At 73.0% G+C, this 56651-nt stretch carries 58 protein-coding genes (2 of these 58 running past the window's edge); 21 read left to right on the top strand and 37 right to left on the bottom strand.

The features are described 5' to 3' along the window. Nucleotides 1-125 carry the 5' portion of a type 2 periplasmic-binding domain-containing protein gene (locus BXY45_RS24040; protein WP_245961611.1) on the bottom strand. It extends 139 nt beyond the left edge of the window, so only the first 125 of its 264 coding nucleotides appear in the window; its start codon is at nucleotides 123-125; the stop codon falls past the left edge of the window. 21 nt (nucleotides 126-146) lie between these two features. Between BXY45_RS24040 and BXY45_RS24810 the strand changes: the two genes are divergently transcribed. Continuing rightward, nucleotides 147-527, top strand: a complete 381-nt coding sequence (locus BXY45_RS24810) for a hypothetical protein (RefSeq protein ID WP_245961610.1) — start codon at nucleotides 147-149, stop codon at nucleotides 525-527. Beyond that, nucleotides 508-1677, top strand: a complete 1170-nt coding sequence (locus tag BXY45_RS02395; RefSeq protein ID WP_109772635.1) for a methyl-accepting chemotaxis protein — start codon at nucleotides 508-510, stop codon at nucleotides 1675-1677. The genes BXY45_RS24810 and BXY45_RS02395 overlap by 20 nt, the downstream gene beginning before the upstream one ends. A 27-nt stretch (nucleotides 1678-1704) precedes the next feature. On the opposite strand, the gene BXY45_RS02390 is transcribed toward BXY45_RS02395, so the two are convergent. From BXY45_RS02390 to BXY45_RS02380, 3 genes are read right to left on the bottom strand one after another with little or no spacing between them, the layout of a single operon-like run. Beyond that, a complete protein-coding gene (locus BXY45_RS02390) occupies nucleotides 1705-2772 on the bottom strand; it encodes a FecCD family ABC transporter permease (protein ID WP_109772634.1) in 1068 nt (355 codons plus the stop codon). Next, complete coding sequence (locus BXY45_RS02385) at nucleotides 2769-3788, bottom strand: iron chelate uptake ABC transporter family permease subunit (protein ID WP_109772731.1); 1020 nt, start codon at nucleotides 3786-3788, stop codon at nucleotides 2769-2771. Before BXY45_RS02385 ends, BXY45_RS02390 begins: the two co-directional genes overlap by 4 nt. A gap of 5 nt (nucleotides 3789-3793) precedes the next feature. Further along, nucleotides 3794-4858 carry an iron-siderophore ABC transporter substrate-binding protein gene (locus BXY45_RS02380; RefSeq protein WP_109772633.1) on the bottom strand — a complete coding sequence of 355 codons (1065 nt, stop codon included), beginning with the start codon at nucleotides 4856-4858 and terminating at the stop codon, nucleotides 3794-3796. A 233-nt stretch (nucleotides 4859-5091) separates the two neighbouring features. Here BXY45_RS02380 and BXY45_RS02375 point away from each other — a divergent pair, with 233 nt between their 5' ends. The 5 genes from BXY45_RS02375 to BXY45_RS02355 all read left to right on the top strand — a co-directional run bounded on the left by BXY45_RS02375 (nucleotide 5092) and on the right by BXY45_RS02355 (nucleotide 10040). Next, on the top strand, nucleotides 5092-5802 hold the full coding sequence (locus BXY45_RS02375; protein WP_170131271.1) for a helix-turn-helix transcriptional regulator: 711 nt from the start codon (nucleotides 5092-5094) through the stop codon (nucleotides 5800-5802). A 79-nt stretch (nucleotides 5803-5881) separates the two neighbouring features. Then, complete coding sequence (locus BXY45_RS02370) at nucleotides 5882-6955, top strand: iron-siderophore ABC transporter substrate-binding protein (RefSeq protein ID WP_211319153.1); 1074 nt, start codon at nucleotides 5882-5884, stop codon at nucleotides 6953-6955. A 51-nt stretch (nucleotides 6956-7006) separates the two neighbouring features. After that, the gene (locus tag BXY45_RS02365) at nucleotides 7007-8065 is read left to right on the top strand and encodes a FecCD family ABC transporter permease (protein WP_211319152.1); all 1059 of its coding nucleotides are present in this window, start codon (nucleotides 7007-7009) and stop codon (nucleotides 8063-8065) included. A 77-nt stretch (nucleotides 8066-8142) separates the two neighbouring features. Beyond that, nucleotides 8143-9153 (top strand): FecCD family ABC transporter permease, encoded by a 1011-nt coding sequence (locus tag BXY45_RS02360; RefSeq protein ID WP_211319151.1) that lies wholly within the window; start codon nucleotides 8143-8145, stop codon nucleotides 9151-9153. Between the two features lie 146 nt (nucleotides 9154-9299). Continuing rightward, nucleotides 9300-10040 carry an ATP-binding cassette domain-containing protein gene (locus BXY45_RS02355; protein ID WP_109772727.1) on the top strand — a complete coding sequence of 247 codons (741 nt, stop codon included), beginning with the start codon at nucleotides 9300-9302 and terminating at the stop codon, nucleotides 10038-10040. Between the two features lie 41 nt (nucleotides 10041-10081). On the opposite strand, the gene BXY45_RS02350 is transcribed toward BXY45_RS02355, so the two are convergent. Beyond that, nucleotides 10082-10924, bottom strand: a complete 843-nt coding sequence (locus BXY45_RS02350; protein ID WP_109772631.1) for a hypothetical protein — start codon at nucleotides 10922-10924, stop codon at nucleotides 10082-10084. Next, on the bottom strand, nucleotides 10921-11499 hold the full coding sequence (locus BXY45_RS02345; RefSeq protein ID WP_211319150.1) for an RNA polymerase sigma factor: 579 nt from the start codon (nucleotides 11497-11499) through the stop codon (nucleotides 10921-10923). The genes BXY45_RS02350 and BXY45_RS02345 overlap by 4 nt, the downstream gene beginning before the upstream one ends. A 232-nt stretch (nucleotides 11500-11731) precedes the next feature. On the opposite strand from BXY45_RS02345, the gene BXY45_RS02340 reads away from it, so the two are divergent. After that, complete coding sequence (locus tag BXY45_RS02340) at nucleotides 11732-12274, top strand: helix-turn-helix domain-containing protein (protein ID WP_109772630.1); 543 nt, start codon at nucleotides 11732-11734, stop codon at nucleotides 12272-12274. Next, nucleotides 12274-12831, top strand: coding sequence for a DUF6036 family nucleotidyltransferase (locus BXY45_RS02335; RefSeq protein WP_174976633.1), 558 nt, complete (start codon nucleotides 12274-12276; stop codon nucleotides 12829-12831). Before BXY45_RS02340 ends, BXY45_RS02335 begins: the two co-directional genes overlap by 1 nt. A gap of 61 nt (nucleotides 12832-12892) precedes the next feature. Here BXY45_RS02335 and BXY45_RS02330 read toward each other — a convergent pair whose 3' ends face one another. Further along, a complete protein-coding gene (locus BXY45_RS02330; protein ID WP_109772629.1) occupies nucleotides 12893-13594 on the bottom strand; it encodes a FadR/GntR family transcriptional regulator in 702 nt (233 codons plus the stop codon). Nucleotides 13595-13719: 125 nt separating this feature from the next. Between BXY45_RS02330 and BXY45_RS02325 the strand changes: the two genes are divergently transcribed. From BXY45_RS02325 to BXY45_RS02300, 6 genes are all read left to right on the top strand, one after another. After that, nucleotides 13720-15156, top strand: a complete 1437-nt coding sequence (locus BXY45_RS02325; protein ID WP_109772628.1) for a GntP family permease — start codon at nucleotides 13720-13722, stop codon at nucleotides 15154-15156. 36 nt (nucleotides 15157-15192) lie between these two features. Beyond that, nucleotides 15193-16794 (top strand): gluconokinase, encoded by a 1602-nt coding sequence (locus tag BXY45_RS02320; protein ID WP_109772627.1) that lies wholly within the window; start codon nucleotides 15193-15195, stop codon nucleotides 16792-16794. Nucleotides 16795-16959: 165 nt separating this feature from the next. After that, nucleotides 16960-17502, top strand: coding sequence for a dimethylamine monooxygenase subunit DmmA family protein (locus tag BXY45_RS02315; protein ID WP_109772626.1), 543 nt, complete (start codon nucleotides 16960-16962; stop codon nucleotides 17500-17502). Continuing rightward, a complete protein-coding gene (locus tag BXY45_RS02310; RefSeq protein ID WP_218566872.1) occupies nucleotides 17481-18500 on the top strand; it encodes a PDR/VanB family oxidoreductase in 1020 nt (339 codons plus the stop codon). The genes BXY45_RS02315 and BXY45_RS02310 overlap by 22 nt, the downstream gene beginning before the upstream one ends. A gap of 5 nt (nucleotides 18501-18505) precedes the next feature. Next, entirely contained in the window at nucleotides 18506-19561 is a 1056-nt protein-coding gene (locus BXY45_RS02305) for a heme-dependent oxidative N-demethylase family protein (protein ID WP_425468298.1), read from the top strand. 110 nt (nucleotides 19562-19671) lie between these two features. Further along, nucleotides 19672-20337: a hypothetical protein gene (locus tag BXY45_RS02300; protein WP_109772625.1), complete on the top strand. Its 666-nt coding sequence runs from the start codon at nucleotides 19672-19674 to the stop codon at nucleotides 20335-20337. A gap of 67 nt (nucleotides 20338-20404) precedes the next feature. Here BXY45_RS02300 and BXY45_RS02295 read toward each other — a convergent pair whose 3' ends face one another. From BXY45_RS02295 to BXY45_RS02270, 7 genes are all read right to left on the bottom strand, one after another. Next, a complete protein-coding gene (locus tag BXY45_RS02295; protein WP_109772624.1) occupies nucleotides 20405-21097 on the bottom strand; it encodes a YoaK family protein in 693 nt (230 codons plus the stop codon). 7 nt (nucleotides 21098-21104) lie between these two features. Beyond that, nucleotides 21105-21701 carry a dihydrofolate reductase gene (locus BXY45_RS02290; protein WP_109772623.1) on the bottom strand — a complete coding sequence of 199 codons (597 nt, stop codon included), beginning with the start codon at nucleotides 21699-21701 and terminating at the stop codon, nucleotides 21105-21107. Next, nucleotides 21698-22432, bottom strand: coding sequence for an FAD-dependent thymidylate synthase (gene thyX, locus BXY45_RS02285; RefSeq protein ID WP_170131270.1), 735 nt, complete (start codon nucleotides 22430-22432; stop codon nucleotides 21698-21700). Before thyX ends, BXY45_RS02290 begins: the two co-directional genes overlap by 4 nt. 11 nt (nucleotides 22433-22443) lie before the next feature. After that, nucleotides 22444-22593 carry a hypothetical protein gene (locus BXY45_RS23080; protein WP_170131269.1) on the bottom strand — a complete coding sequence of 50 codons (150 nt, stop codon included), beginning with the start codon at nucleotides 22591-22593 and terminating at the stop codon, nucleotides 22444-22446. Between the two features lie 197 nt (nucleotides 22594-22790). Continuing rightward, nucleotides 22791-23912 (bottom strand): hemolysin family protein, encoded by a 1122-nt coding sequence (locus tag BXY45_RS02280; protein WP_109772621.1) that lies wholly within the window; start codon nucleotides 23910-23912, stop codon nucleotides 22791-22793. Then, a complete protein-coding gene (locus BXY45_RS02275) occupies nucleotides 23909-25354 on the bottom strand; it encodes a hemolysin family protein (protein ID WP_109772620.1) in 1446 nt (481 codons plus the stop codon). The genes BXY45_RS02280 and BXY45_RS02275 overlap by 4 nt, the downstream gene beginning before the upstream one ends. A gap of 224 nt (nucleotides 25355-25578) precedes the next feature. Next, nucleotides 25579-26280 (bottom strand): HAD-IA family hydrolase, encoded by a 702-nt coding sequence (locus tag BXY45_RS02270; protein ID WP_245961607.1) that lies wholly within the window; start codon nucleotides 26278-26280, stop codon nucleotides 25579-25581. Between the two features lie 19 nt (nucleotides 26281-26299). Here BXY45_RS02270 and BXY45_RS02265 point away from each other — a divergent pair, with 19 nt between their 5' ends. Beyond that, on the top strand, nucleotides 26300-27511 hold the full coding sequence (locus tag BXY45_RS02265; RefSeq protein WP_170131268.1) for a heparan-alpha-glucosaminide N-acetyltransferase domain-containing protein: 1212 nt from the start codon (nucleotides 26300-26302) through the stop codon (nucleotides 27509-27511). A gap of 129 nt (nucleotides 27512-27640) precedes the next feature. Here BXY45_RS02265 and BXY45_RS02260 read toward each other — a convergent pair whose 3' ends face one another. Both BXY45_RS02260 and BXY45_RS02255 read right to left on the bottom strand, forming a co-directional pair. Further along, nucleotides 27641-28354: an anti-sigma factor gene (locus tag BXY45_RS02260; protein WP_109772618.1), complete on the bottom strand. Its 714-nt coding sequence runs from the start codon at nucleotides 28352-28354 to the stop codon at nucleotides 27641-27643. After that, entirely contained in the window at nucleotides 28341-28868 is a 528-nt protein-coding gene (locus BXY45_RS02255; RefSeq protein ID WP_211319149.1) for an RNA polymerase sigma factor, read from the bottom strand. Before BXY45_RS02255 ends, BXY45_RS02260 begins: the two co-directional genes overlap by 14 nt. A gap of 112 nt (nucleotides 28869-28980) precedes the next feature. Between BXY45_RS02255 and BXY45_RS02250 the strand changes: the two genes are divergently transcribed. Beyond that, entirely contained in the window at nucleotides 28981-29889 is a 909-nt protein-coding gene (locus BXY45_RS02250; protein WP_211319148.1) for a DUF4394 domain-containing protein, read from the top strand. 121 nt (nucleotides 29890-30010) lie between these two features. Here BXY45_RS02250 and BXY45_RS02245 read toward each other — a convergent pair whose 3' ends face one another. The 7 genes from BXY45_RS02245 to BXY45_RS02215 form a co-directional block, all read right to left on the bottom strand. Beyond that, nucleotides 30011-30517, bottom strand: a complete 507-nt coding sequence (locus tag BXY45_RS02245) for a hypothetical protein (RefSeq protein WP_170131267.1) — start codon at nucleotides 30515-30517, stop codon at nucleotides 30011-30013. A gap of 58 nt (nucleotides 30518-30575) precedes the next feature. Further along, nucleotides 30576-31028, bottom strand: a complete 453-nt coding sequence (locus BXY45_RS02240) for a hypothetical protein (protein ID WP_109772615.1) — start codon at nucleotides 31026-31028, stop codon at nucleotides 30576-30578. A gap of 1 nt (nucleotide 31029) precedes the next feature. Next, nucleotides 31030-31782, bottom strand: coding sequence for a 4-hydroxy-tetrahydrodipicolinate reductase (dapB, locus tag BXY45_RS02235; RefSeq protein WP_211319147.1), 753 nt, complete (start codon nucleotides 31780-31782; stop codon nucleotides 31030-31032). Beyond that, the gene (locus tag BXY45_RS02230) at nucleotides 31779-33146 is read right to left on the bottom strand and encodes a M16 family metallopeptidase (protein WP_109772614.1); all 1368 of its coding nucleotides are present in this window, start codon (nucleotides 33144-33146) and stop codon (nucleotides 31779-31781) included. The genes dapB and BXY45_RS02230 overlap by 4 nt, the downstream gene beginning before the upstream one ends. 17 nt (nucleotides 33147-33163) lie before the next feature. Then, on the bottom strand, nucleotides 33164-35407 hold the full coding sequence (locus BXY45_RS02225; RefSeq protein WP_109772613.1) for a polyribonucleotide nucleotidyltransferase: 2244 nt from the start codon (nucleotides 35405-35407) through the stop codon (nucleotides 33164-33166). A gap of 228 nt (nucleotides 35408-35635) precedes the next feature. Further along, nucleotides 35636-35905, bottom strand: coding sequence for a 30S ribosomal protein S15 (rpsO, locus tag BXY45_RS02220; RefSeq protein ID WP_109772612.1), 270 nt, complete (start codon nucleotides 35903-35905; stop codon nucleotides 35636-35638). 147 nt (nucleotides 35906-36052) lie between these two features. Then, nucleotides 36053-37072, bottom strand: coding sequence for a bifunctional riboflavin kinase/FAD synthetase (locus BXY45_RS02215; protein ID WP_109772719.1), 1020 nt, complete (start codon nucleotides 37070-37072; stop codon nucleotides 36053-36055). Between the two features lie 77 nt (nucleotides 37073-37149). Between BXY45_RS02215 and BXY45_RS02210 the strand changes: the two genes are divergently transcribed. Continuing rightward, nucleotides 37150-37329 carry a hypothetical protein gene (locus BXY45_RS02210; protein ID WP_109772611.1) on the top strand — a complete coding sequence of 60 codons (180 nt, stop codon included), beginning with the start codon at nucleotides 37150-37152 and terminating at the stop codon, nucleotides 37327-37329. Between the two features lie 58 nt (nucleotides 37330-37387). On the opposite strand, the gene BXY45_RS02205 is transcribed toward BXY45_RS02210, so the two are convergent. The 5 genes from BXY45_RS02205 to truB form a co-directional block, all read right to left on the bottom strand. After that, nucleotides 37388-38602, bottom strand: a complete 1215-nt coding sequence (locus BXY45_RS02205) for a S49 family peptidase (RefSeq protein ID WP_170131266.1) — start codon at nucleotides 38600-38602, stop codon at nucleotides 37388-37390. A gap of 141 nt (nucleotides 38603-38743) precedes the next feature. Further along, nucleotides 38744-39148, bottom strand: a complete 405-nt coding sequence (locus tag BXY45_RS02200) for a DUF779 domain-containing protein (RefSeq protein WP_109772609.1) — start codon at nucleotides 39146-39148, stop codon at nucleotides 38744-38746. Beyond that, a complete protein-coding gene (gene adh, locus BXY45_RS02195) occupies nucleotides 39148-40665 on the bottom strand; it encodes an aldehyde dehydrogenase (protein WP_109772608.1) in 1518 nt (505 codons plus the stop codon). Before adh ends, BXY45_RS02200 begins: the two co-directional genes overlap by 1 nt. Before the next feature lie 148 nt (nucleotides 40666-40813). Then, nucleotides 40814-42070 (bottom strand): helix-turn-helix domain-containing protein, encoded by a 1257-nt coding sequence (locus tag BXY45_RS02190; RefSeq protein WP_109772607.1) that lies wholly within the window; start codon nucleotides 42068-42070, stop codon nucleotides 40814-40816. A 181-nt stretch (nucleotides 42071-42251) separates the two neighbouring features. After that, nucleotides 42252-43217 carry a tRNA pseudouridine(55) synthase TruB gene (gene truB, locus BXY45_RS02185; RefSeq protein WP_109772606.1) on the bottom strand — a complete coding sequence of 322 codons (966 nt, stop codon included), beginning with the start codon at nucleotides 43215-43217 and terminating at the stop codon, nucleotides 42252-42254. A gap of 172 nt (nucleotides 43218-43389) precedes the next feature. On the opposite strand from truB, the gene BXY45_RS02180 reads away from it, so the two are divergent. Continuing rightward, complete coding sequence (locus BXY45_RS02180) at nucleotides 43390-45186, top strand: putative bifunctional diguanylate cyclase/phosphodiesterase (RefSeq protein ID WP_170131265.1); 1797 nt, start codon at nucleotides 43390-43392, stop codon at nucleotides 45184-45186. Here the strand turns inward: BXY45_RS02180 and rbfA are convergent. From rbfA to BXY45_RS02150, 6 genes are all read right to left on the bottom strand, one after another. After that, nucleotides 45183-45692: a 30S ribosome-binding factor RbfA gene (rbfA, locus tag BXY45_RS02175; RefSeq protein ID WP_109772604.1), complete on the bottom strand. Its 510-nt coding sequence runs from the start codon at nucleotides 45690-45692 to the stop codon at nucleotides 45183-45185. The two genes, BXY45_RS02180 and rbfA, sit on opposite strands and share 4 nt — an antisense overlap. 27 nt (nucleotides 45693-45719) lie before the next feature. Then, the gene (locus BXY45_RS02170; RefSeq protein ID WP_109772603.1) at nucleotides 45720-46010 is read right to left on the bottom strand and encodes a DUF503 domain-containing protein; all 291 of its coding nucleotides are present in this window, start codon (nucleotides 46008-46010) and stop codon (nucleotides 45720-45722) included. Between the two features lie 90 nt (nucleotides 46011-46100). Further along, nucleotides 46101-49163: a translation initiation factor IF-2 gene (gene infB / locus BXY45_RS02165; protein WP_109772602.1), complete on the bottom strand. Its 3063-nt coding sequence runs from the start codon at nucleotides 49161-49163 to the stop codon at nucleotides 46101-46103. 141 nt (nucleotides 49164-49304) lie between these two features. Next, a complete protein-coding gene (locus BXY45_RS02160) occupies nucleotides 49305-49658 on the bottom strand; it encodes a YlxR family protein (protein WP_109772601.1) in 354 nt (117 codons plus the stop codon). Nucleotides 49659-49662: 4 nt separating this feature from the next. Then, nucleotides 49663-50670: a transcription termination factor NusA gene (gene nusA, locus BXY45_RS02155; protein ID WP_109772600.1), complete on the bottom strand. Its 1008-nt coding sequence runs from the start codon at nucleotides 50668-50670 to the stop codon at nucleotides 49663-49665. Between the two features lies 1 nt (nucleotide 50671). After that, a complete protein-coding gene (locus BXY45_RS02150) occupies nucleotides 50672-51217 on the bottom strand; it encodes a ribosome maturation factor RimP (protein ID WP_109772599.1) in 546 nt (181 codons plus the stop codon). 181 nt (nucleotides 51218-51398) lie between these two features. Here BXY45_RS02150 and BXY45_RS02145 point away from each other — a divergent pair, with 181 nt between their 5' ends. After that, nucleotides 51399-52442: a DUF4439 domain-containing protein gene (locus BXY45_RS02145; protein WP_170131264.1), complete on the top strand. Its 1044-nt coding sequence runs from the start codon at nucleotides 51399-51401 to the stop codon at nucleotides 52440-52442. A gap of 11 nt (nucleotides 52443-52453) precedes the next feature. Here BXY45_RS02145 and BXY45_RS02140 read toward each other — a convergent pair whose 3' ends face one another. Beyond that, nucleotides 52454-53206, bottom strand: coding sequence for a TSUP family transporter (locus BXY45_RS02140; protein ID WP_245961606.1), 753 nt, complete (start codon nucleotides 53204-53206; stop codon nucleotides 52454-52456). A 60-nt stretch (nucleotides 53207-53266) separates the two neighbouring features. Then, nucleotides 53267-55060 (bottom strand): proline--tRNA ligase, encoded by a 1794-nt coding sequence (locus BXY45_RS02135; RefSeq protein ID WP_109772596.1) that lies wholly within the window; start codon nucleotides 55058-55060, stop codon nucleotides 53267-53269. Nucleotides 55061-55226: 166 nt separating this feature from the next. On the opposite strand from BXY45_RS02135, the gene BXY45_RS02130 reads away from it, so the two are divergent. Continuing rightward, nucleotides 55227-56126: a type IV toxin-antitoxin system AbiEi family antitoxin domain-containing protein gene (locus BXY45_RS02130; RefSeq protein WP_170131263.1), complete on the top strand. Its 900-nt coding sequence runs from the start codon at nucleotides 55227-55229 to the stop codon at nucleotides 56124-56126. Nucleotides 56127-56176: 50 nt separating this feature from the next. Here BXY45_RS02130 and BXY45_RS02125 read toward each other — a convergent pair whose 3' ends face one another. Continuing rightward, nucleotides 56177-56651, bottom strand: the 3' portion of a protein-coding gene (locus tag BXY45_RS02125) for a GNAT family N-acetyltransferase (protein WP_109772594.1). Its footprint extends 398 nt past the window's final position; only the last 475 of its 873 coding nucleotides appear in the window; the start codon falls outside the window, past its right edge; it ends in the stop codon at nucleotides 56177-56179.

Here is a 56651-nt window from a genome sequence, read left to right as displayed (position 1 = left end):
GCCTCCACCACGGCGCGCGCGACACCAGGGCGCAGGTCGGGGTGGCAGACGAGCAGGTTGCCGACGCCGAGGGTCGGGGTGGCGGTCGGCGTGCCGTGGGCCGCGGCGACCGCGCTGTCCCGCATCGTGCGGCTGACCAGTCCGGAATGGTCCACTCCATCGACCCCCGCCAGCAGGTCGAAGCCCGTGAGGCGGCCCCGGAGCCCTGCGGCCCCAGCGAGACCCGCCGGCCGCGCAGGTCGGCGAGGGTGGTGAAGGTGCTGTCGGCGCGCACCAGCAGGTGCAGCAGCGACACGTGGGTGCGGGCGAGCGGCGCCGCGCTCCTGCAGCACGCGCGCCAGCTGCCGGGCCTGCCGCAGGTAGGAGCCGCCAGCCGGCCCGCCTGCCAGCACCAGCTCCTCCACCGGACCCCCACGGCGCACAGCGGGCTCAAGCGGACCACGGACGTGTCGATGGGTATGGAGATCGACTGGATCCACCGTCGCCCCCACCGCACGAGGAGTCTCCGTGGCCCCGCCCGCCGCTGACCGCCACCCCCTCCGAGACCTGCCGCTCGCCCTGAGGGTGGCGGCCGCCCTCGTCGTCGTCGCCACCGGAGCGCTCGTCACCGGAGCGGGCGCCGCGCACATCGCCAGCGGTGGAGCCGGCAGCGCCGGCGCCTGGTCGTTCACGGGGGCCGGGACCGGTGTCGCGGCGGTCGGTGCGGTGCTGGCCGTGCTCGCGGTGCGGTCCAGCACCCTCCGCCTGCAGCGCATCGACGCGGCGCTGCAGGCCGCCGCGCGCGGTGACCACAGCATCGCCCTGCCCGTCGAGAGGGACGATGAGGTCGGCCGGACGGCCAGGGAGCTGGCTGCACTCCTGACCGCTGTGACGACGAACCAGGGCTCGGTGGGTCAGGCCGCCACCGAGGTGCACCAGACGTCGACGGCGCTGGCCACCAGCGCCCGGACACTGGCCGCCGGCGTCGGCGACCGCGCGACGCGGACGCAGGCCGTGGCGAACGTGGCCGGCGACATCACCGCCGGCGCCGCGGCCGCCGCGTCCGGCGCCGAGCAGATGACGCAGGCGATCCAGCAGATCAGCAGCAGTAGCGCCCAGGCCGGCGAGGTCACACGCGGAGCGGTCGGGCTGGCCGAGCAGGCGCACCGCAGCATCACCGAGCTCGACGCGTCGTCGTCCGCCATCGCCGCCGTCGTGAAGATCATCACGTCGATCGCGGAGCAGACCAACCTGCTGGCGCTCAACGCCACCATCGAGGCCGCACGGGCCGGGGAGGCCGGCAAGGGCTTCGCCGTGGTGGCCGGCGAGGTGAAGGAGCTCGCGACGGAGACCGCCCGGGCCACTGAGGACATCACCCAGCGCGTGCAGCGCATCCAGGCGGACACCGGCACCGCCGTCGACCTCATCACACAGATCCAGGAGGTCGTGAAGACCGTCAACGACCACCAGCTGTCCATCGCCGCGGCCGTCGAGGAGCAGTCGGCGCTCACCGCGGAGATGAGCCGCAGCATCTCCCAGACCGCCGACGGCGCGGCGAGCATCACCGCGGACATCGGCGCGCTCTTCGAGGACGCGATGTCAGCCACGGCTGGCGTCAAGCGCGCCGTCGGGGCTTCGGAGCGCCTCGCCGAACTCGGCTCCCTCCTAACCCAGCTCTCGCAGCGCACCGCGCGCTGAGGAGATCTCCCCTCGGGAGCTGACCCCTCAGGAGGCGAGAAGCCGCCGACGGGCGAGCAGGAGGGCGAGGAAGCAGGGGGCACCGAGGGCCACGGTGACGATGCCGACGGGCAGCACAACGGGCAGCAGGGTCCGCGTCGCGGTGTCGGTCGCGAGGAGCAGGAAGGCACCGGCAAGCCCTCCACCGAGCACCGGCGGCGTCGCCGAGCCGATCACCCGCATCATGACCTGCGGGGCGACGAACGCGACGAACGCGATCGGACCGGCCGCCGCGACGGCCACCGCGGCGAGCACGGTGGCGCCGCCGACGGCGGAGAACCGCACCGCTCCCGGCCTGACCCCGACGCCCTGCGCGACGGCGTCCCCGAGGGCCATCGCCGCGAGCGGATGCTGCAGCGGCGCGAGCAGCGGCAGCACCACGGCCACGGTGACGAGCAGCGGCCAGGCATGAGTCCAGGTCCGCCCGTCGAGCGTTCCGGTGAGCCAGACGACCGCCTGCGCGGCCTCGTGGACGCGGGCTCCCACGAGCAGCAGCGAGGTGAGGGCGGTGCTGATCGCGGCGACGCCGATGCCCACGAGCACCAGCCGCATCCCTCCCACCTCGCCCTGCCAGGACAGCAGGACGACGGCGGCGGCCGCGACCAGCCCTCCGACGACGGCGAACGGCGTGGCACCCCAGACACCGAGCACCCCGCCGGCCGTGGTCGCTCCGAGCACGATGGCCGCGACCGCCCCGGTGCTCGCGCCGGAGAGGATGCCGATGACGTCGGGGCTGGCCAGCGGGTTGCGCGTGACGCTCTGGACCAGCGCCCCGGAGGCGCCCAGCGCCAGACCCGCGCCGAGCGCCACGAGAGCCCGGGGCAGCCGCAGCTCACCGACGATGAACCGGTCGCCGGGCGACCCGCCACCGAGCAGCACCGCTGCCACGTCCCTCAGCGGGACAGCCTTCTCCCCGATGCTCACCGTCAGGCAGAACAGCACGAGGACGACGACGGCCACCGCGAGGTAGCAGGACGTGACCCGCGCCCGGACCGGGAAGGAGACCGGGCCGACACGCAGCGCGCGACGACGCCGAGTGCCGGCGGTCGCGGTCACAGGGAGGCCAGTCTGCGGCGACGGACGAAGGCGATGAACAGCGGCCCGCCGACCAGTGCGGTGATGATGCCGACCTGTACCTCCTCCGGGTGGACCACCAGGCGCCCGACCACGTCGGCGGCCAGCACGGTCACCACGCCGACCACCGCGGCCAGCGGCAGGACCCTGCGGTGGCCGGGGCCGGTGATACCCCGGGCCACGTGCGGCGCGACGAGGCCGACGAACACCAGCGGACCCGCGACGGCCACCGCCGAGGCGGTCAGCAGGGCCACCGCGGCGACGCCGAGGCCGCGGGCGAGCGCCAGCCGGTTCCCCAGCGACGCAGCCAACTCCTCCCCCAGGGCCATCGCGTCGAGCGGCCGCGCGGCTCCGGCCGCCAGGACCGTCCCTGCGAGGAGGAACGGCAGCACCACGGCGGCCTCGTCCAGCCCCCGCCCCGCCAGAGAACCCACCGTCCAGAAGCGGAACGAGGTGATGGTCGCCGAGTCCAGCAGGAGCACCGCACTCGTGAGGGCGGTCAGCAGCGCCGTGACCACCGTGCCGACGAGCGCCAGGACCACCGGTGCGGGCTGGCGACCCCGGGGGGCGCCGACCGCGAACACGACGGCGCTGACGAGGAGCGCGCCGAGCAGGGCGAGCCAGACCTGGCGCTCCAGCGACGTGATGCCGAACGCGGAGATGCCGAGGCAGACGGCGAACGCCGCCCCCGCGCCCACACCGAGGATCCCCGGGTCTGCGAGCGGGTTCCGGGTGTGGCCCTGCACGAGCGCACCCGCGAGCCCGAGCGCGCCTCCCGCGATCACGCCGACGAGGGTCCGCGGGACACGCGCCTCCCGGACGAGGACGTCCGCGTCGGTGCCAGCCGGCGCGAACAGCGCGCCCAGCACCTCGCGGGGAGGAATCACCCGTGCCCCCACCCCGAGGCTGGCAGCGACGACGACGGCGAGGACCGCCGCGAGCGCGACGCCCCAGAGGGTGCTCCGGAGGCGTCGCGCTCGCGGCGGTCGGACCTCGATGGTCGTCAGCTGAGGGTCTCCGAGACCTGCGGCAGCAGCTCGTCGAGCGCGTACTGCAGGCTGAGCACGGTCCCCCAGCTGAAGGCACCGGAGACGACCGGGTCTTCGACCCACAGCACGCGCTGGTCCTGGACGACGGGCAGCTGGCCGTACAGGGGCAGCGCCTCGACCGTCGCGCGCGCGTCGGGGGCGAACCCCACGTTCCACACGAGCAGGTCCTTCGACAGTTCCGTCACCAGCTCGTCGGGCACGTACAGCTCGCCGTACGCGTTCGGCGCGATGCCCGCGACCTCGGTGGGGATCGTGAAGCCGAGCTGCTCGAAGAACTTGGCGCGCACGTCGTTCCCGGTGCGCACGATGGTCTCGCCGGCCTCGAACCGCTCCGCGACGACCGCCGTCTTCCCGGCGAACTCGGGGTGGGCCTCGGCAGCGTCCGCGAACGACCGCTCCAGCTGCTCGACGAGCGCGACCGCCTCGGCCTCCCGGCCCAGCGCCTCTCCGGTGGCCCGGGTGGCCTCCTGCCAGGTGATCGCGAAGTTCGCGTACTGCTCGTCGGGCACCACGACCGGCGCGATCTGCGAGAGCTGCTCGTACTGCTCCTTCGTGGTGCCGTTGTAGAGGGAGATGATGAGGTCCGGCTCGAGCGAGGCGATCTCCTCCACCGGCGGGTTCGCCTCGTCACGGACACCCTTGTTGAGGACCACCGGCTGGGCGTCACCGAGCTCGTCCTGGGCCCAGGGCCAGGTGGCGTAGGGGTAGTCACCCCACCAGGGGTAGACCGCGACCGGCTTCACCCCCAGGGCAAGCAGCGGGTCCTGGTCGGACAGGCCGAGGGTGATGACGCGCTGCGGCTCCGCGGGGATGACCGTCTGGCCGTAGACGTGCTCGACCGTCACCGGGAACTGCCCAGAGGTCGGCGCCGCTTGGCTCGCAGCGGCGGCGCTCGCCGTCGTCGTCGCGCTCGCAGGGTCGGCCCCCGGGGCGCAGGCGGAGAGGACGACCGCGGCGATGACGGCGAGCATCGCGCCGACCGGCCTCCGGAGCCGGAGGGTGGGTGCTGGACTGGACATGGACCTTCGACCTTCTGCTGTGGGCACGGGGCATGCCCAGCGGAGGACGCGTCCACCCGGCGCTGAGCGGAGGTGAGGCTAGCCTTACTAAATCTCGTCGCCAATCCACCCCAGGTGACACTGATGCTTCTCGAATGCAATTACGGTGGCACCTGTGGTGGATTCTGAGAACGCCCCTGGCGCAGAGCCGCCCCCCCAGTGGGCCCCAGGTGACATCGCAGACCTTTTTCGGCGTGGCGCACGACGCGTCCCGACATCCTCCCCACAGCCACGACGAGGACCAGCTCTACTGGTTCCCCGACGGCCCGATGACCATCCTGGTCGGGGCGCGGCGCTGGCTCGTCCACAGCAGTGCCGCCTTCTGGTTCCCTGCGGGCGTCGTGCACGCCGTCGAGCCGGTGGGTGCAGGGACGACGCACAGCATCTACAGCAGCGCACGCCTGAGACCCGCGGGCGAGCGGTGGACCCGCCCGGGAGCGATCTTCTGCACGCCCCTCATGGCCGAGCTCGTCCGCTACACGACGTCCGGGTCACTGACGCCCTCGACGAGGACCGCGTGCCACGCACTCCTCTCGGAGCTCGTGCAACACACTCAGGAGGAGCGCGCCAGCCTGATGGTCCCGACGCACCCCGTCGCCCGGACGCTCGCGGAGAGAGTCCTCGCTGACCCGCGCGACGACACCTCGCTCGCCGACGCCGCCCGCGGGGCCGGCATCAGCGAGCGGACCCTCGTGCGCGCCTTCGTCACCGAGACCGGCCAGGGCTTCACCCAGTGGCGCGCCGAGGCGCGACTGGTCTCGTCGCTGTCCCTACTCGCGAGCGGCCTGCCCGTCGGTGCCGTCGCCGAGCGCGTCGGGTACCGCACGACCAGCGGCTACATCGACGCCTTCCGCAAGACCTACGGGACCACCCCGGCAGCCCACGCCCGCGCGAGCACTCGCTGACCAGTCCCGAGAGGCGAACCACTCGCCGCAGCAGTTAAGGTAAGCCTGACCTTACTGATCCACTGCCCGAGGACCGTGCATGCTGCATACCGCCATCCCCCGCCGTCGCATGACCTGGTGGGCCGCCGCCGCTGTCGCCGGCCTGGCACTGACAGGGTGCGCCTCCACTGAATCGAGCGCGGGCGACGAGGCCTCTTCGGCAGGCTCCACCTCCGCAGCGGCCGGCGCCTTCCCCGTGACCATCCCGAGCGCCCTGGGCGACGTCACCATCGAGTCGAAGCCCGAGCGGGTCGCTACGGTGAACTGGGGCAACCAGGACGTCCCCCTGGCGCTGGGCGTGGTGCCGGTCGGCTTCCAGAAGGCCACCTACGGCGACGACGACAACGACGGCGTGCTCCCGTGGACCGAGGAAGCCCTCCAGGGGCTCGGGGCGACGGGCGACAAAATGCCGGTGCTCTTCGACGAGACCGACGGCATCCCCTTCGAGGCCGTCAGCAACACGACTCCTGACGCCATCCTGGCCGCCTACTCCGGCCTCACCGCGGAGGACTACGCCACCCTGACCAAGATCGCGCCCACCGTCGCCTACCCCCAGTACGCCTGGGGCACGAACTGGGAGGACATGGCCCTCGTCAACGGTGAGGCGCTCGGCCTGAAGGCCGAGGCCCAGGCGAAGGTCGACGAGATCAAGGCCCAGATCCAGCAGGGACTGGCCTCCCGCCCCGCCGTCGCCGGCAAGACCTTCGCCTACACCTACATCGACCCCGCCGACCGCAGCAAGATCGGCGTCTACACCCCGTTGGACTCTCGCGTGCAGCTCCTGCACGACCTGGGCATGAAGGACGCTCCGTCGGTGGTGACCCTCGCCGGCAGCTCCACCGAGTTCTACGTCGACCTCTCCGCCGAGAACGCCGACCAGCTCGCCGACGTCGACGTCCTCGTCACCTACGGCGACGCCTCGACCCTGGCCTCCCTCCAGGCCGACCCGCTGCTCGGCAAGATCCCCGCTGTGGCCCGCGGATCGGTGGCGGTCGTCCCCGATGCCACCCCCCTGGCGTCCTCCATCACCAGCCCCACCCTGCTGTCCCTGCCCTTCGGGCTCAACGACTACCTCGACCTGCTCCAGGGCGCGGCGAGCAAGGTCGGCGCCTGAGCCACACCTGCTGACCACTGACCGCGTCCCGCTAGCCGGAAGGAGAGCACCGTGGGGGCCACTGACCTGGACGAGGCCGTCACAGCACCGGTGACGACCACCGCCAGCCGGGTGCGCCGGCGCCGGCGGGGCTGGGGCCTGGCGGCGTGCGCGCTGGCGGTGCTCGTCGCCTGCGTCGCGTCGCTGGCGTTCGGGTCGCGCGTGGTGGGCGTCACCGACGTCGTCGGCGGTGTCCTGCACACCGATCCCGACAACATCGCCCAGGTGGCGGTGGCCTCCCGGATGCCTCGCACCGTGCTGGGGCTGCTGGTCGGTGCCGCGCTGGGGCTGGCCGGGGCTGTGATGCAGGGGGTGACGCGCAACCCCCTGGCCGACCCCGGCCTGCTCGGGGTCAGCTCGGGGGCTTCCCTCTTCGTCGTCGTCGGCATGGCCTGGATGGGACTGTCGACCCTGAGCGGCTACGTGTGGATGGCGTTCGCCGGCGCTGCCTGCGCGGCCGTGCTGGTGTACGGCATCGCCGCTGCCGGGCGGGGTGGTGCCACACCGCTGAAGCTGGCCCTGGCCGGCGCCGCCACGACGGCGGCGCTGTTCTCGATGGTCTCGATGGTCCTGCTCGCCCGCCAGGACGTCTACGACTCCTTCCGCTTCTGGTCGGTGGGCTCCCTGGGCCGGGCCACCTTCGCCAGCACCGCCGAGATCGCGCCGTTCCTGGCCGTCGGCGCACTGCTCGCCGTCGGCTGCGCCCGCGGGCTGGACGCCCTGGCCATGGGCGACGACGTGGCCGCCGGGCTGGGCCAGCACGCGGGCCGCACACGCGCACTGGCGGCGCTGTCCACCGTGCTGCTCACGGGCGCGGCAGTCGCCGTGGCCGGGCCGATCGCCTTCGTGGGTCTGGTGGTGCCCCACGTAGCGCGCCTGCTCACGGGGCCCGACCACCGTTGGTTGCTGCCGCTGTCCGCGGGTCTGGGAGCGGCGCTCCTCCTGGTCTCCGACACCGTGGGGCGCGTCGTGGCCCGTCCGGCGGAGGTGGAGGTGGGCATCATCACCGCGCTCATCGGCGCCCCCTTCTTCATCGCCGTGATCCGCCGCCACCGGGTGCGTGACCTGTGACACTCACCACCCCGACGCCCGCACCCCAGCCCGCGCCTGGGTCTGCGCACACTCCGGCCCGGCGCCCTGGTGCCCTCGTGGCGACCGGGCGGCGCGCGCGCCACCGTCACCGCACCCGCATGGTGGCGCTGCTGGCCGCCCTCCTCGTCGCCGTGGTGGTCGTCTCCATGTGCGTGGGAGAACGGACCTACTCCCCCCTGGAGGTGGCGCGGGTCCTCGCCGGTGAGCCCGTCCCCGGCGCCTCCTTCACCGTCACGGAGCTGCGTCTGCCCCGCACCGTCATGGGGCTGGTGGTGGGCGTGGCGTTCGGGCTCGGCGGGGTCGTCTTCCAGACGATGCTCCGCAACGCGCTGGCCAGCCCCGACATCATCGGGGTCAGCGTCGGAGCCAGCGCGGTCGCGGTCATCGCGATCACCGCCTTCGGGTTCTCCGGCCTGGCGCTGTCCGGCGCCAGCGTGCTCGGCGGGGTCTTCGTGGCCCTGGTGATCTACGCGCTGGCCTGGCGGAGGGGGGTCCACGGTGCCCGCCTGGTGCTCGTGGGCATCGCCATCGGGGCCATGTTCCAGTCGGTGATCAGCTACGCCCTGACGCGTACCTCCGTGAACGAGGCCTCCGAGGCGCTGCGCTGGCTGACCGGCAGCCTGAACTCCGCCAGCAACGACGAGCTGCCCCCGCTGCTGGTCGCTGCAGCGGTGCTGGTGCCGCTGGTGGTCGCCGCCTCCTCGCGCCTGTCGGCGCTGCAGCTGGGCGACGACACCGCCGCCGCCCTCGGGGTCAAGCCCAATACGGCCCGGCTCCTGCTCCTCGTGCTGGCGGTCGCCCTGGTCTCCGTGGCCACCGCCGCCAGCGGCCCGATCGCTTTCGTCGCGTTCCTCGCCGGCCCCATCGCCCACCGGCTCGTGCGCGGCACCGGGTCGCTGCTGCTGCCCGCCGCTCTCGTGGGGGCGCTGCTGGTGCTGGTCGGCGACCTCATCGGGCAGTACGCGCTGCCGACGCGCTTCCCCGTCGGCGTCATCACCGGCGTGCTGGGTGCGCCGTACCTGCTGTGGCTCCTGGCCAGGACCAACCGTTCCGGAGGTGGACTGTGAAGACCGCACCCGAGGCTGCGCCTCCCGCGCGCCCCGCGCCCCCCGCACCAACGGGAACTGCGCCCGCAGCAGCCGCCCCGACGAACCACACGCTGGCGGTGCGGGACGTCAGCGTGGGCTACGAGGGACGCGTCGTCGTCCACGACATGACCCTGGACGTCCCCACGGGCGCCATCACCACCATCGTGGGTGCCAACGCCTGCGGGAAGTCGACGCTCCTGCGCGCCATGGCCCGCCTGCTGACGCCCCTGTCGGGGCGGGTCCTGCTCGACGGCCGACCCATCCACGAGCAGTCCTCGCGCGAGGTGGCCACCGTGCTGGGGCTGCTGCCGCAAAGTCCCGTCAGCCCCGAGGGCATCGCCGTCGCCGACCTCGTCGGCCGGGGGCGACACCCCCACCAGGGGTGGTTCCGGCGCTGGAGCTCCGACGACGACGCCGCCGTCGAGGAGGCGCTGGAGGCGACCGGCACGCTGGAGCTGGCAGACCGCTCCGTCGACGAGCTGTCCGGCGGCCAGCGCCAGCGAGTGTGGATCGCGATGGCGCTGGCCCAGCGCACCGACGTGCTGCTGCTCGACGAGCCGACCACCTTCCTGGACGTGTGCCACCAGGTGGAGGTGCTGGATCTGCTGACGGACCTCAACCGAGCCCGCGGCACGACCATCGTCATGGTGCTGCACGACCTCAACCTCGCCGCCCGGTACAGCGACCACCTCGTCGCCCTGCGTCAGGGCCGGCTGGTCGCGCAGGGCAGCCCGCGGGAGGTCGTCACCGCCGACCTGGTCGAGGAGGTCTTCGGCATGCGCGCCCAGGTCATCACCGACCCCGTGGCGGGAACTCCCCTGGTGGTGCCGATCGGCCGCCACCACTCCGCGCCGTCGGGCCTCTGACCTGGGCGTCTAACCTAGGCCTCTGACCTGGGCCTCTGACGTCAGGATGTTGACGCCGAGCCTTGGCGCGGGGGCTCGGTCTCCCCGTTCGTGGCGGCCGGGGCGACGCCGTCCGGGCTATGGACTGTCAGTTCGAACTCCCCCAGCACCGTCGTGCCGTCCGAGGCGTACACCGGGATGGTGACCGTGCGCGACGGCAGCCGGCCCCAGCGAGCCGCCTCCTCCGGGTTTCGAGGCTGCGGGGTCAGCGCGGCGTACTCGCTGGCCCGGTAGTACCCCTGTGCGCCGTTGGTCGCGATCGCCGCCACGAGGTCCGGAGAGGAGCCGCCGGGCTTGGTGACGCCGGACGTCTCCCCGCGGGCGTTGGTCTGCCAGTCGGTGGGGCTGCGCCTCAGCCAGGTCAGCTCGAGCGTCCACCGCATGCCGGGCGTCACGTCGAACGCGAGCGGCCCCTTCTCGGACGACAGGTCGGCCGTGTACAAGCTACGACTCCCCGCCGACGCGTCCGCTGCGTCGCAGGTCAGCCCGGCCCCGTCGGGGTAGGTGATGGTGCCCGGGCTGAGGCACGCCACCTCGAAGCGCACCCCGTTGGTGCCCTTCGGCATGTCGTCCACGGGGACGGTCAACGAACCCACGTGCGTCGTCGGGACTCCGGATCCCAGGGCCACATCGTAGGACCCGCCAGTGCGAAAGGGCAGCGGCACCAGCCCCTCGGCAACGGCGATCGACCCACCCGTCAGGGCGACGACGACGGCGCCCGCGCCCGCCACCGCCGCGGGGCGCCAGCGGCGCGGCGTGCGAGCCGCCGTCGTCGTCCTCACCTCGTTGACCAGCGCCGCGCGCAGGCTGGCCGTGAATCGGGGGTCGGGGGTCGGTCCGGTCATCGCAGGTCTCCTGGCGTCCGTGCGGGGGTGGAGGGATGCCGATCGGGCAGGAGGGCTCTCAACCGCTGGCGGGCGCGATGCAGCCGTGACTTGGCAGCCTGGGGCGTCAGACCGAGGAGGGAAGCGGCGCTGGCCAGAGGATGGTCCTCCAGGAGGACGAGCGTGACGAGCCGCAGGTCAGCGGCACTGAGCTGCGCGAGGGCTCCCGCCCACGGCTCGTCGAGATCGGTCCATTCGTCAGCTGCGACGTCATGTGTGGTGGCCGGTTCGCGGTCGAGGCGAGAGAGAAAGTCGCGGTAGCGACGCAGCCCACGGGCGTGGTTGCGGGCCAGGTTGGAGGTCGTGACGAGCAGCCACGGGAGCACCGAGCCATCCACCAGCCGAACGCGGTCGCGGCAACGCCACAGCTCCAGGAAAGCCCCCGCGGTGAGGTCCTCGGCGTCGTGGCGGTCAGCGGTCAGGCGGTGGGCGTGACGGTGGACGCGGGCGTGGTGACGGTCGAAGAGCAGCGCGAAGGCCTCGCCGTCACCGGCGGTGCTCCGCTGCCACAGCGCGGTGTCGTCCACGTCGTCCACACCCAGGAGTGTCCGCACCGGCCCGGATGGTTCCGGCGGGATCACCGCCCTCTGCCCCGTGCGCCGTGGCGACGATCACTCGGGCACTGTCGCGCGGGCCAGGGATGGCGACCTGGCGACGGTCAGATACCCATGGCCCTCACCGCTCGAGACCATGCCTCTCTAACGCTAGAAACACCAATGTGCTGCCTACTTGTTGTGTTTATTGTGTTTGTGTCGATACCCTTGCTTCATGCGAAGCTTCACCTTCGACCAGGCGAGCGCCTCGGCGAGCGATGACCTGCTCACCACGGGCGAGGCCGCAACCATGCTCGGTGTCTCCCGCCAGCACATCGTGAACCTGTGCGACCGCGGCGACCTCGCCTACGTCACCTCCGGCGCTCACCGTCGCATCACCCGCGCTGAGCTGGAGGCGTTCGCGGCACGCTCAGCGAGGATGACTCGCGACCAGCGGCGCAGCCTGTGGCTTTCCTACGCAGTCGCAGGACGCCTGGTCGAAGAGCCCGAAGCAACCCTGGCGACTGCCCGCCACAACCTCGCCCGCCTCCAGGAGCGCCACACGCGCGGCCAGGCCGCCCGATGGCTCGCCGAGTGGGAACATCTCCTGGACGGCCCCCTCGAGGCAGTGCTGCACACCCTCACGTCCACCTCCCCGCGCGCCCGTGAACTGCGCCAGAACAGCCCCTTCGCCGGAGTGCTGGACGAGCGGACCCGCGAACGGGTGCGCGCCAACTTCTCCGATCACGACCGCGCCGCGCGCGCCCCTGCTCGCTGATGCGTCGCGAGCACCTCGCACACCTGCTCCGCGCCGCCAGCAAGATTGCCAATGACCGCGAGATCGTCGTCATCGGATCCCAGGCGATCCTGGGCTCGTACGACGAAGACGACCTCCCCGACGCCGCCGTCGCCTCCATCGAGGCGGACTTCACCTTCTGGGACGACCCCGACAACGCCAAGTCGGATCTCATCGACGGCATCCTCGGCGAGGACGGGCAGTTCCACGCCACCTATGGCTACTACGCCCAAGGCGTGGACCTGACCACGGCAACCCTCCCGCACGACTGGCGTGCTCGCGTGGTGATCTGGCAGAGCCGGTCCAGCGAGCCCGGACGCGCTCACTGCCTGGATCCTCACGACCTCGCCGTATCCAAGCTCGTGGCCTCCCGAGAGAAGGATCATGAGTTCGTCGCCGCGCTGCTGGACGCTGAACTACTCGACCCCGAAGTGCTGCTGCGCCGCTGCGCCGACTTGCTGGCTCCAGTCGGAGTCCAGCGCCGCGTCACGCGCTGGGTGCGGAGCTATGTGACCGCTCGCGAGCGCCGCGACACCTGATGGCACAGCCAGCCCATGTGGGCGCGACAGGCAGAGTCCGGTGAAGACGACAGGCGCGCACTCACTCGGTGAGGGCGCCGCCCACCTCGGAGACGATGCTCCGCATGGCGTCGCCGGCGGCTCGGGCGTCGCGCCGGGCGATGGCCTCCGCCACCTGCCGGTGGAGGTCGACGGCGACGTCGCGCGGCGGATTGGGCATCAGCTGGTGCTGCGTCCGACCGACGAGCACCTCGGCGATGGCGGGGTGCAGGGCCGCCAGCAGCTCGTTGCCGCTGGCCTCCAGCACGGTCTGGTGGAAGGCGATGTCTGCCTCGAGGAACGAGGCGAGGTCTCCGAGGCGGCTGGTCTCGAGGAGGTCGCGGGCCAGCGCGAGCAGACGGTCGATCTGATCGGCAGACGCCCGGTGCGCCGCTTCACTGGCGGCGACCGGCTCCACCCCCGCGCGCAGCACCGTGAGCGAGGTCAGCTGCGCTCGACGGCCGGTGCCGGCCAACCGCCAGCGGATGACGCGGGGGTCGAGCACGTTCCACTCGGCGAGCGGCCGAATGGTGACCCCCACCCGGCGTCGGCTGGAGACCATCGACATCGACTCCAGGATGCGCACCACCTCTCGCGCGACCGTACGCGAGACGTCGAAGCGGGCGGCGAGGTCTTCGAGCCGGAGCACCGACCCGGGCGGAGGCGTCCCCCCGGCGATCTCCGCGCCCAGCACGTCGAGCACGCCCTCGTGAAGGGTCTCGGCGGACATCGTCGTCACCGCCATCCCGAGACTCCTCTCTATTGGTCATCCCATTGCCTGGACATTAGTCACACCAATGGGCACACTTCTGGCACCACGGCGCGCGCCCACCCCACCCGGACGCCGCCCGGACAGACGAAGGAGTCTCCATGGTGCCTGTACTGAGCGCCGCGACATCGACCACCGCCGGCGAAGGGCAGCTGATCGTCGCAGCCGTCGTCGGCATCATCGCGATCGTCCTCCTGATCACGTGGCTCAAGCTCCACCCGTTCCTGGCCCTGGTGCTGGGTTCGGCCCTGCTCGCGGTGGTGGCCGGCGTGCCGCTGTCCGACACCTTCACCAGCTTCAGCACCGGCCTGGGCAGCACGATCGGCGGCGTCGGCGTCCTCATCGCCCTCGGCGCGATCATCGGCAAGCTGCTCATCGACAGCGGCGGCGCCGACGCGATCGTCGACACCGTCATCGCGAAGACCCCCTCGGAGCGACTCCCGTGGGCGATGGCACTGATCGCCTTCGTCATCGGCATCCCGCTGTTCTTCGAGGTGGGCGTCGTCCTGCTCATTCCCGTCGTGATGCTCGTGGCCCGGCGCACCCGTCGCCCGGTGATCCTGCTCGGCATCCCGGCTCTCGCGGGCCTGTCGGCGCTGCACGGCCTCGTGCCCCCGCACCCCGGCCCGCTCATCGCCGTCGACGCCCTCAAGGCCGACCTGGGCCTGACCCTCGGCCTGGGCCTGCTGGTCGCCATCCCCACCGTGATCATCGCCGGCCCGATCCTCGCCCGTCCCATGGCCCGCTGGGTCCCCCTGGAGGCCCCGGCCCTGCTGGTCAGCACCGGAGCCGGCGGCTCCGGCGGCAGCGGTCACACCGCCACCGGAGCAGCGGGGGACGCAGCGCAGGGCACCCAGGACGGCGCACGGCGCCCGTCCTTCCTCGCCGCGGTCACCGTGGTGCTGCTGCCCGTCGTCCTCATGCTCCTGCGCGCCGTCGTCGAGCTCGTCCCGGGCAGCGAGGACACCCTCCTGCGGACGGTCACCGACCTGCTCGGCGCCCCGCTCGTGGCTCTGCTGGTCAGCGCGCTCGCGGCGCTCGTCATCCTCGGTACCGGCACCGGACGTGACCGGGCCACCCTGTCCCGCCTCGTCGACTCCTCGTTCGTCTCGATCGCCAGCATCCTGCTCATCGTCGGTGCGGGCGGCGGCTTCAAGCAGACACTCGTCGACTCCGGCGTCGGCCAGGTCATCGGCAACGCCATGGCCGGGGCGCCGGTCTCCCCGCTCATCGCCGCATGGGTGATGGCGGTCTTCATCCGCCTGGCCACCGGCTCGGCGACCGTCGCCACGGTCACCGCCGCCGGCCTCGCCGCTCCGCTCGCCGCCGGGCTCGACGCCCCCGAGGTGGCCCTCATGGTGCTCGCCATCGGTGCGGGGTCGGTGTTCCTCAGCCACGTCAACGACGCGGGCTTCTGGCTCATCAAGGAGTACTTCGGCATGACCATCGGGCAGACCTTCAAGACGTGGTCACTCATGGAGTGCGTGGTGTCCGTCGTCGGTCTGGTCTGCGTCCTGCTCCTCGACCTGGTGGTCTGATCCGTGCCAGTGAAGGAGCCACTGAAGGAGCCCGCGATGGAGCCGGCACAGCGCACGCCCGCCGTCGTCGGCATCGACATCGGGACGACGGCGACGAAGGCCGTCGCGTTCACCCCCGACGGCGCGGCCGTAGCCTCGGCCTCGGTGCCCTATCCCCTGCTCGTCCCCTCCCCCGGCTACGCCGAGCAGGACCCTGCCGTGGTGCTGGCTGCCATCCGCACCGCGACGGCCGCCGCGGTGCGGCGCGCCCGACGCCTGGGCACCGTCGACGTCGTCGGCATCTCCTTCAGCAGCGCGATGCACTCGCTGATCGGGGTCGACGCACTGGGCGCTCCCCTGACACCGCTGATCACGTGGGCGGACACCCGGTCCGCTCCCCAGGCGGAGGCTCTGTCGGAGACCCCGACGGGTCGACGCCTCCACGAGCTCACCGGCACCCCGGTGCACGCGATGTCGCCCCTGTGCAAGGTGCTCTGGTTCCGGGAGAACCAGCCCTCTCTGGCCGAGGCGGTGGACCGGTGGGTCGGGGTGAAGGACCTGCTGCTCCACCGCTGGTGCGGGGACTGGGTCATCGACCACTCGACAGCGTCGGGAACGGGCCTGATGGACCTGGCCAGCCTGCAGTGGTCGCCGCTGGCCCTGGAGACGGCGGGTCTCGCGGAGCGTGCACTGCCGCGGCTGGTCCCGTCCACGGACGCGTCGTTGCGCCTTCTCGATGACGTCGCCGGCGACCTCGGCCTCGATCCCGGCGTCTCCGTCGTGGCGGGCGGTGGGGACGGGCCGCTCTCCAACCTCGCGGTGGGGGCCCTCGAACCCGGCGTGGCCGCCTGCTCGATCGGCACCAGCGGCGCCCTGCGGCTGACCACCGCAGCACCGTCGTACGACCCGGCCGGCCGGTCCTTCTGCTACGCGCTGCTGCCGGGGCGGTGGGTCATCGGAGGCGCCATCAACAACGGCGGAGCCGCCCTGCGGTGGGCCGCGGACACCTTCGCCGCAGACCTGGTGGAGATCGCCCCGGAACTGGGCGATGCCCCCGAGTCAGCGGTCACGGACCTCGCGGCCCGCGCCCCCGCGGGCTGCGAGGGGCTGGTGGTGCTGCCGTACCTCTTCAGCGAGCGGGCACCCCACTGGAGCTCGCTGCCGTCCGGGGCGTGCATCGGCCTGCGCAGCCACCACCGGCGCGAGCACCTCGTGCGGGCGGTGCTCGAGGGCGTCTGCCAGCAGCTGGCCCTGGTGCTGGACGCCCTGAGGTCCAGCGGCCACACCGTCACGCGCGTGCACGCCACGGGCGGCTTCGCCGCCAGCCCGCTGTGGCGGCAGATGCTGGCCGACTGCCTCGGGCTGACCGTCACCTGCGTGTCCGCCGCCGAAGGGTCCGCGTGGGGGGCCGCTGCGCTGGGGCTGCAGGCCATCGGCCTGGTGGGCTCCGTCGACGAGCTGCCTGCCCCGGCGGTCGTCCAGGTCGTCGAGCCTGACCCGGCCACCGTCGCCGTCTACAGCGCCCTGCGCCCCGTGCACGAGGGGCTGTACCGAGCCCTCGTGCCGTTGTACCGGCAGCTGAGGGACCTCGAGACGCTGCTCCCGTCCGCCAGTTCCGAGGCGTTCGAGGTGGAGGTCGAGGAGCTCCAGGAGAGCTGAGGCGGGCGACCGAGCCCCGGACGACACCGGCGAGCAGACGCTGATCACAGCAATGTCGAAGTAAAGATCCGGTCACGCGACGGTAATCCCTCCTGGGTTTCATGAGGGCAGACCGCGTTTCCCGCAGATCGGAGTCTCCCGGTGATCCGGCTGGAGAGTTCCAGCGTGCCCACCTGGGCCATCGCGCCCGAGGTCGGCACTCTCGACCAGCGAGGTCGGACCTTCTCGCTCGTCGTCATCGGTGACCCGGGGTCGCGGCACCTGCCCGCGGCCCGGGCCATCGCGGAGGCCTGGACGGCGCAGCTCGCCGCCCGGCCCGCGGGTGCCGTGGTCCACCGCGAGCTCCCGGCCGAGGCCGCCGTCGCCGTCCTCACTGCCGACCTTCACCGGGCCCTCGTCGGGCACCGGATCCTCCTCACCGGAACCGCACGCGACTGCCTCGCCGTGCGTGCCGCGGTGCTGGCAGCGGGCGCCGAAGACGACGAGGTGGTGATCGGCGTCGTCGATGCCACCGAGCGCACCGTCTGGTGCGTCCACTGCGCCGCCACCACCGTGACGACGGCCGCCCTGGAGGGCGAGACCTCGTGCAGCGGCTGCTCGCGCCGCCTCGTGGTGCACCCCCACGTCTCACGCCGCACCGGCCACCACCTCGGGTACATGGCCGATGCGGAGGAGCAGCCCTGGTCGTGGCCGGAACCACGGGCATGAGCGGCAGCGTCCGCGAGCGCCTGCGGCTCGTCGTCGTCGCCCTCGATGACTCCGTGCCCGGCATCCGCTCGCTGGTGCTGGCCGATGCCGGCGGCGCTCCCCTGCCGCCGTTCACGCCGGGCAGCCATGTCGTGCTCGAGGTGCCGGCGGGTCCGCCGGGGTCTGCTCGCCCCCGGCCGACGGCCAACGCCTACTCGCTCACCGGCGAGAACGCCCATCCGCTCGACTACCGGATCTCGGTGCTGCGGGCTCGTGAGGGCGGCGGGTCGGCCTGGGTGCACGACCTGGCCGTCGGAGACCGCGTGACGGCACTCGGGCCGCGCAGCGGCTTCGCTCCGGTCCAGCGGGCGGCCAAGCACCTGCTGCTGGGCGCCGGGATCGGTGTCACGCCGCTGGTCTCCCACTTGCGCTCGGCGGTGCGCTGGGGTCGTGACGCGGAGCTGGTGCACCTGCACCGCAGCGGCGCGGGGGCGCACGCCGCCGACCTGGCCGAGCTGGCCGCACGCGGAGCACGGGTCACCACGGTCACCGACCGCGAATCCTTCACCGCTCTCCTGGACGACCTGCTGCGCACCCAGCCGTTCGGCACCCACCTGTACTGCTGCGGTCCGGCGGGTTTCATGGAGCTGGTCACCGCGGCTGCAGCGCGCAGCGGATGGCCGGCGAGCCGCGTGCACACCGAGTCGTTCGGCGTCGAGGCCCTCGACCCGGGCGCACCGTTCCAGGTGGCGGTGGCCGGCCGCACCGTGGAGGTGCCGGCGGGCACCAGCCTGCTGGAAGCCCTGGAGGACGCCGGGCTCGCGGTCCCGAACCTGTGTCGCCAGGGCGTGTGCGGTGAGTGCCGGGTGTCGGTCACGGTTCCCGAGGGCGGGCGCCTCGTGCACCGCGACCTCTATCTCGACGACGACGAGAAGCGCGCCGGCCGCTGCGCCATGGCCTGCGTCTCCCGTGCCCTGCCCACCTCGGGCGCTGCGGCCGACCTGGAGGTCCACCTGTGACCGCACTGAGCCTGCCCACGAGCACCGCCGCCGACCTGCTCGAAGGCTTCCCCTTCCCGTTCTCCCACGATTCCTACCGGTACTCCACCAACGTCGAGCCCGCCCGCTCCCCCGTGGCCACGCCGGTCGGGCAGTGGGGCGCGTCCGTCGTCACCGTCGACTCCGAGTACCACCGCGAGCTCGCCGAGCGGGCCGTGCTGCTCGAGCGTGACCCCTCCCGTTACGGCGTGCTGCCGCACATGGAGGTCGCCTGCTGGGACGCGATGCTGGTCCTGCTGCGGGAGCTGGCCTCCGCCCGCCCCGACGCCTTCCACCTCGACGTGGTGGACGCCGAGGGTCCGACCTACCGCTGGCGCAACGACCTTCTCGGCATCGAGCAGACCTTCGTCGTCGGCCGCCGCGAGACCCTGCCTGCGGAGCCGCTGGCGTGGGCCTGCCAGCAGGTCCAGGAGGACGTCGTCCTGCTCGACCAGCGCAGCGGAGAGCTGTACGGAGACGCGGGAGTCGTCACGTTCGCCGCCGACTGGTCGTTCGGGTTCGACCTCGGCATGACGTTCCTGGAGATCCACGGCCCGGTCCCCCGGGTCCACGCCGAGGGCGTCATCCCGCGAGCACGCGAGTTCATCCTGCGGCTGCAGCCGGGCCAGGTCTACCGGCGCACCAACTGGACGCTGACGGTGGGACGCCGGCTCGACGTGGCCACGGAGACCTACCCCGAGTGGGGCCCCGACCGGGCGATGGTGCTGCACGTCGACGACGACGCGTTCGGCCACCTCGTGCACCTGCGGGTCGAGGTGCAGCACCTGCTCCGGCTGCCCGAGTCGGGCGCGGTGATGTTCCTCATCCGCACCCACCTGCTGCCGCTGGCCGACATCGCCCGCGTCCCTGCGTGGCGCGAGCGCACCGCCGCGGTGCTCACCGAGCTTCCCCAGGACATGGCCGACTACAAGGGCATCGCCGCGTACCGGTCACGCGCGGCCGCCTGGCTGCGCGACTGCACCTCCACCACCACACCTGCCCCCGCTTCACCCTCCGCTCTAGCCCCCGAGGAGAGCCGATGACGCCCTGAGCGGCCATGACCACAGGCCGCGGGCGTCGGTGAAGGCCGGCGCCCGCGGCTTGTCCTGGTCGTGCCGCGATCGGCGAGCGGGAGGCGAGCGAGACTGTCGGGGTGCCGAAGGCTCAGGACGACGACGCCGGCCAACCTCGGCTCTCGCGCCGAGGCGTACTCGTCGTCACGTTCATGGCGGCAGCGACGCTGCTGGCCGCGCTCGCCGTTCCCTTCGTCGGTTCCGGAATCGACTCGGGGACCGGCGTCGATGAGGCGCGGGGACCGTACGGGGTGCCGGGCTGTCTACCGCGCGCCGACGAGGGACGGGTCGACGTGACCGTCACCGCGCGGGCGCTGACCGCCCAGGGATCCACCGCCGCCAGCCTCGGTGGTGACGGGCCGACGGTGGGCGCGAGCGTGCGCGACCTCGCGGGCTACGCCGCGCAGGACCTCTCCGCCTGCAAGGTGGTCCAGGTGACCGTGCACCTGCACGACACCGCCGCCGATGCCTGGGTGCCCGGCTCCCTGGAGCAGGCACCCTCTCCCGTCGAGATCGACGACGTCGACGGCGGCCGGCTGGTCGCCGTCGACTTCGAGACCTGGCGAGCGTCGCTGCCGGCGCAGACCCGCGAGGGCTACCTGCAGCACCAGGCGAGCTGGCTGGTCACCCTCGTCCACCCGGTGCCCGGGACCTACCGGCTGACGGGACGCGTCACCGCCGACGACGCCGCCGCGTCAACCGGCGACGTCGAGGTGCTCGTCACGCTGACCGCCTCCCGGTCCTGACAGTCCTCGGTGGCCCCACCCCCGCCACGATCATGCGAGTCCGCGTCAGCGCCTGGCGCGGACGGCGTCAGCTCCGCTCGAGGCGCCGTGTCTCCACCACGACGAGTGCCAGCACCATGAGCAGCAGCGCGACGCTGCCCCACACCGCCCGCACACCCCACGCGTCGGTGGTGACTGCCCCCGCGAGGGCACCCGCTACGAACGCCGCCAGCACCGCGCTGATGTCACGGGCCTGCCGTGCGGCGAGCGCCCGGTCTCCGCGACGCCGCAGCACGGCGTAGGTCTGCTCCACAAAGCTGCGCAGGTTGCCGGAGGCGAAGGTGGTCGCGTACGTCATGCCGCGCACCGACCTGAAGACGTTGAGCTGCATCGCGGCGGCGAAAGCCACACCGGCGGACGCGGCCGAGGTCACCGCCGTCCCCGGCGGGGCCGCGGGGACGAACCCGACCGCGAGCAGCACCGCCACCTGGAGCAGCAGGACGACGCGCACCGGCCGCCGCAGCACCCGTCGCCAGCCCGGTCCGCCGATCACCTCGGTGAGGAGCACCCCGGCCACGAACGCGACGAGGCTCGGCACGTGGCCCAGGGCACGGCCGAGGTCACCGTCCCCCGCGGCGACGGCCAGCAGGATGACGTTGCCGGTCTGCGCCGCCGCCAGCACCCCACCGCGCGCGACGTACGTGTACGCGTCGAGGTACCCGCCCGTCGCGGCCAGCAGCGACGCGACGGCGAGGGACTCCGGACGACTACGCAGCCCCACGCCAGCGTCAGCTCCTCTCGTACCAGGTGATGCGGTACCGCAGCCCGGTGCGCGACGTGGCCCAGCCGACCTCCGGTTCGCGGCGCACGGCGGTCCACGCGGTCGGGTCGAGGTGCGGCGCGAGCGCCCGCGGGGCGCGGCGGTCGCCGTCGTCGTCCTGCTCCTCCCCGGGGGGAGGAGCGTCGACGTCGAGGTCCACCTCGGTGACGACGACGACGTCGAGGGCGTTCTCGGCCAGCGCGCGGGCGTAGACCTGCGCCCCCCCGATCACCCATACCTCGCCGTCGGCACCCTCCCCCGGCTCCGCGGCCGCGGCGACGGCGACCCCCAGCGCGCTGGCGGTGACCGCGCCGGGCGCGGACCAGGACGGGTCGCGCGTGAGCACCACGCAGCGCCGGCCCGGCAGCGGACGCCACCGCGGGGGCAGGGAGTCCCACGTGGAGCGGCCCATCACCACGCCGTGACCTCGCGTGGTGCTGGCGAAGTGGGCCCTGTCCTCCGGGACGTCCCAGGGGATGGTGCCGTCGACGCCGATGACGCCGCGGCGGTCCTGCGCCCACACCGCGCCGACCCGGGTCGCGGCATCGGGCTCCGCGCGAGTCACGGCGCGACGCGGCCCGCTGCGTCGAAGGCCGCGGCCGTCAGCGGCATCAGCGGCCGCCAGAACGCCTCCATCTGCTCCGCGCACATCTCGATCTCACGCTGCGGGTGGGACGGGAAGGCCGCGTCGGCCCGGTGCGTGCGCAGGGAGAGGAAGTTCATGAGGGAGCGGGCGTTCAGCGTGACGTACATCGACGAGTACGTGGCCACCGGCAGCACGGCCCGGGCGACCTCACGGGCCACGCCCGCGTCGAGCATGCGCTGGTAGGAGGCGTACGCCTCGGTGTAGACGCGGCGCATCTCGGAGGTGACGAGCTCGTGCTGCTCGTCGGTTCCGGGCTCGAACGTGTAGTGACCGGCCTTGCCGATCTGCTGCAGGGCGCGCTCACGAGCCGGCACGTAGAACACCGGGCGGAGCTGGCGGTAGCGGCCGCTCTCCTCGTTGTAGCTGGCGATGCGGTGCCGCTGGAACTCGCGGAACACGAAGATCGGCGCCTGCACGAAGAACGTCAGCGAGTTGTGCTCGAACGGGCTGCCGTGCCGGTCCCGCATGAGGTATCGGATGAGCCCGGCGGAACGCTCCGCCTCGGACGCCACGTCGGACAGGCTCTGCTCGCCCTTGGTGGAGACCCGGGCGGCGAAGACGACGTCCTCGTCGCGGGCGCTGGCCTTCACCAGCTCCACGGTGACGTCACTGCGGAACTCGATCTCTGGCACGTCAGGCAGCTCAGGCACGTCGGACGACCCTACCGATGCTCCCGCAAGGCGATGACCCCGGCGAGGAGCAACGCGAGCGCGACGGCCCCGACCACCCACACGGCCAGCACGAGGGCTACCGCGCAGGCATCGGTGCTGCCAGCGACAGTGCCAGCACTGGTGACGACGGTGCTGCTCATGGCGTTCTCCTCGGTGTCCGGTGCTCCGGTGGTGCACCGGAGGCGATGAGGAGAGGCAACGCGAATCCGGGCTCGCGCCGCAGTGCACGGGTGCCCGGGTGGATCTGCTCCACTCCCGGAATGGCACAGGGCCACCCCGTGCCATTCCTCCTGGCGCGGGGTGGCCCTGTGCCATTCAGCAGCGACGGGCGTGCGAGTCAGCGCGCGGCTGCTGCGCTCGTGCCGAGCGCCCGCCGCGACGGGGACGGCGCCGACGCACCCGGGGCGCGCACGGGCTCGGGAGCCTGCACGGTCTCCGGGAAGAGCCGACCGATGATGTCCCTCACGGTCACCACGCCGCGCGCAGCGCCCCGTGAGCCATCGGGGGCGCCGTCGTCGTGCTGGTCGTGCACCAGCACGAGCTGGTTGCTCGTGCGGCGCATCGCCGCGAGCGCCGTCCCGAGGGGGGTGCCGGAGCTGAGCTGCAGCACGTCGCTGGCCTGCGCGTCGACGGGGGCGCCGTCGGGAAGCAGCAGGGTGTCGCGGACGTGGACGACGCGGCGGGGCACGCCGTCGTCGTCGTGCAGAAGTACCCGCAGGTGGCCGGAGGCGCGACTGGCCTCGCGGACCTCCCCCGCGGTGGCGTGCGCGGAGACCGCGGTGATGACGGGGCGCTCGGGCAGCATGTCGGCGAGGGTGAGCTGCTCGAGGTCGAGCGCCCCGGTGATGCGTGCGCGGTAGCTGGCGTCGAGGGCCCCGACGTTGGCGGAGTGCTCGACGAGCTGGCGCAGGTCGTCGGAGGTGGAGCCGTCCTGCTTCTCGTTGACGGGCTCCACGCCGATGCGGCGCAGCATGGCGTTGGCCATCTCGTTCATGAGCAGCAGCGCAGGGCGCGTGAGGATCATGAAGCCGCGCATCGGCAGCGCCAGCAACGTCGCAGACGTCTCGGGGTGGGCGATGGCCCACGACTTGGGCGCCATCTCCCCCACGACCAGGTGCAGGAACGTCACCACCACGAGGGCGAGCACGAAGGCGGCGACGTCGGCCACCCAGTACGGCATCCCGCTGCTCTCCAGCAGCGGCGTCAGCGCGTAGTGCACGGCGGGCTTGGTGATGGCGCCGAGCGCCAGGGTGCAGGCCGTGATGCCGAGCTGGCAGCCGGCGAGGACGACGGTGAGCTCGTGGGAGAGCCGCAACGCGGCCCGCGCGGAGCGGGAGCGGCCGGCGGAGTCCTCCAGCCGGTAGGGCTTGGCGGCGAGCATCGCGAACTCCACGGCCACGAAGAACGCGGAGACGGCGATGATGACGGCGGTCCAGGTGATGACCTCGAACCAGCTCATGCGCGCACCTCCTGCTCCTGAGCGCCGGACCGTTCGGTCGTCTCGTTGGTCGTGTCGTCGGTCGTCTCGTCGGTCGTCGCGTGAGCGGGGCCGCCGACCAGCTCGACGCGCACCCGGCTCGGCACGTGCCGCTCGAGCGCCAGCACCGCCAGGCGCAGCACCCACGGGGCGTCAGGCTCGTCGTCCAGAACGGAGCCCGGGTCGGGCGGGAGCTCGACCTCGACCGTGTCGCCCACGCCCGGCAGGGTGCCGTGGGCATGGATGACGAGACCGGCGAGCGTCTCGGCGTCGTGGTGGTGCGGGAAGTCATGGCCGACGAGCCGCTCGACCTCGTCGAGGGGCTCCTGACCTGACACCTCCCACACGTCGCCGATGGCGCGCAGGGGCCTGGCAGATGCGGAGGCCGGGTCGTCGTGTTCGTCGGTCAGTTCGCCGACGACCTCCTCGGCGATGTCCTCCAGGGACAGCACACCGGCCAGGCCGCCGTGCTCGTCGATGACGCAGGCGAGCTGCTCCCGGGAGTCGGCCAGGGACCGCAGCGCCACGGGCAGCGGTGTGCTCGTGGCCACGAGGTGCGGCGAGCGGGCGAGCTCAGCGGCGGTGCGCACTCCGGCGCCGGCGCTCAGCAGGTCGGTGAGGTGCACCACGCCCACCACCGCGTCGGAGTCGTCGACGACCGGGTAGCGGGAGTGCCCGGTGGCCATGAGCTCGCGCAGCTCGTCGAGGGTGGTCTCCGCGCGCACCACGTCGGTGCGGGGCCGCGGGATCATCGCGTGCTCGGCGTCGCGGTCGGGGAAGTCGAGGATCCTGTCGAGCAGCACCGACAGCTCCGCCGGCAGGTCACCGCTCTCGCGGGACGCGGTGACGATGTGGTCGAGGTCGCGCGCGGTGGCGGTGGAGTCGACGTCGTGCACCGGCTCGATGCGCAGCAGGCGCAGTAGGGCGTTGGACGAGGCGTCGAAGACCTTGATGATCCACCCGAACAGGGCGAGGTAGATCTTGGTGGACGCGGCCAGCGCCGTCGAGGTCTGCTCGGGCCGGGCAATGGCGTAGTTCTTGGGGAACAGCTCCCCCAGCAGCATCTGCACGAACGTGGCGAGCAGCAGACCCGCCACGGTGCCGATGGCCAGCCCCACGCCCGCAGGCACGCTGGCGACACCGAGCAGCTGCGAGACGGCCTGGCCGATGAGTGGCTCAGCGGTGTAGCCGACCAGGAGCCCGGTGACGGTGATGCCCAGCTGGGCGCCGGACAGCATGAACGAGGTGCGGCGGGTGATGTCGAGGGCACGCTGGGCGGCGGCGTCGCCCTTCTCGGCCCGGGACCGCAGACGCGCCCTGTCGACGGACATGTAGCCGAACTCCTGGGCCACGAAGTACGCGGTGCCCGCGGTGATGACCAGCACCACCACGACGCCGACGAGCAGGAGCAGGACCGCGGTCACCGCTCACCACCCGCCTCGACACGATTCCAGCGGAGACTTCGAGAACGGGGACTTCGAGGCTCCTGGGGAGCGCTCGGGGAACGATCGCGCGAGGCGGTCATGACCTTCCGGGTGACTCGGGCAGCGCCCGTACTGGCGCTGCGGGAGGCCACCATGGTGCCCCACGCGGCCGACAGCGCCACTCGGAGATCACCCGACGCCTCGGGCAGCCGGTCCTGCGGCGATCAGCTGGGGAGCACGCGCACGCCGTCGTCGTCGGCAACCAACCGCACCTGGGACAGGTCGACGACGACGGCGTCGGTCCGCGCCTCCTGCAGCTGCTCCACCCGGTGCGTGGTGGCGACAGCGATCGTGGCGCACCCCGCCGCGCGCCCGGCGGTGATGCCGGCGGGGGCGTCCTCCACCACGAGACAGCGGGATGGGTCGACCCCGAGGCGCTGCGCGGCGAGGAGGTAGGGGGCCGGGTCGGGCTTGCCGCGCTCGACGTCGCTGGCGGTCACCACCACCGACGGGACGGGCAGTCCGGTGGCGCCGATCCGGGCGTCGGCCAGCGGGCGGGTGCAGCTGGTCGCGATGGCGGCGCGGCCCACCGGTAGCGACAGCGCCTCGCGAGCACCGGGCAGGACGACGATGCCGTCGGTGTCGGCGACCTCGATGTCGTCGATGCGCCGCGTGGCCTCGGCCCAGCGGCTCTCGGGCAGCAGCATCGCCACGATCTGCGCTGACGGGATGCCGTGCTTGCCGGCCAGCAGGGCCGGGTCGACCCCTTCCTCGGAGGCCCAGCGCATCCACGACCTCACGACGGCGGGGCCGGAGTCGATGAGCGTGCCGTCCATGTCGAACAGCACCGCGTCGAAGGTGCGCCCGGCGAGGGTGTCGAGGCCGAGGGGCAGCCCCTCGGGTACGGGCAGGGGCTCGGTGTCCACGGCGGGCAGACTAGAGGGGATGAGCATCCCGGCAGACCGACGCCCGCGGCCGGAGCGGCCGAAGCGGTGGGAGCGTCCGGAGCGGCTGGTCGGTGTCGACGCGGCCCGCGGTGTGGCGCTGCTGGGGATGATGGGCACGCACCTCGTCGCGCGAGAGACCGCCGACGGGAGCATCAGCTGGGTCTACGAGGTGTTCAGCGGTCGCGCGTCGGCGCTGTTCGCGGTGCTGGCGGGGGTCGGCCTGGCCCTCGCGACCGGGCGGACCCAGCCGCCGCGAGGCCGGGAACTGACAGCGGCCCGCGCCGGGGTGCTGGCCCGGGCCGGTGTGGTGGCGGCGGTCGGCCTGTTGGTGGGCCTGGCGCCGGGCTACATCTACGTGATCCTCGTCTACTACGGGCTGCTGTTCGCCGTCGCGGCGCTGTTCGTCGGGCTGCGGTTCCGCACGCTCGCGCTGCTCGGGGGCACCTGGCTGGTGGTCGGCCCGGTGGTGGCGCGCGTCGTGCGCCCGCTGGTGGCCGGACCCGACGGGACCCCGACCTTCGACGTCCCCAACCCCTTCTCCCTGCTGAACCCGCTGGAGCTGCTGACGGGGCTGCTCGTCACCGGTGTGTACCCGGTGCTCACATGGACGGGGTACCTGCTCGTCGGCATGGCGGTGGGCCGGTTGCCGCTGCAGCGGGTGGCCGTGGCGGGCTGGCTGCTGGCTACCGGAGCGGTCATGGCTGTGGCCGCGCCGCTCATGTCCGCGGCAGCACTCGGGGCCGCGGGTGGCCGGGCGGTGCTGGAGGGTCAGGTTCCGCCGTCGTGGCAGGTCTACGACCTGCCGCTCGCGCTGGACACGTTCCTCCCCGGTGCCACGCCGACGACGACGTGGGCCTGGCTCCTCGTCGACACCCCCCACTCCGCGACGCCGTTCGACCTCGTGGGCACCACCGGCAGCGCGCTGGTGGTGCTGGGCGCAGCCCTGCTGGTGGGGCGGGTTGTGCCGTGGCTGCTTGCGCCGCTCGCAGGTGCGGGCGCGATGACGCTGACGCTGTACTCGCTGCACGTGGTGACCTCGCGCCCGACGGGCGACGTGCTCGGCGGGGAGGGTGCGTGGCTGTTCCACGCGGCGGCCGCCGTGGTGATCGGGCTCGCGGTGCGCGAGGCGGGTCGTCGCGGGCCGCTGGAGGCGATGGCTGCCAGGGCCACGCGCGCCGCGCGCACCCGCGTCCTCCACCCCCGTCCGTGATCATGGACAGTCGGCCACCCCACCCCCTCCCCCGGTGACGATCAAGGAACTCCGCGCCACAACGCTGCCTCACGCGCGCTGGGCTTTCGCCACGACAGCAGCGTGCAGGAGTGGCGCGCACACCCCCGCTCAGGCCGTGACGGGCGGCAGGTCAACGCTCACCACGGCGGTGCCCTCCGGGTCGAGCACCTGCACCTGCGCGGCCTCGGTCCGCAGGACGGCGGCGTTCATCGTGCAGTCCACAGCACCGCCAGTGCCGAGCACCGTCCCAGCCGCCACGGCCCGCCCGCTCTGATCGACCACGACCACGCTGTAGGTCCGCCCCTGCACCAGCCCGGTGAGGTCGAGCACGGTCTCGGTGCCCCAGGTGTGCGCCACCACCGACGCGGTCGCCCCCACGCCGTCGCTGGTACGGGTCGAGACCTGCTCCACGGCCCCCAGCGTTCCCGGAGGCCCGACGACGACGGCGGGCTGCGCGCGCTCGTCCAGCGCTCCGCGCACGAGCGCCCCACCCACCCCGCCGACAGCGAGGAGCACGCAGGCCGCCAGCGCCAGGGCGGCGGGCCGGCGGGCCGGGCGGCGCTGACGCGGCAGCTGCGAGAGCGGCGCGGCGCTCGTCGTCGTCCCGGTCGACCGCTCCCCCAGCGCGGGCGAGGCGTCTTCGCGCCACGCCGCCGCGGGGTCGCGCAGGGGCTCCAGCTCGGCGAGCACGCCGCGCAGGTCGGCCAGCTCGGCCGCCGCGGCCGGGTCGCGGGCGAGCAGTGCGTCCAGGCGGGAACGCTCGTCGTCGTCGAGGTGGCCGGTCGCCGCAGCGGCGAGCAGGGCCCGGTCAGCGTCGTCCACCGTCGTCCACCTCCCCATCGACCGTGCTCAGCTCGGTCCGCAGCGCCTTGAGCGCGTAGAACATCCTCGTGCGCAGCGTGGCCACGGCCACGCCCGTCTCCTGTGATACGTCCGCGTAGTCGCGTCCGTTCAGGTGCACCTGCACCACCACCTGCCGATGCTCCGGGCTCAGGGCCGCGAGCGCCTGCGCGAGACGCATCCGCTCCACCACCGCGGCGGGAGCGTCACGCGGGTCGGCTTGCTCCGGCGTCGAACCGTCGGCCACCACGGGCGCCCGCCGAGTGCGAGCGCGGGCGGCGTCGACCACCACGTTGCGTGCGATGGCGAACAGCCAGGTGCGCACCGAGCCCCGGTCGGGGTCGTGACGGTCAGCGGACCGCCACGCGCGCAGGAAGACCTCCTGCACGCAGTCCTCCGCGAGCGTCCGGTCCCGCAGTGCGCTGGCGGCGAAGGCGACGAGGGAGGCGCTGTGCTCGGCGTACGCGGCGCGCACGTCGAAGGCGCTGCGGCCCACCCGTTCCTCCGCTCCTCGGCGTGCGGCCCTGCACGACCGGTTCGCGAAAAAGTACAGATCGCGATGAACGCGGGCGCTCCGGGCGTCGTAAGGACGGGTGAACCCCTCCTGCGTGGGAGGGGCATCGGACGAAGACGACCTCGAGGAGAACACCGTGGGACTCACCCGCACCGCCGCAGCAGCCGCCGCCGGAGCCCTCGCCCTGTCCGCCGTCGGCGTGGGAGCCGCTCAGGCCCACCAGGGCGGAGGCAAGGGGCACGGGGGTGGCCAGAGCGTGGTCGGTCTGGCCTCGGGAGGCACAGCGCTCGTGCAGCTGAAGGTGCGCAAGGGCGTCCACGCCGGAGCGACAGCCGGGGTCTCAGGGCTCCAGGGAGACGCGAAGCTCGTGGGCATCGACCACCGCGTGCAGGACGGCAAGCTCTACGGCGTCGGAGACAAGGGCGGCGTCTACACCCTCGACGCCGGCAGCGGAACCGCCGCCAAGGTCGCCCAGTTGACCGTCGGCCTGGAGGGCAGCGCCTTCGGCGTGGACTTCAACCCGGCCGCCAACGCCCTGCGCATCGTCAGCGACACCGGCCAGAACCTGCGTCACCCGTTCGCGGCCCCCGGCGCCCAGACCGTTGCGGACACCCCGCTGAACTCGCCGACAGCCACCCCGCCGGTCCAGGGCACGAAGGGCGTGACGGGCGCGGCGTACACGAACAACGATACGGCCGACAGCACGGGGACCGTCCTCTACGACATCTCCACGGGCACCGACCAGCTGCTCGTCCAGTCGCCCGCCAACTCCGGCGCACTGGTGCCGGTGGGTGCGCTCGGCGTGGACGCGCAGGGCGAGGCGGGTTTCGACATCCTCTCCGAGCTACGCGACGGCAAGGCGGTCGGCGCGAAGGCGTGGGCCTCGCTCACGGTCGGCGGAAAGCCAGGCCTCTACGAGATCAACCTCGTCAACGGTTCCGCCTCCAAGGTCGGCGACCTGCCGGGCGGCGTGACCGACATCGCGGTGCCGCTCGCGCGCTGAGCACCGCGCACGACGGAGCGCCGCAACGGAGCCGCGGGCGTCGGGCCGGAGGAGGGACCCGGCCCGACGCCCGCACGTCACCCCTCGTGATCATGGACGTAGTGCACAACCACCGCCGTGATCATGGGCGGTCGGCCACCTCGCTCTGCGGCGCAGACGCGGCGGACGGCATCGCGGCGAGGATTGCCTCACAGTCGCGCTGGAGTTCGAGGCAGAACCATCCCCACAGGACCGCCAGCACACTCGCGCCCACCAGGACCCACGTGGCAGCCGCCATCTCGGGCGCCCCCAGCGCGAGCCGCTCAACGATCGCCACCGCCAGCCCGAACGGCGCAGCCGCGAGGAGCAGCCGTCCCATGATCCTGGGAGTCACTCGCTGGCTCCAGGAACGACCGCGCGGCGCCAGCGTCACCATCGCGAAACGCTGGGCTGCCGCCGTGGCCGCATCGTCATCGGTGAGCTGACCACGGCGAGCCGCCTTCACGACCTCGAGGCGCTGTCTCGTGGGCACCTGCTTCCACGCGCGCGACGCGTCTCGACGTTCGGCCGAGCCAACGACCCCCAGGTCAGCTGCATCCACCGACACAGGATGCACGATCGTTCGAGGGTGGCGGACTCCCATGATCATGGCTGCGAGTGTGCATAACTCCCATGATCACGGTGGGATCTGTGCACAGATTCCATGATCACGGACGGGGGGTGGTCTCCTTGTGCAGCGTCCCCGCGCGGCGCATCGCGGCGCGGGCGCGCTTGCGGTCCCCCGCGGCGTCGTACGCGCAGGCCAGCCGGAACCACGAGCCGAAGTCGTCAGGAGCCGCCTCGGTCTCGGCGCGATACCGCTCGAACGCCGCGTCGGCGGCTGCCCGCTCGATGCGGCCGGCCTCGTTGCGGGGCAGGTCGTCAGGGGGCAGCCGCCCCTCGGAGGCCAGCTGCCGAGCCATCGCCTCGGTCCGCACCCCGAACAGCAGCTCGCGGCCGATAGCCCACACCACGACCAGCGGCAGGATCAGCACGCCGATCCCCAGCGCCACGGCCACCGGCTCACCGCTGGCGATGAGCACCACCCCACGCTGCCCGAGCAGCACGAGGTAGAGCAGCATCGCCGCCAGCAGAAGGCCGATGACGGCCTTGGTCTTCACCTCAGACGCCGAGCAGGTGCTCGAGGCCCACGGTCAGCCCCGGTCGCGAGGCCACCTCACGCACCGCGAGCAGCAGCCCGGGTGCGTAGGCGGTGCGGTCGGTGGCCTCGTGACGCAGCGTGAGCATCTCGCCGTGGTTGCCCAACCAGACCTCCTGCGCAGCCATGACGCCAGCCATCCGCAGGCTGTGGACGGGCACGCCCTCGACGTCGGCGCCGCGCGCCCCGTCGACGGCGGACGTCGTCGCATCGGGCGCGGACGCCGTCCCTGCCGACCGGCGCGCCGCCGCAATGAGCTCCGCCGTCCGCACCGCCGTCCCGCTCGGCGCGTCGACTTTGGCAGGGTGGTGCGCCTCGATGACCTCCACCGAGGTGAACCATCGGGCCGCAGCCTCGGCGAAGCGCACCATGAGCACCGCGCCGATGGCGAAGTTGGGGACGACGACGACGCCGGTGCCCGCGGGCGCCTCGTCCAGCTGCGCGCGCAGGCGGCCCAGCGCGGCCTCGTCCCACCCGCTGGTGCCGACCACCACGTGCACGCCCGCCGCCACCAGACCCGCGACGACGCCCGGCGACGCCGACGGCACCGACAGGTCCACCGCCACCTGGGCACCAGCCTCGCGGGCGAGGGCCGCTGGGTCGTCGCTACGACCGGCGCGGGCCACGAGCTGCAGGTCGGGAGCTGACTCGACGGCGTCGCACGCCATCCGCCCCATCTTCCCGCCGGCTCCGACCACGATCACGCGCGTGCTCACGGGACCACCGCCACAGGGTCGGACTCGAACGGACCGACCACCGTGAGGTGGTGCGGCGCCGCCCACAGCTCGGCGGCGAGCTGCTGCACGTCGTCGGCGGTGACCGACGCGGCGCGTGCCAGCGCGTCCTCCAGGGACAGGTACTCCCCGTGCACGAGCTCGGCCTTGCCGAGCCGCGACATGCGGGAGCCGGAGTCTTCCAGGGCCAGCACCGTGCCGCCGGAGACCTGGCCGATGGCCCGCTCCAGCTCACCGGGCCGCAGTCCGTTGGCGGCCAGCTGCTCCCACTCGCGGGCCAGCAGTTCCACCACCTCGGGCACCCGGACGGGAGTGCAGCCGGCGTAGACGCCGAACAGGCCCGCGTCGGCATACCCGGAGGAGAAGGAGTACACGGAGTACGCCAGCCCGCGGCGCTCGCGCACCTCCTGGAACAGGCGGCTGCTCATGCCGCCACCCAGGATGGCGTTGAGGACGGCGAGCACGTGCCGGCGGGGGTCGCCCGCGCGCAGCCCAGCGCCACCGAGGACGACGTTGGCCTGCTCCGTGGGCCTGTCGATGGTGAGCACCGAACCGCCGGGCAGCCCGTCGGAGATGCTCCGGTGCTCGCGCCCACCGGAGCCGCGCCGCGGCAGGGGCGCGCGCTGGTCCTGCGGCCAGCCGGCACCCGCGAGGGCCTTGGCGACGGCGTCGCACACGGCGTCGTGGTCGAGCCCACCCGCGGCGGTCACCACGAGGCCCGGTGCGGTGTAGTGCTGCTGGTAGTGCTCCCACACGGCGTCGCGGGGTACGTCGAGGATGGTCTGCGCGGTGCCGCCGATGGGTCGCCCCAGCGGCGTCTCGGCTCCGAAGACCTGCTCGGTGAACCGCTCGTGGGCGACGTCGACGGGGTCGTCGTCGTTCATCGCCAGCTCCTCGAGGATCACCTGGCGCTCGCCCTCGAGGTCGTCGGGGTCGAGCGTGGCGGAGGTGACCATGTCGGCGATGACGTCGACGGCGAGCGGCAGGTCCGCGTCGAGCACCCGCGCGTAGTAGGTGGTGTGCTCCTTGCCGGTGGCGGCGTTGGACTCCCCGCCCACCGCGTCGAACGCCGCGGCGATGTCGAGAGCACTGCGCGTGGCGGTGCCCTTGAAGAGCAGGTGCTCGAGGAAGTGCGTGGACCCGTGGTGACCGTCGGCCTCGTCACGGGAACCGACGCCCACCCAGGCGCCGAGGGTCGCCGAGCGCAGACCGGGCACCGCCTCGGTGAGCACCCGGACGCCTCCGGCCAGGACGCTGCGGCGCACGGTGGAACCGTGCCCGTCAGCGGCCTGGCCGGAGAGGGTCAGGGTGCCCTCCTGCTCCAGGGGCAGGGGGACAGCCGTCATATCAGCGGATCAGTCCCTCAGATCGCCGCGGCCGGGACCGCGTCAGCGGCAGAGGCGGCCTCGGCCGCCTCATCCACCACCGGCGACAGGCTGAGCTTGCCGCGCGGGTCGATCTCGGTGATCTCCACCTGGATCTTCTGGCCCACGGAGACGACGTCGTCGACGGACTCCACGCGCTTGCCGCCGGCCAGCGCGCGCATCTTGGAGATGTGCAGCAGGCCGTCCTTGCCCGGCGTCAGCGAGACGAAGGCGCCGAACGCGGTGGTCTTGACGACCGTGCCGACGTAGCGCTCCCCCACCTCGGGCATCTGCGGGTTGGCGATGGCGTTGATCGCGCTGCGCGCGGCCTCCGCCGACGGGCCGTCGACGGCGCCGATGTACACGGTGCCGTCGTCCTCGATGGAGATGTCGGCGCCGGTGTCGTCCTGGATCTGGTTGATCATCTTGCCCTTGGGGCCGATGACCTCGCCGATCTTGTCGACCGGGACCTTCACGGAGATGACGCGCGGTGCGGTGTCCGCCATCTCGTCGGGGGCGTCGATGGCCTCGGCCATCACCGACAGGATGTGCAGGCGGGCCTCGCGAGCCTGGGTCAGCGCGCCGGCCAGCACCGAGGCGGGGATGCCGTCGAGCTTGGTGTCGAGCTGGATCGCGGTGACGAACTCGGCGGTGCCGGCCACCTTGAAGTCCATGTCACCGAACGCGTCCTCGGCGCCCAGGATGTCGGTGAGTGCCGCGTAGCGGGTCTCACCGTCGACCTCGGCCGAGACCAGGCCCATGGCGATGCCCGCGACGGGCGCGCGCAGCGGCACACCGGCGTTGAGCAGCGACATCGTGGAGGCGCAGACCGAGCCCATCGAGGTGGAGCCGTTGGAGCCCAGCGCCTCGGAGACCTGGCGGATGGCGTAGGGGAAGTCCTCGCGGCTCGGCAGCACCGGCACGAGCGCACGCTCGGCCAGGGCGCCGTGGCCGATCTCGCGACGCTTCGGGGAGCCGACGCGGCCGGTCTCGCCGGTGGAGAACGGCGGGAAGTTGTAGTTGTGCATGTAGCGCTTGCGCGTCACCGGCGAGAGTGTGTCGAGCTGCTGCTCCATGCGGAGCATGTTCAGCGTGGTGACACCGAGGATCTGGGTCTCGCCGCGCTCGAACAGCGCCGAGCCGTGCACGCGGGGCAGCACGTCGACCTCGGCGGCGAGCTGGCGGATGTCGCGCAGGCCGCGGCCGTCGATACGGGTGCCGTCACGCAGGATCTGCTGACGCACGAGCGACTTGTTCAGGGAGCGGAAGGCGGCCGAGACCTCCTTCTCACGCCCCTCGAACTGACCGGCGAGCGCCTCGATGACCTTCGCCTTGGCGGCGTCGGTGGCGGCCTCGCGCTCCTGCTTGTCGGCGATGGCCAGGGCGGCGGTCAGGTCAGCGGTGCCGGCGGCCTTGACGGCCTCGTACACGTCGTCCTGGTAGTCCAGGAAGCGGGGGAACTCCACGGCCGGCTTCTGCGCGGCGGCGGCCAGCTCGGCCTGGGCGCGGCACAGCTCGGCGATGAACGGCTTGGCGGCCTCGAGGCCCTGAGCGACGACCTCTTCGGTCGGCGCCGGGGCGCCACCCTTGATCTTGTCCCAGGAGGTCTCGGTGGCCTCCGCCTCGACCATCATGATCGCAACATCAGCAGAGCCGTCGCCGCCCGTGACCACCCTGCCGGCCACGACCATGTCGAAGACAGCGCGCTCGATCTCGGAGTGGCGCGGGAACGCGACCCACTGGCCGTCGATGAGGGCGACGCGCACGCCACCGATCGGGCCGGAGAACGGCAGGCCAGACAGCTGCGTCGACGCGGACGCGGCGTTGATGGCCAGCACGTCGTACGGGTCGTCAGGGTGCAGCGCGAGCACGGAGATGACGACCTGGACCTCGTTGCGCAGACCGCTCACGAAGGAGGGGCGCAGCGGGCGGTCGATGAGGCGGCAGGTGAGGATCGCGTCGGTGCCGGGACGGCCCTCGCGGCGGAAGAACGAGCCGGGGATCTTGCCCGCGGCGTACATCCGCTCCTCGACGTCGACGGTGAGGGGGAAGAAGTCGAAGCCGTCGCGCGGGTGCTTGCCGGCCGTGGTGGCGCTCAGCAGCATCGTCTCGCCGTCGAGGTAGGCGACGACGGAGCCGGCGGCCTGCTTGGCGAGGCGGCCGGTCTCGAAACGAACAGTGCGGGAGCCGAACGTGCCGTTGTCGAGGACGGCGGTGCTGGCGGAGATCTCGGGACCCTCCATGGGGTTCCCTCTCTTTCTCTCGGTGTCGGTTGACCACACCGGGAGCGAGCGGGCGGACCGGCCATCGATCGAAGCCGCCGGTCCGCCCCGTCCTCCGAGGAGCTCGGGGTTGGGGTTCCGGCGGCCACTGTCGAGGACCGGGCCTCGCGCGCACCACCCGGTGGAACTGGGAAGTCTGAAACGCGTGAAGTGCAGCGACCCCCGGCGCGGGCCGGGGGTCGCGGTGGGTCAGCGGCGGATGCCGAGGCGCTCGATGAGCGTGCGGTACCTGCTGATGTCCGTCTTGGTCAGGTACTGCAGCAGCCGGCGACGCTGGCCGACGAGCAGGAGCAGGCCACGACGGCTGTGGTGGTCGTGCGGGTGCTCCTTGAAGTGCTCGGTGAGGTCCTTGATGCGCTGCGTCAGCAGCGCGATCTGGACCTCCGGGGAGCCCGTGTCGCCCTCGGCCGTGGCGTACTCGGACATGATGCGCTGCTTCGTGGTGGCGTCAAGGGGCATGGCGCGGCACTCCTCGTGGTGTCTCGTTGCGCGGCGCTCCGGGGCTGGTCCACCCGGGCTCTACAGTCCGCGGCCGATCGAACGGCGCTCTCATGTTACAGCCGCGCGAACAGGCCCAAATCCACCGGCCACTGCCTGGCTGCGGGCTCAGCACTCCACGGGGTGCTCGGCAAGCACCTCGCGGCACCGCACGACGTCGGCGTCCATCTGGTCGATGAGGGCCTGCGCGGAGTCGAACCGCAGCGTGGGCCGCAGCAGTTCGACGACGTCGACGCCCACCCGCTCGCCGTAGAGGTCCAGCTTCGCGGAGGCCTCGGGCCCGACCAGGGCGTGCGCCTCCAGGCGCCGCTCCAACCCGTCGAACGTGGGGTTGGTACCCACCGAGATCGCCGCCGGCAGCACCCGACCGCCGCGGGCGGCGGCCTCGGCGTCGCTGAGGCCGGCCAGGTCCAGCCGCACGAGCCAGCCGGCGTAGACGCCGTCAGCGGGGATGACGACCTCGACCTCGCCGAGGTTGGCTGTGGGGTAGCCGAGCTCTCGGCCGCGGTGGTCTCCGTGGACGACGACACCCTCGACCCGGTGCGGCCGGCCCAGCTGCACCGCAGCCGCCCCCGCCTGCCCCTCGGCGAGCAGCTCGCGCACCCAGGACGAGCTCCAGCGGCGCTCGCCGTCGTCGTCGTCGCCCTGACCGTCGCCGTGGACGTCTTCCAGGGCGACGGTGTCGAAGCCGTGCTGCCCGCCCAACTCACGGAGGGTGTCGAGGGAGCCTGCACCGGCGCGCCCGAACCGCGCGTCGCGCCCCGCGCAGACCACCCGCGCACCCAGCGCTCCGACCAGGACGTCGGCCACGAAACGCTCCGGGGTCCAGCTGGCGAGCTCGGGCGTGAAGGGCAGCACGAGGACGGCGTCGAGCCCGGTCTGCTCCAGCAGCTCCAGCTTGCGCCGCAGCGTGGTGAGCAGCGGCGGGGCGTGCTCCGGGCTGAGCACGGCCAGCGGGTGCGGGTCGAAGGTCACGGCCACCGCCTGAGCGTCGAGCGCACGCGCCCGCGCCACCACGGCCCGCAGCACGCTGGCGTGGCCGCGGTGCACGCCGTCGAAGTTGCCGAGCGCCACCACCGACGGGCCGAAGCCCGCCGGAACCTGCTCCAGGCCTGACCACTGCTGCACGCCCGACAGTCTGGACGCCGCGCCGCCGTCGCCGTCCAGCGGGTGCGCCAACGAGCACCCCGACGGATCATGGGGAGATGGCAGGAATCCTCGACAAGCTCACCCGCTTCGCCCGCAGTCCCCAGGGGCAGCGGGCCATCAGCACCGCCACCCGCAAGGCGCAGGAGATGGCGCGCGACCCGAAGAACCGCTCGAAGATCGAGCAGCTCCGCTCCCGCCTCGGCGGCCGCGGATCGGGCGGCACCACTCCCCGCTGACCCCCGCTGACCCCGCAGAGCCCCGCTGGTCCCCCGCTGACTGCGTCAGCGCCGGGGGTCAGCGGGGCTCGCAGGCCGCGGCGAGATCCCCCTGGTACGCGAGCACCGTCGGACCCCCGGCGCACACGACGCTGCGGCCGGGCTCCATCGCGGCCCGCGCCTCGCGCTCGTCGTTCGGCACCGCCAGGCCCAGCAGTGATTCCAGCGCCCCGGGGCCGGTGAGCCGGTCCACGCGGGTGTCCTCGGGGTCAGTGCCAGCGCCCTGGGCGGCGCGGCGGTAGGCCTCGTCGTATCCGAGCACGGCGTCAGCCAGGCCGACATCCACGGCGGTCTGCGCGTCGTAGAGGTAGGCGCCGAGTTCGTCCTTGATGCGTTGCGCGGGGATGTCCCGGCCCTGCGAGACCCACCCGACGAAGGCGTCGTACTCGCGCGCCAGCCCGGAGGTCCACACGGCCCGCTCCTCGGCGGTCATGTCGCGGTAGGGGTTGCCGAAGTCCTTGCCCTTGCCCTGGGACAGGTACTCCTGCGTGATGCCGCCCTCGGTGGTGACGCCGGGTGCCAGTAGCGACCCGGGGATGCCCGTGACGTCGCGGTAGCGCTCGAAGGGCCCCGAGACCACGCCGATGCTGCCGACCAGGCTGCCGTGATCGACGACGACGTCGTCCGCGCCCGCCATGGCGTACATCCCGCCGGAGGCCGACAGCCCCTGCACGAAGGCCGTGACCTTGTGGCCCGTGCGCTTCTGGTAGCGCTCCACGGCGTCGGCGATGGCGCGGGAGCCGTGGATCGTGCCGCCGGGGGTGTTCATCTCGAGCACGAGGCCGTCGGCGTCGCCGGGGCCGAGCTCGTCGATGGTGCGGGCGACGTCGTAGCCGTAGGTGGCGGTGCCGAACGTCGCGCCGTCGCCGGTGCCGCCGAGGATCATGCCGGTCACCGGGATCGCGAGCAGGCGGCCGGAGGCCTCGGGGTCACCCCAGACGGTCTCGGTGGGGAGCTGGCCCGCGGCGCCACCAGTCGAGCCGCTCACCCCGGCGACGCCCGCCACGAGCGTGGCGACCAGCGCTCCGCCCACGAGCAGGGAGATCGCCCCGAGCACGAGTCCCGCTCCCAGGCTGGCCCCCAGGCCGAGCCCGAACCCGCGGCGGAACCCGCCCCGCTGCCGCGGCGCCTGCACCGAGGCGGTGGGGTTTGCGAATCGGTGCGGGGGCAGCGAGGGCGGGACATGCTCGGGCGGGGGCGGTCCGTAGGGGTCGTATGGGGGCGGCGTGCTCACGGTGACGCTCCGTCGTGGGTTGGCGGCAGTGCGTCGACCGTATCCGTCGTCGTCCCCCAGCACCCGCCAGCGATCATGCAGAAGACCCGCACCGTGGGCGCTGGGGTGCGGGTCTTCTGCGTGATCAGGAAAATCAGGTCATCAGGACGACGACGAGCCGCCGCGTGACGGCACGGCCAGCGCCACCTCGTCGTCCGTGAGCAGCCGGGACCGGATGAGGAACCTCACGCCCTCCGGCGCCTCCAGGCTGAACCCTGCCCCGCGGCCCTTCACCACGTCGACCGTGAGGTGGGTGTGCTTCCAGTACTCGTACTGGGAGGCGGACATCCAGAACGGCGCCCCGGCCACCTCCCCCAGCAGGACGTCGGCCTCGGAGGTGATGAAGTCGCCCGCGGGGAAGCACATCGGCGACGACCCGTCGCAGCAGCCACCGGACTGGTGGAACATCACCGGTCCGTGCTGCTCGACCAGCTGCGCCACCAGGGCCGCCGCCTCGGGAGTGATGTCCACCCGCGAGGCGGCGACCCCTGCTGGGGCAGGCTCCATCAGAAGAAGCCGAGCTTGTCCGGCGAGTAGCTGACCAGCATGTTCTTCGTCTGCTGGTAGTGGTCGAGCATCATCTTGTGGTTCTCGCGGCCGATACCCGACTGCTTGTACCCGCCGAACGCCGCGTGCGCCGGGTAGGCGTGGTAGTTGTTCACCCACACCCGGCCGGCCTGGATGCCACGGCCCAGGCGGTAGGCGGTGTTGGCGTCGCGGGTCCACACGCCAGCGCCGAGGCCGTAGAGCGTGTCGTTGGCGATGCGCAGGGCGTCGTGCTCGTCGGAGAACCTCGTCACCGAGACCACCGGGCCGAAGATCTCCTCCTGGAAGATCCGCATCGAGTTGCTGCCCTCGAAGATCGTCGGCTCCACGTAGTAGCCGTCGGGCAGGCCGTCAACGGACCGCTTGCCGCCGCCGGTGCGCACGGTGGCGCCCTCCTCGCGGCCGATCTGCAGGTAGCTGAGGATCTTCTCCTGCTGGTCGTTGCTGGCCTGCGCGCCGATCATCGTGGCGGTGTCGAGCGGGTCACCGGAGACGATGGCCTCGACGCGCTTCGTGGCGCGGTCCATGAACTCGTCGTAGATCGACTCGTGGACGAGGGCCCGCGAGGGGCAGGTGCAGACCTCGCCCTGGTTGAGGGCGAACATCGTGAAGCCCTCGAGCGCCTTGTCGAGGAAGTTGTCGTCGGAGGCCATGACGTCGGGCATGAAGACGTTGGGGCTCTTGCCGCCCAGCTCCAGCGTCACCGGGATGAGGTTCTGCGAGGCGTACTGCATGATCAGCCGCCCCGTCGTCGTCTCACCGGTGAAGGCGATCTTGGCGATCCGGTCCGAGGACGCCAGCGGCTTGCCCGCCTCCGCGCCGAAGCCGTTGACCACGTTGAGGACACCGTCGGGCAGCAGGTCGCCGATGAGCTCGATCACCTTGAGGATCGACCACGGCGTCTGCTCGGCCGGCTTGAGCACCACGCAGTTGCCCGCCGCGAGCGCGGGGGCGAGCTTCCAGACGGCCATGAGGATCGGGAAGTTCCAGGGGATGATCTGCCCGACCACGCCCAGCGGTTCGTGGAAGTGGTAGGCGACCGTGCTGTCGTCGATCGGCGAGATGCCGCCCTCCTGGGCACGGATGCACCCGGCGAAATAGCGGAAGTGATCGACGGCGAGCGGCAGGTCGGCGTTGAGCGTCTCGCGGACGGCTTTGCCGTTATCCCAGGTCTCGGCGACCGCGAGCTCCTCGAGGTGCTCCTCGATCCGGTCGGCGATCCTGTTGAGGATGGTGGCGCGCTGCGCGGGGCTGGTGCGGGCCCAGGTGTCCTTGGCGCCGTGCGCTGCCTCGAGGGCCAGGTCGATGTCGGCCTTGGTCGACCTGGCGACATGGGTGAAGACGTGTCCGGTGACGGGCGAGACGTTGTCGAAGTAGCGGCCCTCGATCGGCGGGACCCACTTGCCGCCGATGTAGTTGTCGTACCGCTCCTCGTAGCTGACGAGAGCGCCGTCGGTGCCGGGCTGGGCGTAAGCCATCGCGAACCTCCTGCTCGACCTCAGTGTCGTGCTCCCCGGAAGGGGATGCCCCGATGCTGTGGTGCGCGCGGTTGGCAGCAGGTTGGTCGGCTGGCTGGCCGGGTGACCTGGTCGACTGGCTGGTCGGCTGGCTGCTCCGGTGAGCTGGTCAGAGGTCGGCGGCGGCCAGGCGCGCGGCGAGCAGTGCCCGCGACGGCGCACCGAGAGGCGCGGCGGCCAGGGCCACCTCGAGCACCTCGGCGTCCCACGGGCAGGTGCGCGCCCACCGCAGCGCGGCCTCGGGCGCGGGGGTGGCCAGCAGCGCCTCCCGCACCGCGCAGGTGACGTAGCTGGCGTGCTGGCGCAGCTCGGGTGACTCGGTGCCGGCCAGCAGCTCCCCGCCGTACCGCTCGGCGGCGGTGGTGGACTCCCCCTGGGCGACAGCGTCCAGCACGGCGTCGACGTCGGTGCGCACGGGCAGCGCCAGGCGGTAGGGCCGTGATGTGAGGGCGCCGCCGAGCGCGGCACGCACGTGGCTGACCTCGGCCTTGAGGGTGGAGGTGGTGACGGGGGCGTCGCCGTACAGCGAGGCGTGCAGCTCGGGCAGCGACATCCCCTCCGGGTGGAGAGCGAGCAGCGCCAGCACCTCGAGCTGCCGTCGCGTCAGCTGCAGGCGCCGCCCGCCCAGGCGGGCCTCCCCGGCGCCGAGCAGGCGCAGCTCCAGTAGCTGCCCGGTGGCCCCTCCGGTGGCGCTCCCCACCGGACGGGCAGGGCCGCCGTCGTCGTCGTGTGACATCGCGCTGGAGGCGGCGTGCTGCACGAGCTGCGCCAGGGCCCCGACGGTGGCCGGCCCCAACGGATGGGCCCGGTCCCAGGTCGTGGACAGGTCGACGACGCCGAGCGCGCGGCCCGTGCGCTCGTCGTACACGGGCGCCGCCCAGCACACCCAGCCCTCGACGGCATGCGCGAAGTGCTCGGCCGACCACACCGTGGAGAGGGTTCCGGTGCGCAGGGCGAGGTCGAGGGCGTTGGTGCCGACGCTGGCCTCGTCCCAGCGGCCACCCGGGGCGAAGCCCACGGACTCGGCGCGGCGGCGCATCACGCGCCCGGCGGAGGTCCACAGGATCCGCGCGGAGGCGTCGGTCACGGCGACGACGAGGTCTCCGTCGACGGCGGTCTGCTCCAGCTGCGGGCCCATGACCCGCACGGCATGCTGCAGCGGCGAACCACGCCAGACGCGCTCGACGTCGTCGGGATCCGACATCGGGGCGACATCGAGGTCGGGCGCGACGGTGGCCGCCGACCTCGCCCAGCTGGCGCGGATCTCCTCGCGCACCGCCGCCGGCCCGGGGGTCAGGGCGCGCAGCGCGCCACGCGCCGAGGCGATCGCGGCACGGCGTCGCCGCGCCTCCACCGTCACCGTCACTGGGCCTCCCGGTAGCACCGCCCGGCGTCATCGCGCGAGCGTGGGCTCAGGGTAAGCGCCGGGGTCGGGGCGTGCCAGGGCTGCCCGAACCTGTCTCCTTCCCGCCTGGTCAGCTAGCTGGTCAGCTAGCTGGTCAGCTAGCTGGTCAGCAAGGTGGCCAGCCGCCTGGTCAGCCGGGTGGTCAGCCGAGGTCGGCCGGGTCCGTGAGCACGAGCACGGGGCGGATCGCGCCGTCACGGTGCTCCACCAGCGCCACGAGGTGGTCTCCGGGCCCGAGCACCGCCACCGGCGCGGCCCCCGGGTCGGCTGACCCGGCCGGCAGCTCGACGTGACCGGGCGCGAGGCGCTGGCCCATGGCAAGGCGCCGCGCCAGCGCCTCGTCGACGTGCGCCACCGCGAAGACGCGGCGGGCGGCGTCGGCGAGGCCGAGCAGGTGGGGCGCGGCGCCGTCGTCCACCAGGCGGTCGAGGGCGACGGCGTCGTCCACCGTGAAGGCCCCGACGCGGGTGCGCCGGAGCGCCGTGAGCGACCCGCCGACGCCCAGCGCCGCGCCAGCGTCGCGAGCCAGGGCCCTCACATAGGTGCCGGAGCTCACGACGACGCGCACGTCGGCGTCGAGCGCCGCGACACCCGGCGCTCGCTCGTCCCGGGTGGGGCGAACGTCCAGCACATCGAAGGCGCTGACCACCACGGGGCGCGCGGCGAGCACCACCTCCTGCCCGGCTCGAACCAGGGCGTGGGCGCGCTGCCCGTCGACCTTCTTGGCGCTGACGGTGCTCGGCACCTGGTCGAACGCGCCCGTCAGCGCCGCGACGGCACGCTCGACGTCATCCCGGCCGAGGTGGGAGGCGTCGGCACGGGCCAGCACGTCGCCGTCGGCGTCGTCGGTGTGCGTGGTCACTCCGAAGCGGATCGTCGCGAGGTACTCCTTCTCGGCGCCGACAAGGTGCGTGAGCAGGCGGGTCGCTCGTTCGACCCCCACGAGCAGGACGCCGGTGGCACCGGGGTCGAGCGTGCCCGCGTGCCCGACCCGCCGGGTGCCGGCGGCGCGGCGCACCCTCGACACGACGTCGTGGCTGGTCATCCCCGCGGGCTTGTCGACGACCACCAGGCCGCTCGGGGCGGGGCCTTTCCGGCTCGGCTGCACCCGGACACCCTGGCAGGCCACCTCGTGGGTCCGTGCAGACGGTCGGTGCAGACGGTCGGTGCAGACGGTCGGTGCAGACGGTCGGTGCAGACGGTGGGTACGGACGGTGGGTACGGACGCTGGTTGCCGACGACCGATGCACGCCGTTCCCGGGAGGGCCGATCATGTCGTGGTGATCTCCCCTCTCTCCGCGGCGCTGCGAGGGCTCCCACCGGTGGCAGCGCCGCAGGAGCTCGGGCGGACCACCGGAGCGTTCTACGCCGCCGGCGGCGTGATGACCGTCCTCGCCGCCCTGGCCGACCCCGGCGCCAGCGGCTGGCTGTTCGTCCTCGGTGTGGCCGCCATCGCAGCGGGAGCGCTGCTGTTGACCGCGGTGACCGGTCGCCGCGTGCCCCGGGGCGGTTTCCACGTGCTGGTGGGGGCCGGCACCGCCCTCACGACCCTGGCGGTGCTGGTGGCTCCGAGCACGAGCACGGCGCTGGTGGTGTCCACGGCGTACTTCTTCGTGGCGGTCGACACCTTCTCCTACTTCCGCAGGATCCCGGGCATGGCCCAGCTCGCCCTGCTCCTGGCCGCCGCCGCCTGGTGCACCACCGAGCGCGGCGTCCCCCTGAGCAGTGCGCTCGCGCTGTGTGTGGCACTGACGACGACGGCGAGCGTCGCCGGACATCTGGCGGCACGTGCCGCGCGAGCCTCCCACGACCCGCTCACGGGTCTGCTCAACCGCCGCGGCTTCGAGAGGTCGCTCGAGGTGGCGGTGGTGGAGGCGGAGCGCACCGGCGGCGCGCTCAGCGTGGCCCTGGTCGACGTCGACGCGTTCAAGGCCGTCAACGACGGCCGCGGGCACGCCGGTGGCGACGCACTGCTGCTCACCATCGCCGAGGAGCTGCGCTCCTCCCTGCCCGCCCACGCGCTGATCGGCCGCCTGGGCGGCGACGAGTTCGCCATCGCCCTGCCCCGTTCCGAGGGGCCCGCGGCCGCAGCCGTGGTGGAGACCGCCCGGAGCGGGGTCCGGCACCCGCTGTCCGCGGGAGTGGCGTCGCGGCTCGCGCGGGAACCAGCGAGCGAGTGCTTGCGGCGAGCGGACGCCGCCCTCTACGAGGCCAAGCAGCTCGGGCGCAACCGCACGGCGCGTGCCCGCGCGTCCACCGGAACCCTCGCCCGAGACCTCGCCGCGGCCCTGGCCGACCCTGACGGCGGTGGTCTGCGCGTGGTGCTCCAGCCCCTCGTGGAGCTCCCCAGCGGACGAGTCAGAGGACTGGAGGCGCTCGTGCGGTGGAACCACCCCGAGCGCGGTGAGCTCTCCCCCGCGCTCTTCGTCCCGGTGGCCGAGCAGACAGGGCAGATCATCGCTCTGGGCGCCCTGGTCCGCCGAGCGGCCTTCCGCGACGTCGCCGCCCTGGCCTCCCGCATGGACGACACGCGCATCGTCAGCGTGAACGCCTCCGGTCACGAACTCGTCGAGCCCGACTACGCAGATGCGGTGCTGGAGGGGCTCGCCGACGCGGGACTCGATGCGACGTCCCTCGTGCTGGAGGTCACCGAGAGCGTCGTGGAGGGCAGCACGGCGCGGGCCCTCGACACCCTGACGCGGCTGCGCGCGCAGGGGGTGACCGTCGCCGTGGACGACTTCGGCATCGGGTACTCGACGTTCTCGCGCCTGGACGCGCTCCCCGCGGACTACCTGAAGCTCGACCGCGCCTTCCTCGACGGAGCCGTGGACTCACCGCGACGGCGCGCGCTGCTCGAGACCGCGCTCGGCGTCGGCCGGGCGCTGGACCTGCCGGTGGTCACCGAAGGTGTGGAGACCGCCGAGCAGGCGCAGCTGGTGGTCAGTCTCGGATGCCGGTTCGCCCAAGGCTACTTCTTCAGCTGCCCGCTCCCGGCGGAGCGGGTGCTGGAAGAGCTCCCCCACGACGACGACGGACGCCTGACCACCCGGCCGGTGCCCGCCCCCGCCGAGGTCTAGCGGGTCCCGTCGGTGCCGGCAGCGTCGTCGTCGCCAGCGTCAGCGCCATCGTCGTCGGTGTCCGTGTCGTCGTCCTCGTCGAGGTGTTCGACGGGCTTGCGGTACGGGTCGGCCTCGCCCGCGTAGGTCGCACCGTTCGCCAGTGCGGCCACCTCGGCGTCGCGAGCGGCGGTCTTGACGAGCATGTCGTCGAAGTGGGCGGAGGTCTCCGGGAGGGCGTCGGCGATGAACTCCAGCGTCGGGGTGAGACGCACGCCGGTGCGGCGGCCCACCTCTGAGCGCAGCACGCCCTTGGCGCTCGCCAGCGCCGCTGCCGTGCCGGCGCGGGCCTCGTCGTCGCCGTAGACGGTGTAGAAGACCGTCGCGTGCTGCAGGTCACCGGTCACGCGGGCGTCGGTGACGGTGATGAAGCCGAGGCGGGGGTCCTTGATGCGTCGCTCGAGGGTCTCGGCGACGACGACCTTGATGCGGTCGGCGAGCTTGCGGGCGCGGGCCGGGTCGGCCACGGCTACCTCCAGGTGGGTCAGTCGTCGTCAGTCGTCGTCACTGTGGATCATGGTGTGGGAAGAGAGGATCTGGACCTCCGGGTCGTCGGTGACGACGCGCTCGGCGGCGTCCAGCACACGCTGCACGTGGGCGACATCACCGGCGACGACGGCGACCGACAGCTCGGCCCTGCGGTGCAGGTCCTGGTGGCCGGTCTCGGCCGCGCTCACCTCGAGCCGCTTGAGCTGGGCGAGCAGCGGGCGCACCACGGCCCGCTTGTGCTTGAGGGAGTGGACGTCGCCCAGGAGCAGGTCGACGACGAGGGCGCCTACGTACACGGTGTGTCGCTCCGCACGGAAGACCCCGCGGTGATCATGGGCAGTCGACCACCCTGAGGTGGCCGACTGCCCATGATCACGCTGAGGGGATCAGGCGCGGGGCTTCTCCCGCATCTCGTACGTCTCGATGACGTCGCCCTCCTTGATGTCGTTGAAGCTGCCCAGGCCGATACCGCACTCGAAGCCGTCACGGACCTCGGTCGCGTCGTCCTTGAACCGCCGCAGCGACTCGATCGTGAGGTCGTTGCCGACCACCACGCCGTCGCGGGTGACGCGCGCCTTGGAGTTGCGGCGGATGGTGCCGCTGCGCACGAGCGAACCTGCGATGTTGCCGAACTTGGAGGAGCGGAACACCTCGCGCACCTCGGCGGTGCCGAGCTGCACCTCCTCGAACTCCGGCTTGAGGAGGCCGCGCAGGGCCTGCTCGACGTCGTCGATGGCCTGATAGATCACCGAGTAGTAGCGCATGTCGATGCCCTCGCGCTCGGCCAGTTCGGCCACGCGCTCGGCAGGACGCACGTTGAACCCGATGATCACGGCGTTGTCGACCGTGGCGAGGTTCACGTCGTTCTGGGTGATGGCACCCACGCCGCGGTGGATGATCCGCAGCTCGACGTCGTCGCTGACCTCGATGCCCAACAGGGCATCCTCGAGGGCCTCGACCGAACCGGAACCGTCACCCTTGAGGATGAGGTTGAGGGTCTCGACCTTGCCGGCCGCCAGGGCCTCGTTGAGGTCCTCCAGGCTGATGCGCTTGCGGCGCTTGGCCAGGCTGGCCGCGCGGGCGGCCGACTCGCGGCGCTCGGCGATCTGACGGGCCGTGCGGTCGTCCGGGGCCACCAGGAAGGTGTCACCGGCGCCGGGGACGGCCGTGAGACCGAGCACGAGGACCGGGCGCGACGGCGTGGCCTCCTCGACCGGCTTGCCGTGCTCGTCGAGCATGGCGCGGACGCGGCCGAAGCCGTTGCCCGCCACGATCGCGTCACCGACGCGCAGGGTGCCGGACTGCACGAGCACCGTGGCGACAGGACCACGGCCCTTGTCGAGGTGGGCCTCGATGGCCACGCCGCGGGCGTCCTTGTCGGGGTTGGCCCGCAAGTCGAGCGCTGCGTCGGCGGTGAGCAGCACGGCCTCGAGGAGGTCGTCGATGCCCTGCCGCTTGAGCGCGCTGATCTGCACGAACATGGTGTCGCCGCCGTACTGCTCGGCCACCAGGTTGTACTCGGTCAGCTGCTGCATGACCTTGTCGGGGTTCGCGCCCTCCTTGTCGATCTTGTTGACCGCCACCACGATCGGCACGCCTGCGGCCTGCGCGTGATTGAGGGCCTCGATCGTCTGGGGCATCACGCCGTCGTCCGCCGCGACCACGAGGATCGCGATGTCCGTCACCTGGGCACCGCGGGCACGCATGGCGGTGAACGCCTCGTGACCCGGGGTGTCGATGAACGTGATGGCGCGGTCCTCACCCTCGTGCACGGTGCGCACCTGGTACGCACCGATCGCCTGGGTGATGCCGCCGGCCTCGTCCGCCACCACGTCGGTGGAGCGGATCGCGTCGAGCAGCTTCGTCTTTCCGTGGTCGACGTGGCCCATGACGGTGACCACCGGCGGGCGGGGCGCCAGGTCGTCGTCGTCCTCGGCCTCGAGCTCGGCGTCGAGGTCGATGTCGAAGCCGGCCAGGAGCTCGCGCTCCTCGTCCTCCGGGGACACGATCTGCACGTCGTAGCCGAGCTCGGCACCGAGGGTGCGGAAGGTGTCCTCGTCGAGGGACTGCGTGGCGGTGGCCATCTCACCGAGGTGGAACAGCACCGTCACCAGCGACGCGGGGTTGGCGTCGATGCGCTCGGCGAAGTCGGTCAGCGAGGCGCCGCGGCGAAGCCGGATGACGGTGGTGCCGTCACCACGGCGAACCTGCACACCGCCGACGCTCGGGGCCTGCATGGCCTCGAACTCCTGGCGCTTCGCGCGCTTCGACTTGCGACCGCGGACCGGACGACCACCGGAGCGGCCGAACGCACCCTGCGTGCCGCCGCGACCGCGACCGCCCTTGCCGAAGCCACCACCAGCGGGGCCGCCGCCGGGACGACCCGGAGCGCCACCGCCGCCACCCGGACCACCCGGACCACCCGGACGGCCGGGGCCGCCGGGACGACCCGGAGCGCCACCGCGAGCGGGAGCGCCCGGACGGCCGACCGAGGAACGGCCCGGCATCATGCCGGGGTTGGGACGCGGACCACCGGGGCGGGGCCCACCCGGACGCGGACCGCCCGGACGATCACCGGCACCGGCCGCGGGAGCAGCGCCGGGCGCCCCCGGAGCACCGGGGCCCTGCGGACGCGGAGCGCCCGTACGCATGCCCTGGCTTGGCGCGAAGGGGTTGTTGCCCGGACGGGGAGCGCCGGGGCGCGGAGCGCCACCGCGCATGCCCTGGCTGGGCGCGAAGGGGTTGTTGCCGGGACGCGCCGGGGCGCCCGGACGGGCACCGGCGGGAGCTCCGGGGGCGCCGGGGCCACCGGGGCGCGGCGCGGAGCCGGGAGCCGGACGGCCACCGGGAGTCGGAGCGCCAGGAGCGCCCGGCCCACCCGGGCGCGGCGCGGCGCCGCCCGAAAGCGGACGTCCCGGTGCGGCAGGCGCAGCCTGAGCAGCAGAAGCCGGACGAGCCGGAGACGGGGCGGCCGGAGACGGTCCGGCGGCGGGCCGGGCCGGCGTCGGCTGCGGGGCGGCCGGGGCCGCGGGAGCAGCCGGGGACGGCGCGGCGGGCGCACTGGGCGCCGACGGCGCGGCAGCAGCCGGACGCACGGGCGCGGGGGCTACGGGAGCGGACGGGGCCGCGGTGCCGGCGGAGGGGCTCGGCGCCGGAGCGGCGGGCGTCATGCGCGGGCCAGGGCGCACCGCACCGGGGGCCGAAGGGACCGCGGGCGCCGACGGTGTCGGCGCGGGGGCGCTGGGCGCTGCCGGGGCCGGCGCGCGGCGGGCAGAAGCCTGGGCGCCGCTGTTCGCGGCGTACTCCGACTTCAGCTTGCGCACAACGGGAGGCTCGACGGTCGAGCTGGGGGACTTCACGAACTCGCCCATGTCCTGCAACTTGGACATGAGCGTCTTGCTCTCTACTCCGAACTCCTTGGCGAGTTCATATACCCGGACCTTTGCCACTGTTCTCCTCGTCCGGTCCGGGCCGGACAGGCTCGGACCGTGGTCAGTACTGGGGGGTGCTCATCGCTGGAGGCTCATCGGGTGCCCATCAGGTGATGACCCGCTCTCGGTTCTCGTAGATGGCTGGACAGTTATCTGGATTCACTGCTGGATCGACGCGTGCATCGACTGCTCGTTCGACCCCACGTGCTGCTGCAGGTGCTCTCGCACCGCGCCCGCGTCGAGCGGACCCTCCAGCCGCAGGGCCCGGGGGAACGCACGCCGGCGCTCTGCGAGCTCCAGGCACGCCAGCGCAGGGTGCAACCAAGCTCCCCGCCCTGGCAGCCGGGCGCCGGGATCGGGAACGAGGACCCGACGGGCCTCGCTCCGGTCCGCGACGACGCGCAGCAACCGCGACCGGTCACCGCGCTGACGGCAGCCCACACACGTCCGCTGCGGCTCGGCAGGAGCTGCTGACGGGGTCGGGGACTGCCCGGCGAAGCGCCCGGCAGTCACCAGTCTAACGCTCCCGGCGTCCGACGGCTTCCGGCCGTCCGGAGGGCTCTTCGGCGTCAGAGCGGATATCGATGCGCCAGCCGGTCAGGCGCGCGGCCAGGCGAGCGTTCTGCCCCTCCTTGCCAATGGCGAGGGAGAGCTGGAAGTCGGGGACGACGACGCGGGCGGCTCGCGCGGCGGCGTCGACCACCTCAACCGACACCACGCGCGCCGGGGAGAGGGCGTTGCCGACGAAGCGCGCCGGGTCGTCGTCCCAGTCGACGATATCGATCTTCTCGCCGTGCAGCTCGGCCATGACGGCGCGCACGCGGGCACCCATGGGGCCGATGCAGGCCCCCTTGGGGTTCACGCCCTGGCGGGTGGCTCGCACGGCCACCTTGGAACGGTGCCCGGCCTCGCGGGCCAGCGCCATGATCTCGACGGTGCCGTCGGCCACCTCGGGCACCTCGAGCGCGAACAGCGCACGGACCAGGTCGGGGTGGGTGCGAGAGACCGTGATCGACGGCCCCTTGGGGGTCCGGCGCACCGAGACGACGAACGCGCGCAGCCGCTGGCCGTGCGGGTAGGACTCCCCCGGCACCTGCTCGCTGGGGGGCATGACGGCCTCGATGCCGCCGACCTCCAGGTGGACGAGCCGTGGGTCGTGACCCTGCTGGACCACGCCGCTGATGATGTCGCCTTCACGACCGGCGAAGGCCCCGAGCACCTGCTCGTCCTCCGCGGCGCGCAGCCGCTGGATGATCACCTGGCGTGCGGTGCCCGCGGCGACCCGGCCGAAGCCCTTGGGGGTGTCGTCCCACTCGCGGAGCACCGTGCCGTCCTCGCCGAGCTCCGCGGCGAGCACGACGACGTGACCGGTCTTGCGGTCGAGCTCAACCCGCGCGCGGGGCTGGGAACCCTCGGTGCGGTGGTAGGCCACGAGCAGCGCCTGCTCGATGGCCGTGACCAGCACGTCGAGGGGCACCTCGCGCTCGCGCTCCACGGCGCGCAGCGCCGCCATGTCGATGTCCACGTCAGTCCTCGTCCTCGTCCAGCTCGTCGTCGGCTTCGTCGTCTGCGGCGTCCGGCTCGTCGGGGGACCCTGCGGCACGCCCGAACTCCACCTGCACCCGCCCCGTGCCCAGCTCGTCCCAGGCGACGTGGCGCTGCTCGCCGTCGACATCGAGGACCACGCCGTCGTCGTCGACGGTGAGCACCCGGCCCGTCGTCGCGACGCCGGCCACCGGCACCGCGACGAGGCGCGTACGCGCCCGCGGCCAGTGCCGGCGCTGCGTGAGCGGCCGCGAGACGCCCGGCGAACCCACCTCGAGCACGTACGGACGGTCACCCAGGACGCCGTCCACCGAGTCCATCGCGGCGCTCACCGCACGCGAGACCGCGGCCAGCTGGTCGGAGGAGACCGCGCCGACGGCGTCGTCGGGGAGGTCGACGACGACGCGCACCACCGTGCGGGCACCGGCGCGAGCGAGCTCGACCTGCTCGAGCACGAGGCCGCTGCTGACGACGGCGGGCTCGACGGCGGCGACCACGCGGTCGTGCACGGCCTGGGGGGCTGGCACCGGGACTCCTGGGTTCTCGGACGGCTGAGCGAGGCGTCGCCGGGCCCGACCGCACACGGGCGGGGGCGCAGCGGCGACCCGAGAACCCTAGTCGCCGCGCGAGGGTGCCAGAACCGCTCGGACTGCCGGTCGGACTGCCGGTCGGATGAGCCGAGTGAGCGCGGTGGCAGGATCACGGAGCGTGCCGACCTCCCCCTCGCGGCGCGCCGTGCTGGCCGTCCTCACCGCGTCCGCCGCTGCGGGCCTGGCCGGCTGCTCGACGCCCTGGGGCCGGTTGAGGGTGCAGCCGCCGGGCGGCGACCCGCCTCCCACCACACCACCCCCTGGCCCTGACGAGCTGGCCCGTCGCGCTGCGGTGAGCGCGGTCACCGCAGCGCTCGTGCGGGTCGGGGGGCTGGATGCGGCGCACAGTGGACCGCTGAGCGCAGCCCTCGGCGAGCAGCTGGCGGCGCTGGGTGAGACCCCGCCGCCCACCACGCCCTCCCCCACCCCCTCGGCAACGGCAACGGCAACGGACACACCGACGCCGGCCACACCGACGCCGGCCACGCCGGCGGACGTCGCGAGCCTGCTCCAGCAGGCGGCGCAGACGGCCACCGCCGACCTCGCGGAGGTCTCCGGTGGCAGCGCCCGCCTCCTGGCGTGCCTGGCGGCGGGCCTCGAGGTGGCGCGCAGCTGGCTGCTCGGTGACGCGGCGGCGCAGCCGGAGCCGTCGGGCAGCGGCACGCCGTCGTCGTCCTCCGAATCCTCCTCCGCCGCGGTAGAGCCCTCCGGCTCGTCGACCACGGCCGCGCAGTCCCGCGAGCAGGGAGCCCTCGCTGCGGCGCTGGCGGTGGAGGAAGCCGCGCAGTACGGCTACGGCGTGGTGGCCGCGCGGCTGTCCGGGGCGCAGCGCGGCATCGCCGTCGGGCGGCTCGCCGAGCACGAGCAGCTCGTGGAGCAGCTCCGCGACGACCTGCTCGCCCTCGGCGCCCAGCCACCGGCGCCGCAGCCCGCGTGGACACTGCCCTCCCCCGTCACCGACGCGGCGAGCGCGCTGGCGCTGGCCCAGCAACTGGAGGGCGCGTCGGCGGGGGCGTGGGCGGACGTCGTGGATGCCGCTGCTCGCCAGCGCCGCGCCGCTGCGGCCGGGCAGGTGCTCGCCGCCGCGCGACGCTGGCAACGCTGGCGCGCCGAAGCCGGGGTGGCGGGACTGGTCGCGCTGCCGGGCCTGTCGGGACGCTGACACCCCTCCGGTCAGCCGACGAGGGGCGCCAGCACCTGCCAGCCGAGGCGCAGCACGAGCGCGCCGACCACCACGAGAAACACCACCCGCACGAAGCCGCTGCCGCGCGCCACGGCGGTGCGCGCCCCGAGGTACCCGCCGAGCACGTTGGCGGCCGCCATCGACAGGCCCAACCCCCAGACCACGGATCCGGCCAGGGCGAACACCACCAGCGCGCCGAGGTTGGTGGCCGCGTTGACCACCTTGGCGACGGCGCTCGCCGGCAGGAACGCGTAGCCGAGCCCGACGAGCCCCGCCACGAGGAACGAGCCGGTGCCGGGGCCGAGCGCGCCGTCGTAGAGACCGACGAGCCCCCCGAGCGCCGCGGCAGCGGCCGTGTGCCGGCGCCCGTCGAAGCGCAGCGCGGCGGCCTCGGCCGGCGGGGGCCGCAGCAGCGTCCACGCCGCCACCACCACGAGGGCCACGAGGACGACGGGCCGCAGCGCACCGGCCGGCACCCAGTGGGCCAGTGCCGCTCCCCCGCCCGCGGCCAGTCCCGCGACCAGTGCCATGGGGACGGCGGTGCGCAGGTCCACGCGCACGCGGCGGGCGTACGTGACGGCGCTCGTCGTCGTCCCCGCGAACCCGGCCAGCTTGTTGGTGGCCAGGGCCTGGACGGGGCTCATCCCGGGCACGAGGAGCAGGGCGGGCAGCTGGACCAGCCCGCCGCCGCCGACCACCGCGTCGATCCAGCCCGCCGCCAGCGCGGCGAGCAGGAGCAGCACGAAGACCTCGGGGGTCAGCCCCTCGAGCCCGAGCAGAACGCTCTCCTTCTCCCGGTGGTGTCAGCCGCGCACGAGCGCGACGAGGTGGCGCGCGGCGTCCTCGACGGGCACGTCGGTGCGCTCGCCGGTGGCCCGGTCGCGCACCTCGACGACGCCCTCGGTCAGGCGCTTGCCGACCGTGACGATGGTGGGGACGCCCACCAGTTCGGCGTCCTTGAACTTCACGCCCGGGCTGACGCGGGGGCGGTCGTCCAGGAGCACGTCGAGGCCAGCGGCCACCAGCTCGGCGGCGAGGCGCTCGCCGCCCTCGACCACCGCGGCGTCCTTTCCGGCGACGACGACGTGCACGTCGACCGGGGAGACAGCGCGCGGCCAGACCAGGCCCAGCTCGTCGTGGCCGGCCTCGGCGATGGCGGCGACGGCGCGCGAGACACCCACGCCGTAGGAACCCATGGTGACGGTGACGAGCTTGCCGTTCTCGTCGAGGACCTGCAGGCCCAGGGCCTGCGCGTACTTGCGGCCCAGCTGGAAGATGTGGCCCATCTCCATGCCGCGGGCGGTCTCCAACGGGCCGGAGCCGTCGGGGGCGGGGTCGCCGTCGCGGACCTCGGCGGCGTCGATGGTGCCGTCACCGGTGAAGTCACGGCCGGCGACAAGCCCGAAGACGTGCTTGCCGGGCTGGTCGGCGCCGGTGACCCAGGCGGTGCCGGGGGCGATGCGCGGGTCGAGCAGGTAGCGGATGCCCGTGGTGACGGGCTGGCCGTCCGGGCCGACCTCACCGGTGGGTCGCAGGCCCAGACCGCCGGGGCCGATGTAGCCCTTGACCAGCTCGGGGTGCTTCGCGAACTGCGCCTCGTCGAACGGCTCGACGGTGGCGGGCGCGACCGCCGCCTCGAGGCGCTTGGGGTCGACCTCGCGGTCACCGGGCACGCCGACGGCCAGCGGATCGGTGGAGCCGTCGGGGTGGCGCAGCAGCACGATGACGTTCTTCAGCGTGTCGGCGGCCTCCCACGGGCGGTCCTCGCGGGGGTGGATCTGGTTGGAGACCGCCACCAGGGTGTCGATGGTGGGAGTGTCGGGGGTGTCCAGGACGACGGCGGGCGGCGCGCCCTCCCAGCTCACCGGGGCCGGCGGGACCGTGGTGACGGCCTCGACGTTGGCGGCGTACCCGCCGGCGGAGCGCACGTAGGTGTCCTCGCCCTGGGGGCTGGGGTGGAGGAACTCCTCGCTGGCCGAGCCGCCCATGGCGCCCGAGACGGCCGAGACGATGACGTACTCCAGGCCGAGCCTGTCGAAGATCCGGACGTACGCCTCGCGGTGGCGCTGGTAGGCCTTCTCGAGGCCGGCGTCGTCGACGTCGAAGGAGTAGCTGTCCTTCATGACGAACTCCCGCCCGCGCAGCAGGCCCGCGCGGGGGCGCGCCTCGTCGCGGTACTTCGTCTGGACCTGGTACAGGGTCAGCGGGAGGTCCTTGTAGGACGAGCACTGGTCCTTGACCAGCAGCGTGAACATCTCCTCGTGGGTGGGTGCGAGGAGGAAGTCGGCGCCGCGGCGGTCCTGCAGGCGGAAGAGGTTGGGGCCGTACTCCTCCCACCGGCCGGTGGCCTCGTAGGGCTCCTTCGGCAGCAGCGCCGGGAAGTGCACCTCCTGGCCGCCGATGGCGTCCATCTCCTCGCGGACGATGGCCTCGACCTTCTTGAGCACCCGCAGGCCCAGCGGCAGCCAGGAGAAGCCACCCGGGGCGGCGCGGCGGATGTAGCCGGCGCGCACGAGCAGCTTGTGACTGGCCAGCTCGGCGTCGGCCGGGTCCTCGCGCAGGGTGCGCAGGAGCAGCGTGGAGGTCCTCAACAGCACCCCCCGACCCTACTGGCGCCTCTTCCGGCCGCCGCCGCGTCCCGTCGGGCATGCAGAAGTCGGCCGATAAGGCCTCTGAGGCGGGTCATGGTGACTTCTGCATGCTGGGCGGGACGCCTGTGGACAAGATCCACATCTGATGTGCCAGATGGCCCACCGTCAAGGCGTGGAGATCACTGACGTGTGCCGCGAGATCTGGCGACGCGGAGGCACCGCCCTGAGCGGCGAACTGGACATCGATCGGCGCTCGATGCGCCGCGCCCTCGACAGTGGCCGTGTCCTGCGGCTGTCTCGCGGCGTCTACGCGCTTTCGAGCCAGCACCCGCCATTGCTCGCAGCCGCCCGCGTGCGGGGCGTCGCCTCGCACACCAGCGCGGCCCAGCTCTGGTTGATGGACCTCGTGAAGCCGCCAGCACTTCCCCATGTCACCGTGCGACGCAACCGCCGGTTGCAGGAGCGGGGACTCGTCCCCCACTGGTGCGACCTGCCAAACTCCGACATCAACGGCCTGGTCACGACTCCCCTCCGGACGGTCGTGGACTGCGCGCGCACGCTTCCGTTCCCCGAGGGGCTTGCGGTTGCGGACTCCGCGCTACGCCGTGGTCTGGTCACCCAGGAGGAACTCCTGGCTCGTGCTGACACCACCTTCGGCGCGGGGCGGACGGCGGTGAGGCGGGTGGCTCAGCACGCGTCTCCCGACGCCGCGAACCCGTTCGAGTCAGCGCTGCGAGGCATCGCCATCCAAGCCGGGGTTCAGGGCCTCCGGCCCCAGGTTCTGCTCGAGCTTCGCAGCGGGCTGGTGCGTCCAGACCTCGTCGACCGTCGTCTCAAGCTGGTCAGCGAGGCTGACAGCTTCGAGTGGCACGGCAAGAGAGCCGCGCTGGCGTCGGACTGCCGTCGCTACAACGACCTCGTGGCCGACGGTTGGACGGTCCTGCGCTTCGCCTGGGAGCAGGTGATGTTCGACCAGGAATGGGTGGCTGGCGTGCTGCAGGACACCCAGGCCCTGCTGACCGGTTCAGCGCCTCCGCCGGTCGTCCCGTCCAGCATGCAGAAGTGCGCCTGACGCGAGGCGCCGAGCACGGCCAACGGACTTCTGCATGCTGGGCGGGACAGTCAGAAGAGGACGGTGGCGAAGGTGCCGACCCGCTCGAAGCCGACAGCCTCGTAGGCGCGCACCGCGCGGGTGTTGTAGTCGTTGACGTAGAGGCTGACCACGGGGTAGCCGGCCTGCTGGGTGGACAGGACGACGGCGGCCATGCCCGGCTCGGCGATGCCGCGGCCGCGGTGCTCGGGGTGCACCCAGACCCCCTGGACCTGCGCGACGCCGGGGGCCACCGCGCCGAGCTCGGCCTTGAAGACGACCTCGCGGGAACTGCCGCTGCCCTCGATGCGCACGTAGGAACGTCCGGTGGCCACGAGTTCCTCCACACGGCGGCGGTAGGTGGCGCCGCCGTCGCCGGCTGTCGGGGAGTACCCGACCTCCTCGGTGAACATGGCGATGCACGCGGGTACCAGCACGTCGAGGTCAGCGGCGGTGGCTCGGCGGACGGCGGGGTCGGGTAACACCAGCGGAGGAGTGCGGATGGCC

The organism is Quadrisphaera granulorum (assembly GCF_003149145.1).
Taxonomy (GTDB): Bacteria; Actinomycetota; Actinomycetes; order Actinomycetales; family Quadrisphaeraceae; genus Quadrisphaera; species Quadrisphaera granulorum.
This window is presented reverse-complemented; position numbering and strand designations above follow the sequence as displayed.

Coding starts and splice junctions, on each gene's coding strand:
- BXY45_RS02340 (WP_109772630.1), top strand. CDS start 11,732: ATGCGAAGCTTCACCTTCGACCAGGCGAGCGCCTCGGCGAGCGATGAC.
- BXY45_RS02230 (WP_109772614.1), bottom strand. CDS start 33,146: ATGACGGCTGTCCCCCTGCCCCTGGAGCAGGAGGGCACCCTGACCCTC.
- BXY45_RS02370 (WP_211319153.1), top strand. CDS start 5,882: ATGCTGCATACCGCCATCCCCCGCCGTCGCATGACCTGGTGGGCCGCC.
- BXY45_RS02280 (WP_109772621.1), bottom strand. CDS start 23,912: ATGAGCTGGTTCGAGGTCATCACCTGGACCGCCGTCATCATCGCCGTC.
- BXY45_RS02330 (WP_109772629.1), bottom strand. CDS start 13,594: ATGGCGGTGACGACGATGTCCGCCGAGACCCTTCACGAGGGCGTGCTC.
- rpsO (WP_109772612.1), bottom strand. CDS start 35,905: ATGCCCCTTGACGCCACCACGAAGCAGCGCATCATGTCCGAGTACGCC.
- BXY45_RS02380 (WP_109772633.1), bottom strand. CDS start 4,858: ATGTCCAGTCCAGCACCCACCCTCCGGCTCCGGAGGCCGGTCGGCGCG.
- BXY45_RS24810 (WP_245961610.1), top strand. CDS start 147: ATGGTCCACTCCATCGACCCCCGCCAGCAGGTCGAAGCCCGTGAGGCG.
- BXY45_RS02325 (WP_109772628.1), top strand. CDS start 13,720: ATGGTGCCTGTACTGAGCGCCGCGACATCGACCACCGCCGGCGAAGGG.
- BXY45_RS02200 (WP_109772609.1), bottom strand. CDS start 39,148: ATGGAGCCTGCCCCAGCAGGGGTCGCCGCCTCGCGGGTGGACATCACT.
- BXY45_RS02355 (WP_109772727.1), top strand. CDS start 9,300: ATGACCCTGGACGTCCCCACGGGCGCCATCACCACCATCGTGGGTGCC.
- BXY45_RS02265 (WP_170131268.1), top strand. CDS start 26,300: ATGAGCATCCCGGCAGACCGACGCCCGCGGCCGGAGCGGCCGAAGCGG.
- BXY45_RS23080 (WP_170131269.1), bottom strand. CDS start 22,593: ATGAGCAGCACCGTCGTCACCAGTGCTGGCACTGTCGCTGGCAGCACC.
- BXY45_RS02350 (WP_109772631.1), bottom strand. CDS start 10,924: ATGACCGGACCGACCCCCGACCCCCGATTCACGGCCAGCCTGCGCGCG.
- BXY45_RS02225 (WP_109772613.1), bottom strand. CDS start 35,407: ATGGAGGGTCCCGAGATCTCCGCCAGCACCGCCGTCCTCGACAACGGC.
- BXY45_RS02335 (WP_174976633.1), top strand. CDS start 12,274: ATGCGTCGCGAGCACCTCGCACACCTGCTCCGCGCCGCCAGCAAGATT.
- BXY45_RS02210 (WP_109772611.1), top strand. CDS start 37,150: ATGGCAGGAATCCTCGACAAGCTCACCCGCTTCGCCCGCAGTCCCCAG.
- BXY45_RS02320 (WP_109772627.1), top strand. CDS start 15,193: ATGGAGCCGGCACAGCGCACGCCCGCCGTCGTCGGCATCGACATCGGG.
- adh (WP_109772608.1), bottom strand. CDS start 40,665: ATGGCTTACGCCCAGCCCGGCACCGACGGCGCTCTCGTCAGCTACGAG.
- BXY45_RS02245 (WP_170131267.1), bottom strand. CDS start 30,517: ATGATCATGGGAGTCCGCCACCCTCGAACGATCGTGCATCCTGTGTCG.